General features: G+C 63.9%; 52 protein-coding genes. 14 read left to right on the plus strand and 38 right to left on the minus strand.

Annotated elements, in window-relative coordinates; all coding sequences use genetic code 11:
• The first annotated feature begins 101 nt into the window (after positions 1-101).
• Both JNB89_RS10455 and JNB89_RS10460 read left to right on the plus strand, forming a co-directional pair.
• On the plus strand, positions 102-518 hold the full coding sequence (locus JNB89_RS10455) for a MarR family winged helix-turn-helix transcriptional regulator (protein WP_013342632.1): 417 nt from the start codon (positions 102-104) through the stop codon (positions 516-518).
• A gap of 2 nt (positions 519-520) precedes the next feature.
• On the plus strand, positions 521-2320 hold the full coding sequence (locus tag JNB89_RS10460; RefSeq protein WP_220362120.1) for a chloride channel protein: 1800 nt from the start codon (positions 521-523) through the stop codon (positions 2318-2320).
• Positions 2321-2340: 20 nt separating this feature from the next.
• Here JNB89_RS10460 and JNB89_RS10465 read toward each other — a convergent pair whose 3' ends face one another.
• The 9 genes from JNB89_RS10465 to JNB89_RS10505 all read right to left on the minus strand — a co-directional run bounded on the left by JNB89_RS10465 (position 2341) and on the right by JNB89_RS10505 (position 15442).
• On the minus strand, positions 2341-2886 hold the full coding sequence (locus JNB89_RS10465) for a DUF488 family protein (protein WP_220362121.1): 546 nt from the start codon (positions 2884-2886) through the stop codon (positions 2341-2343).
• Positions 2887-3030: 144 nt separating this feature from the next.
• Positions 3031-4464 carry an efflux transporter outer membrane subunit gene (locus JNB89_RS10470; RefSeq protein ID WP_220362122.1) on the minus strand — a complete coding sequence of 478 codons (1434 nt, stop codon included), beginning with the start codon at positions 4462-4464 and terminating at the stop codon, positions 3031-3033.
• 10 nt (positions 4465-4474) lie between these two features.
• Positions 4475-6073 carry a DHA2 family efflux MFS transporter permease subunit gene (locus JNB89_RS10475; protein ID WP_220362123.1) on the minus strand — a complete coding sequence of 533 codons (1599 nt, stop codon included), beginning with the start codon at positions 6071-6073 and terminating at the stop codon, positions 4475-4477.
• 6 nt (positions 6074-6079) lie between these two features.
• On the minus strand, positions 6080-7180 hold the full coding sequence (locus tag JNB89_RS10480; RefSeq protein WP_220362124.1) for an HlyD family secretion protein: 1101 nt from the start codon (positions 7178-7180) through the stop codon (positions 6080-6082).
• Positions 7181-7355: 175 nt separating this feature from the next.
• Positions 7356-7775, minus strand: coding sequence for a MarR family winged helix-turn-helix transcriptional regulator (locus JNB89_RS10485; RefSeq protein WP_220362125.1), 420 nt, complete (start codon positions 7773-7775; stop codon positions 7356-7358).
• Between the two features lie 87 nt (positions 7776-7862).
• Entirely contained in the window at positions 7863-8285 is a 423-nt protein-coding gene (locus JNB89_RS10490; protein WP_027214619.1) for a MarR family winged helix-turn-helix transcriptional regulator, read from the minus strand.
• Positions 8286-8357: 72 nt separating this feature from the next.
• Entirely contained in the window at positions 8358-9248 is an 891-nt protein-coding gene (locus JNB89_RS10495) for a transglutaminase family protein (RefSeq protein ID WP_220362126.1), read from the minus strand.
• Complete coding sequence (locus tag JNB89_RS10500) at positions 9245-11929, minus strand: circularly permuted type 2 ATP-grasp protein (protein WP_220362127.1); 2685 nt, start codon at positions 11927-11929, stop codon at positions 9245-9247. Before JNB89_RS10500 ends, JNB89_RS10495 begins: the two co-directional genes overlap by 4 nt.
• A 30-nt stretch (positions 11930-11959) precedes the next feature.
• Positions 11960-15442, minus strand: a complete 3483-nt coding sequence (locus JNB89_RS10505) for a DUF2126 domain-containing protein (protein ID WP_220362128.1) — start codon at positions 15440-15442, stop codon at positions 11960-11962.
• 247 nt (positions 15443-15689) lie between these two features.
• On the opposite strand from JNB89_RS10505, the gene JNB89_RS10510 reads away from it, so the two are divergent.
• Positions 15690-16796, plus strand: a complete 1107-nt coding sequence (locus JNB89_RS10510) for a zinc-binding metallopeptidase family protein (RefSeq protein ID WP_220362129.1) — start codon at positions 15690-15692, stop codon at positions 16794-16796.
• A 3-nt stretch (positions 16797-16799) separates the two neighbouring features.
• Here the strand turns inward: JNB89_RS10510 and JNB89_RS10515 are convergent, their stop codons facing one another.
• The 3 genes from JNB89_RS10515 to JNB89_RS10525 all read right to left on the minus strand — a co-directional run bounded on the left by JNB89_RS10515 (position 16800) and on the right by JNB89_RS10525 (position 19501).
• A complete protein-coding gene (locus JNB89_RS10515) occupies positions 16800-18044 on the minus strand; it encodes a DUF3443 domain-containing protein (RefSeq protein WP_223216725.1) in 1245 nt (414 codons plus the stop codon).
• 37 nt (positions 18045-18081) lie between these two features.
• Positions 18082-18531, minus strand: a complete 450-nt coding sequence (locus JNB89_RS10520) for a DUF2844 domain-containing protein (RefSeq protein ID WP_220362291.1) — start codon at positions 18529-18531, stop codon at positions 18082-18084.
• A 529-nt stretch (positions 18532-19060) separates the two neighbouring features.
• Entirely contained in the window at positions 19061-19501 is a 441-nt protein-coding gene (locus tag JNB89_RS10525) for a phasin family protein (RefSeq protein WP_013342618.1), read from the minus strand.
• 760 nt (positions 19502-20261) lie between these two features.
• Between JNB89_RS10525 and JNB89_RS10530 the strand changes: the two genes are divergently transcribed.
• Complete coding sequence (locus tag JNB89_RS10530) at positions 20262-21029, plus strand: DUF4410 domain-containing protein (RefSeq protein ID WP_220362131.1); 768 nt, start codon at positions 20262-20264, stop codon at positions 21027-21029.
• A gap of 41 nt (positions 21030-21070) precedes the next feature.
• On the opposite strand, the gene JNB89_RS10535 is transcribed toward JNB89_RS10530, so the two are convergent.
• The gene (locus JNB89_RS10535) at positions 21071-21463 is read right to left on the minus strand and encodes a response regulator (RefSeq protein ID WP_135891230.1); all 393 of its coding nucleotides are present in this window, start codon (positions 21461-21463) and stop codon (positions 21071-21073) included.
• Positions 21464-21730: 267 nt separating this feature from the next.
• Positions 21731-23686 carry a cytochrome c biogenesis protein DipZ gene (locus tag JNB89_RS10540; protein WP_220362132.1) on the minus strand — a complete coding sequence of 652 codons (1956 nt, stop codon included), beginning with the start codon at positions 23684-23686 and terminating at the stop codon, positions 21731-21733.
• A 399-nt stretch (positions 23687-24085) separates the two neighbouring features.
• Here JNB89_RS10540 and JNB89_RS10545 point away from each other — a divergent pair, with 399 nt between their 5' ends.
• Together JNB89_RS10545 and JNB89_RS10550 are read left to right on the plus strand one after the other, a co-directional pair.
• Positions 24086-24637 (plus strand): thioredoxin family protein, encoded by a 552-nt coding sequence (locus JNB89_RS10545; protein ID WP_013342614.1) that lies wholly within the window; start codon positions 24086-24088, stop codon positions 24635-24637.
• Positions 24638-24722: 85 nt separating this feature from the next.
• On the plus strand, positions 24723-25637 hold the full coding sequence (locus tag JNB89_RS10550) for a LysR substrate-binding domain-containing protein (protein ID WP_220362133.1): 915 nt from the start codon (positions 24723-24725) through the stop codon (positions 25635-25637).
• Positions 25638-25713: 76 nt separating this feature from the next.
• On the opposite strand, the gene JNB89_RS10555 is transcribed toward JNB89_RS10550, so the two are convergent.
• Together JNB89_RS10555 and JNB89_RS10560 are read right to left on the minus strand one after the other, a co-directional pair.
• Positions 25714-25968, minus strand: coding sequence for a tautomerase family protein (locus tag JNB89_RS10555; protein WP_135891226.1), 255 nt, complete (start codon positions 25966-25968; stop codon positions 25714-25716).
• A 59-nt stretch (positions 25969-26027) separates the two neighbouring features.
• Positions 26028-26738 (minus strand): SDR family NAD(P)-dependent oxidoreductase, encoded by a 711-nt coding sequence (locus tag JNB89_RS10560; RefSeq protein WP_013342611.1) that lies wholly within the window; start codon positions 26736-26738, stop codon positions 26028-26030.
• Positions 26739-27078: 340 nt separating this feature from the next.
• Between JNB89_RS10560 and JNB89_RS10565 the strand changes: the two genes are divergently transcribed.
• Entirely contained in the window at positions 27079-28017 is a 939-nt protein-coding gene (locus JNB89_RS10565) for a YihY/virulence factor BrkB family protein (protein ID WP_218741199.1), read from the plus strand.
• A 44-nt stretch (positions 28018-28061) separates the two neighbouring features.
• Here the strand turns inward: JNB89_RS10565 and JNB89_RS10570 are convergent, their stop codons facing one another.
• The 10 genes from JNB89_RS10570 to JNB89_RS10610 all read right to left on the minus strand — a co-directional run bounded on the left by JNB89_RS10570 (position 28062) and on the right by JNB89_RS10610 (position 36729).
• A complete protein-coding gene (locus tag JNB89_RS10570) occupies positions 28062-28949 on the minus strand; it encodes an ABC transporter permease (RefSeq protein WP_220362134.1) in 888 nt (295 codons plus the stop codon).
• Positions 28946-29794 (minus strand): ABC transporter ATP-binding protein, encoded by an 849-nt coding sequence (locus tag JNB89_RS10575; RefSeq protein WP_013342608.1) that lies wholly within the window; start codon positions 29792-29794, stop codon positions 28946-28948. The genes JNB89_RS10570 and JNB89_RS10575 overlap by 4 nt, the downstream gene beginning before the upstream one ends.
• A gap of 85 nt (positions 29795-29879) precedes the next feature.
• Positions 29880-30998 (minus strand): ABC transporter substrate-binding protein, encoded by a 1119-nt coding sequence (locus JNB89_RS10580; RefSeq protein WP_220362135.1) that lies wholly within the window; start codon positions 30996-30998, stop codon positions 29880-29882.
• 74 nt (positions 30999-31072) lie between these two features.
• The gene (locus JNB89_RS10585; protein ID WP_220362136.1) at positions 31073-31990 is read right to left on the minus strand and encodes a TauD/TfdA dioxygenase family protein; all 918 of its coding nucleotides are present in this window, start codon (positions 31988-31990) and stop codon (positions 31073-31075) included.
• 173 nt (positions 31991-32163) lie between these two features.
• Positions 32164-32763: a c-type cytochrome gene (locus JNB89_RS10590; protein WP_220362137.1), complete on the minus strand. Its 600-nt coding sequence runs from the start codon at positions 32761-32763 to the stop codon at positions 32164-32166.
• On the minus strand, positions 32756-34033 hold the full coding sequence (gene soxC / locus JNB89_RS10595) for a sulfite dehydrogenase (protein ID WP_220362138.1): 1278 nt from the start codon (positions 34031-34033) through the stop codon (positions 32756-32758). Before soxC ends, JNB89_RS10590 begins: the two co-directional genes overlap by 8 nt.
• 105 nt (positions 34034-34138) lie before the next feature.
• A complete protein-coding gene (locus JNB89_RS10600) occupies positions 34139-35482 on the minus strand; it encodes an ATP-binding protein (RefSeq protein ID WP_220362139.1) in 1344 nt (447 codons plus the stop codon).
• A complete protein-coding gene (locus tag JNB89_RS10605; RefSeq protein WP_013342601.1) occupies positions 35479-36219 on the minus strand; it encodes a response regulator in 741 nt (246 codons plus the stop codon). The genes JNB89_RS10600 and JNB89_RS10605 overlap by 4 nt, the downstream gene beginning before the upstream one ends.
• 7 nt (positions 36220-36226) lie before the next feature.
• Positions 36227-36349 carry a hypothetical protein gene (locus JNB89_RS31225; RefSeq protein WP_013342600.1) on the minus strand — a complete coding sequence of 41 codons (123 nt, stop codon included), beginning with the start codon at positions 36347-36349 and terminating at the stop codon, positions 36227-36229.
• Positions 36346-36729, minus strand: coding sequence for a GFA family protein (locus JNB89_RS10610; RefSeq protein ID WP_220362140.1), 384 nt, complete (start codon positions 36727-36729; stop codon positions 36346-36348). The genes JNB89_RS31225 and JNB89_RS10610 overlap by 4 nt, the downstream gene beginning before the upstream one ends.
• A 363-nt stretch (positions 36730-37092) precedes the next feature.
• On the opposite strand from JNB89_RS10610, the gene JNB89_RS10615 reads away from it, so the two are divergent.
• On the plus strand, positions 37093-37503 hold the full coding sequence (locus tag JNB89_RS10615; protein ID WP_135891217.1) for an organic hydroperoxide resistance protein: 411 nt from the start codon (positions 37093-37095) through the stop codon (positions 37501-37503).
• Between the two features lie 82 nt (positions 37504-37585).
• Here JNB89_RS10615 and JNB89_RS10620 read toward each other — a convergent pair whose 3' ends face one another.
• The 3 genes from JNB89_RS10620 to JNB89_RS10630 all read right to left on the minus strand — a co-directional run bounded on the left by JNB89_RS10620 (position 37586) and on the right by JNB89_RS10630 (position 39617).
• Entirely contained in the window at positions 37586-37921 is a 336-nt protein-coding gene (locus tag JNB89_RS10620; RefSeq protein WP_220362141.1) for a DUF190 domain-containing protein, read from the minus strand.
• 60 nt (positions 37922-37981) lie between these two features.
• Entirely contained in the window at positions 37982-38992 is a 1011-nt protein-coding gene (locus tag JNB89_RS10625) for a protein-L-isoaspartate(D-aspartate) O-methyltransferase (protein WP_220362142.1), read from the minus strand.
• Positions 38993-39170: 178 nt separating this feature from the next.
• On the minus strand, positions 39171-39617 hold the full coding sequence (locus JNB89_RS10630; protein WP_220362143.1) for an SRPBCC family protein: 447 nt from the start codon (positions 39615-39617) through the stop codon (positions 39171-39173).
• Between the two features lie 215 nt (positions 39618-39832).
• On the opposite strand from JNB89_RS10630, the gene JNB89_RS10635 reads away from it, so the two are divergent.
• Entirely contained in the window at positions 39833-40705 is an 873-nt protein-coding gene (locus JNB89_RS10635; RefSeq protein ID WP_220362144.1) for an endonuclease/exonuclease/phosphatase family protein, read from the plus strand.
• 36 nt (positions 40706-40741) lie between these two features.
• On the opposite strand, the gene JNB89_RS10640 is transcribed toward JNB89_RS10635, so the two are convergent.
• Entirely contained in the window at positions 40742-41050 is a 309-nt protein-coding gene (locus tag JNB89_RS10640) for a hypothetical protein (RefSeq protein ID WP_013342593.1), read from the minus strand.
• Positions 41051-41474: 424 nt separating this feature from the next.
• On the opposite strand from JNB89_RS10640, the gene JNB89_RS10645 reads away from it, so the two are divergent.
• A complete protein-coding gene (locus JNB89_RS10645; protein ID WP_220362145.1) occupies positions 41475-42836 on the plus strand; it encodes a PQQ-dependent sugar dehydrogenase in 1362 nt (453 codons plus the stop codon).
• A 176-nt stretch (positions 42837-43012) separates the two neighbouring features.
• Here the strand turns inward: JNB89_RS10645 and JNB89_RS10650 are convergent, their stop codons facing one another.
• The 7 genes from JNB89_RS10650 to JNB89_RS10680 form a co-directional block, all read right to left on the minus strand.
• Complete coding sequence (locus tag JNB89_RS10650) at positions 43013-44029, minus strand: alcohol dehydrogenase (RefSeq protein ID WP_013342591.1); 1017 nt, start codon at positions 44027-44029, stop codon at positions 43013-43015.
• Positions 44030-44346: 317 nt separating this feature from the next.
• Positions 44347-45552 (minus strand): cytochrome c, encoded by a 1206-nt coding sequence (locus JNB89_RS10655; protein WP_431026586.1) that lies wholly within the window; start codon positions 45550-45552, stop codon positions 44347-44349.
• A gap of 130 nt (positions 45553-45682) precedes the next feature.
• A complete protein-coding gene (locus JNB89_RS10660; RefSeq protein ID WP_220362147.1) occupies positions 45683-46159 on the minus strand; it encodes a hypothetical protein in 477 nt (158 codons plus the stop codon).
• Complete coding sequence (ctaD, locus tag JNB89_RS10665) at positions 46159-48768, minus strand: cytochrome c oxidase subunit I (RefSeq protein WP_220362148.1); 2610 nt, start codon at positions 48766-48768, stop codon at positions 46159-46161. Before ctaD ends, JNB89_RS10660 begins: the two co-directional genes overlap by 1 nt.
• A 10-nt stretch (positions 48769-48778) precedes the next feature.
• Positions 48779-49852, minus strand: coding sequence for a cytochrome c oxidase subunit II (coxB, locus tag JNB89_RS10670; RefSeq protein ID WP_220362149.1), 1074 nt, complete (start codon positions 49850-49852; stop codon positions 48779-48781).
• Positions 49849-50391, minus strand: a complete 543-nt coding sequence (locus tag JNB89_RS10675) for a DUF4396 domain-containing protein (protein WP_223216726.1) — start codon at positions 50389-50391, stop codon at positions 49849-49851. The genes coxB and JNB89_RS10675 overlap by 4 nt, the downstream gene beginning before the upstream one ends.
• A 936-nt stretch (positions 50392-51327) precedes the next feature.
• Positions 51328-52092, minus strand: coding sequence for an SDR family NAD(P)-dependent oxidoreductase (locus JNB89_RS10680; protein WP_013342584.1), 765 nt, complete (start codon positions 52090-52092; stop codon positions 51328-51330).
• Positions 52093-52235: 143 nt separating this feature from the next.
• On the opposite strand from JNB89_RS10680, the gene JNB89_RS10685 reads away from it, so the two are divergent.
• From JNB89_RS10685 to JNB89_RS10700, 4 genes are all read left to right on the plus strand, one after another.
• On the plus strand, positions 52236-53153 hold the full coding sequence (locus JNB89_RS10685; protein WP_220362151.1) for a LysR family transcriptional regulator: 918 nt from the start codon (positions 52236-52238) through the stop codon (positions 53151-53153).
• A gap of 154 nt (positions 53154-53307) precedes the next feature.
• A complete protein-coding gene (locus JNB89_RS10690) occupies positions 53308-53796 on the plus strand; it encodes a DUF305 domain-containing protein (protein WP_220362152.1) in 489 nt (162 codons plus the stop codon).
• Positions 53793-55271, plus strand: coding sequence for a YncE family protein (locus tag JNB89_RS10695; RefSeq protein ID WP_220362153.1), 1479 nt, complete (start codon positions 53793-53795; stop codon positions 55269-55271). The genes JNB89_RS10690 and JNB89_RS10695 overlap by 4 nt, the downstream gene beginning before the upstream one ends.
• Positions 55272-55418: 147 nt before the next feature.
• A complete protein-coding gene (locus tag JNB89_RS10700) occupies positions 55419-56045 on the plus strand; it encodes a LysE family translocator (RefSeq protein WP_220362154.1) in 627 nt (208 codons plus the stop codon).
• 18 nt (positions 56046-56063) lie between these two features.
• Here the strand turns inward: JNB89_RS10700 and JNB89_RS10705 are convergent, their stop codons facing one another.
• The gene (locus JNB89_RS10705; protein ID WP_220362155.1) at positions 56064-57479 is read right to left on the minus strand and encodes a PLP-dependent aminotransferase family protein; all 1416 of its coding nucleotides are present in this window, start codon (positions 57477-57479) and stop codon (positions 56064-56066) included.
• Positions 57480-57671 lie beyond the last annotated feature (192 nt).

The following is a 57671-nucleotide window of genomic DNA, read 5'->3' on the forward strand; positions in this document are numbered from 1 at the left end:
GGGCGCAGGGGGCGCAGGGGCGCACAGGGAGTAAAGAGAGCAGCAGGGAATTTACATCATTTCGTGATATAATTTCGTTTCTTCAAGGCGGCGAACGAACAATGAAAGAACGGGCTCGCGGGCTGCGCAAAGCCGATTTTGAGCAACTCTCTGAGTTCCGCTATCAGATGCGGCGCTTCGAGCGGTTCTCCGAACAGGCCGCACAGAGCGAAGGCATCACGCCGCTGCAATATCTGCTGCTTTTGCATATCAAGGGATATCCGGAGCGCGACTGGGCCACCGTGGGCGAACTGGCGGAGCGGCTCCAGTCGCAACATCATGGCGTGGTCGCACTCGTGTCGCGTTGCGAGGCGCTCAATCTGGTACGCCGCCAGACCAGCGAAACCGACCGCCGTCAGGTCGAAGTACACATCGAAAAAGCCGGTGAGCGCGTGCTCGCAAGACTCGCGGAACTGCATCGCGCGGAGCTTAGATCGCTAAAAGGCGCATTCCAGGTTCCTCAGATCGACCTCGACTAACTATGCTCATGGACTCCCACAAGCGCGACTTTTCCGCGAACTCCCGCTTGCCCGGCATCTTCGCGCTCGCAGCATGCATCGGCGTGGTCAGTACGCTTGCTGCATTCGTGCTGCTGAACCTGATTCATCTGTTCACGAACCTGTTCTTCTTCGGTTCCCTATCGTTTGCGGAACGTTCGCCCGCCCATAACAACCTGGGCGTGTGGGTCATCGGCGTGCCGATAGTCGGCGGGTTGATCGTCGGACTGATGGCGCGCTTCGGCTCGGAAAAGATTCGCGGCCACGGCATTCCCGAGGCCATCGAGGCAATTCTGTTCGGCAAGAGCAAGATGTCGCCGAAGGTGGCGGTGCTGAAACCGCTGTCGTCGGGCATCGTGATCGGCAGCGGCGGTCCGTTTGGCGCAGAGGGGCCGATCATCATGACCGGCGGCGCGCTCGGCTCTCTCATTGCGCAGTGCTTCAAGGTCACGGCGGCGGAACGTAAGACGCTGCTGGTGGCAGGCGCCGCTGCGGGCATGACAGCCGTGTTCGGCACGCCGCTCGCGGCCGTGTTGCTGGCGGTCGAATTGTTGCTGTTCGAATGGCGGCCCCGCAGCTTTCTGCCTGTGGCGGTGGCCTGCGCAGTGGCCGGTTTTGCCCGCGCAGCTTTCTTCGGCACAGGTCCGCTGTTTCCGCTGCAGACAGCCGCGCCCGATGGCTGGTCGCTGTTTTCCTGCCTGATTGCAGGGCTTTTGTCCGGTGCACTTGCATCGGGACTGTCCGCATCGCTCTACAAGACCGAAGATCTGTTCGGCAAGCTGCCGATTCACTGGATGTGGTGGCCCGCTCTCGGCGGCGTCGTGGTCGGCATCGGCGGGTGGCTCGAACCGCGCGCGCTCGGCGTAGGCTACGACGTAATTGGCGATCTGCTGCATCAACACATTGCGCTGCAAATTGCGGTCGTGTTGCTGGCGGTAAAGGCGGTGATGTGGGTCGTGGCGCTCGGGTCCGGCACGTCCGGCGGCGTGCTCGCCCCCTTGCTGATGCTGGGCGCGGGCCTGGGCACCGTGCTGTCGCACTGGCTGCCCGGCAACGAGCCCGCGCTGTGGCCGCTCGTATGCATGGCCGCGACGCTCGGTGCCACGCTCGGCGCGCCGTTGACCGCAATTGTGTTCGCCTTCGGTCTTACGCACGACAGCAACGCGCTGTTGCCGCTGCTCACCGCGACCCTGGTCGCTCACGGCTTTGCCACGGTGACCATGCGCCGCTCGATCATGACCGAAAAAATCGCCCGGCGCGGCTATCACATCTACCGCGAATACGGCGTCGATCCGTTGGAACGGCATCATGTGGATGAAGTGATGACCGCGGCAGTGGACTCCATCGAAGCCGACATGACAGTCGGCGCGGCGCTCGAGCAGTTCTTCGGCGCGAAGCAGAGCCGGCGCGCGTACCCGGTAGTGCGTGACGGCGCAGTGATTGGCGTGGCCGATCGCCGATTGCTCGAGCAGTTTCGCGACGAGAACCCCGAATTACGGGCAGCGATGAGCATAGCGAAGATTTTCGCAGAGCGCTCCGTTGCATTCGCTTTGCCTTCCGAAACATGCCGTCTTGTCGCGACAAGACTGGCGGTACATGGGCTCGAGCGGCTACCCGTTGTCGCCGATGCGAAGACCATGCGCCTTGTCGGCATCGTCTCGCGCAGCGACCTCGTCAAGCCCTCGCTCAGCTACTTCGAAGAAGAGCACAAGAAGGAGCGGTTCCGCCGTCTGACGCCCGCGCGCAGCAAGCGCCGTTTCGCTCCGGTCGGAAAGGCGGGCTAGTCATACCACGCGGCTTTGCTTCAGCACGAAGCGGACTCAGCGGGATAGACCACCAGGCCGTCTGCCTGCGCCCGCGCTGCGGGCGTAACCGTAGCTGTCGTGACATGCTGCGCGTCCATGATGTGGCACACCGTTTCCCCGCGCAGCAACAGATAATCGGTGATGATGCGACGGTGACAACGCCACCACACCGCTTCCGAGCACATGATCGCGCAACGCCGGCGTTGCCCAAGTTCCAGCAGTTCGCCGAGCCCCTTCTGAAACTCATCCGTCATTGCGTAATCGGCGTAGTTACGAAACGCGGGGTGCGTCCAGTATCCGTTCGCGGAGGGGGCCTCGTCTTTGCGGCGGCCGCGCCGTCCGCCGAGTTCCGCCAGATGCTTATAGCCGATTTGTGCGGGCGCCAGCGCGTCCGGCAGCGTATCGCGGTTGAACTGCGGGTTCGTGCGCGAACGCGGAATGCTGCGTACGTCGACCAATAATTCGACATCCGAAGCTTTTAGCAGGCCGATGAAGTCGGAGAGCGTACGCGTGGAATGCCCAATCGTGAAAAACGGTCGCGCCATGCTGGCCTCGTCGACTCCAGGATATGCAGCAAATTGCACCCGCGGCGAGGTCTCTTCAGGTGCCTCGCTCGCCATGCTCTACGCACGCATTCTGCGTGCCTGCAATCCCTCTTCGTGCGGCTCGTTGCACGGCGCAGCAAAACCTCAGTTGCTGGCCGAGACCGCCGTGGTGACGGCAGGTGCGTCCCAGCCGCCGCCAAGCGCGCGATACAGCGCCACGGCAGCGAGCGCATGCTCGCGCTTTGCCTGATTCAACGATTGCGCGTCACGCAAATAGGCCTCTTGCGCGGCGAGCACGTCGAGGAAACTGGACGCACCGCCTTTGTACAATTCACTCGACAAGCGCAGCGCATGGTCCGATGCATCGAGCGCCCCGCCAAGCCGCTGCACTTGTGCCGCACCGTTCACGAGTTCGGTGCGATTGTCTTCTATCTCCTTCAACGCAACCAGCATGGTCTGCCGCAAGCCCAGTTGCGATTCGCGCATGCGGCTTTCGCTGGCGTCGATATTTGCGCTGATACGCCCTGCGTTGAAGATCGGGCTTGTCGCGCTCAATGCGGCGCTAAAGAGATTGTCGGTCAGCGTGGGCAGTCCAAGATACGACGAGGCCAGAATGCCATCTGCGAGATTCAGTCTGAACCTGGGATAGCGCTCGGCCTTGGAGACTCCCACTTCCGCCGCGCGCTGCTCGAGCGCTGCGTAGGCTGTGCGCACGTCGGGACGCCGCAACAGCGCTTCCGAAGGCAGCGTCTCAGGCACGCGCTGCGCGGGCACCGGCATGTCCCGCGGGTCTGCCAGCAGCAGACCGTCAACGCTCTCCGGTGTCTGTCCTGAGTACACAGCGATCAAACTGAGTTGATGCTGCACGAGGGTCTGCACGCGTGGAATCTGTGCCTGCAAGTCCTGCAACTGGTTTTGCGCGCGCGCCACGTCCAGTTGCGATGAAAGCCCGTAATGCAGACGCTGTTGCGTGAGCTTCAGCGCACGCGCGCGAATCTGCTCGTTGTCGCGCAGAATCTTCAACTGCGCCTGCGCCCAGCGCAGGTCGATATACGCGGCCGCGGTATTGGCGGCGAGCGCCAGACGAACTTCGTTCAGCGCAGCCTGTCTGCCCGACAATTGCGCCTGCGCAGCTAGAACGGCGAGACGTTCGCCACCAAACACGTCCGGCGTCCAGCTCGCTGTGAAGCCGGCGCCGGCCTGACGCACATAACCCAGCGGCGGCGGCGTGTTCTGCCGGGCATACGATGCGTCGGCCCCGGCATTCAGTTCCGGCAGCAATGCGGCGCGATTCTGCGTGATGAGGTCCTGCGCCTGCCTGACTCGCTCCACCGCCGCCTGCACGTTCAGATTGCCGGTCAACACCAACTCGACCAGCCGATGCATGACAGGGTCGCCGAACTGGTCCCACCATGCGTTAGCATCCACGCTGTCTTGCGGCGCATCCACGCTCCATGCATCAGGAGCCAGTGCGCTGACGGTTTGCGGCAAATCGGCATGCGTGGCGGGCTGCACCGCGCATGCGGCGAGCGTCAGCCATGCCGCGCTTGCAAGCAACCTGATAGCGATTGTTTTCATCTTGAAGTCCTCAATGGGCATCGGGCGGCGGCGCGCTGTTGCCGAACGGGCGTGAGAAGAACACGCTCAACAGGCCCACGACAAAGCACAACGACACAGCGAGGAAAGTGTCGGAGAAAGTCAGCACCAACGCTTCGCGCATCAATAGGCCATGCAATGCAGCGAGTCCTGCGTTCGCCGCATCGAGCGCGTTTCCGCCGACCGCCGCGAGGTGCGCGGCCTGCTGCTGCAAAAGCGCTTCCACTGCCGGGCGACCCGCGGTCAAATGTTCGTCGAGCCGCTCGTAATGCAGATTGAGCCGGTCGTTGAGCATCGTGCTGCTCACGGCAATGCCGATCGCGCCGCCGAGGTTGCGCATCAGGTTGAAAAGGCCGCTCGCCGAACGCAGCCGCGAAGGCGGCAACGAACCAAGCGCCATGGTGACGATGGGGGGAATACAGAACTGCTGGCCGATGCCGCGCAGCGCCTGCGGAATCAACAGCTCCCGCCAGCCCCAATCATGAGTAAGCGGCACGTAGAGGTAACAGCCCACGCCGAACAGCACGAGTCCGACGACCATCAGCAGCCGCATGTCGATAAAGCGCGCAAGCGTCGAATACGCCACGAGCGCGAGCAACTGGAAACAACCCACCGACAACAACGCGAGGCCGATTTGCAAAGAGTCGAAGCCGCGCACACGCGACAGAAAAAGCGGCGTGAGGAACACCGTGCAGAAAATGCCGATGCCCGTGATAAACGACAGCAGACTGCCAATTCCGAAGTTGCGAATGGCGAGCGCACGCAAGTCCACAATCGGCTCTTTCGCAGTGAACGCGTGCACGACGAAAAGAAAGCCGCAGATCGCGGAAATCCAGGTGCACAGAACGATGACGTCGTCACCGAACCAGTTCTTGCGTGGACCTTCTTCCAGTACGTATTCGAGGCAGCCGAGAAATCCCGACATCAAAAGGATGCCGACATAATCGCCTCTTTTCAGCAGCGAGAGATCGGCCTTGTCGATGTGCACGTACTTCGGCACCATCAGCGCGACGGCAAGGCCGGGTGCGAGGTTCAGATAGAACAGCCAGTGCCACGACCATTGCGATGTGATCCAGCCGCCTATTACCGGCCCTACCGTCGGCGCGAGCGACGCCAGCGCCCCGATCGTGGTCGACGCAATCAGGCGCTGCTTGCCCGGAAACAGCACGAACGCCGTGGTAAACACCGTGGGTATCATCGCGGCGCCAAGCGCGCCTTGCAGGCCGCGAAACAGAATCATTGAGTTGATGTCCCATGCGATGCCGCACAACATGCTCGTCGCCGTAAAGCCAAGCGCCGAGAACGCGAACAGCCAGCGCGTGGAGAACACGCGCGTGAGCCAGCCCGACATGGGTATCACGAGAATCTCGGCGATCAGATACGAGGTTTGCACCCACGAGAGTTCGTCCTGGCTCGCGGACAAACCGCCGCCAATGTCTTTCAGCGATGAGGCGACGATCTGGATATCGAGCGTGGCCATGAAAAAGCCGATGCACATCAGCGCGAACGCGAAGGCTTTGGTGCGCGTCGGCTGGTCGGCGGGGTTAGCGGAATGGACGGGATGAACGGGATGTGAGGGCGAGTCGGTCATGATGATTTATCCACGAGCCGCTTCGCCCGACGCATTGACGTGCACCTTCACCGTCGCGGAGAGGCCGGGTCGCAGCACGCGTTGCATGTCTTTCGGCACGGTGAGCCGTACGCGCACGGGCACGCGCTGCACGATCTTCGTGAAGTTGCCGGTGGCGTTCTCGGCGGGCAGCACGCTGAAGGTCGCGCCGGTGGCGGGCGCCAGACTCTCAACCACGCCGCGCAGATGCTGACTGGAGGCGTCGAGATCGACGTCCACCGTGTCGCCCACGCGCATCTTTTTCAGCTGGTCTTCCTTGAAGTTCGCGTCGATCCACAAGCCGCTCGCGGGTATCACCGTCAACAGGGAAACACCGGTATTCGCCAGCAGGCCGACGCGCGCGGTACGGTTACCGACATATCCGTCGATCGGAGAACGGATCGTGGTGTACTCGACATTGAGCGCCGCGACGCGCTCGGCCGCCTGTGCGGTGGCCACGCGTGCCTGTGCGTCGCCGATCTGCGCGTCTAGCACGGCGAGCTGGCGCTGCGCGGCGACCAGAGAAGCGCTGCTGCGGTCCACCGCGGCGTGTGCCTTGATCAGATCGGCGTTGGCGCGCTCCACGACCTGGTTGGAGACCGCGTCGTCCTTCACAAGTTCGCGATAGCGGACCTGATCCGCCGCACTGCGCGTGAGTTCCGCGCCGGACGCGCGCACTTCCGCAGCCTGTTCGTTGATGGTGGCGAGCTGCAACGATTTCTTCGCCTCCAGTTCGGTCACGGCGGCTTGCGCGCTGCGCACTTCGGCGCTGGCCTGCGCGAGGCGCGCATCATAGTCGCGTGCGTCCAGCGTGACGAGTACCTGGCCTGCGCGCACGAACTGGTTGTCCCTCACGAGCACGTCGGCCACGAAACCGTTGACCTTTGGAGCCATGACGGTGACGTCGCCGCCCACGTATGCATCGTCTGTCGATTCGACGAAGCGGCCCACGAAAAACCAGTACGAAGCGGCAAGCGCGAGTACGGCAAGCACCGTGATGATCGCGAGCATCATCCACGGGATACGCCTGGCCGGTTTGCCGGCCTGCGCGGCGCCGGCCGGCGCGACAGTCGAAGGTGTAGTGGACATGGTGACGATGTGTGCTTATGCACTGGTTGAGTTTAAAAAATTGGCGCCCTGCTTGCGCCTCTTGTTTGCCGCTCTTGTTTGTGCCTCTTGTTTGTGCCTCTTGTTTGTGCCTCTTGCTCGCGGCTCTCGGTTACGCCTCTTGCTTGCGGCTTCGGCCTCTATCGGTCTCGGCCCGCTATACCTGGCTCGTCACCGCAAACAGTTCGCCGCGCAGCGCTCGCGCGCGTTGCCCGCCAAATTGATGCTCGACCTCCGCCTGTGCCGCCCGCCAATGCACCCAGCCTGCTTCGAGCCGCGCCGCGCCTTCGCTTGTCAGGCTGATGGACAATGCGCGTGCGTCCGTCTCAGGCGCCGAACTCACTACGAGGCCATTGCGGCGCAGCGGCTGGATCGTGCGGACCAGTGTGGTGCGCTGCATGTGCATGATCTCGGCCAGTTGCTTCATGGTCAGCGGGCCAAGGCGTTCAAGCCGGCTCAGCAACGAGAACTGCGTGATCGTCAAGCCCACGCTTGCGAGATGGCGGTCGTAGATCTGCGAGACGTAGCGCGCGGCCTGGCGGATCGCAAAGCAGTCGTCGTCGAACGAATCTTCCATGGTCAGGGTTTCTCCATCAGTGCGTATGCACATATAACGGCGAAAAGACTCGCAGGGCAGAAAACACCCAGCGAGCATTTGCGCGCGTCAACCAGTAATGCTGAACAGCTCCGCACGTAGCGCTTTGGCACGCCCGTGGCCGAACTTCTTTTCGAACTCTTCCTGCGCGGCGCGCCACGCGATTGCCGCCTTGTCCACGGTCTTTTCACCCTTCTTCGTCAGGCTGAAAAGGAACGTGCGGCTGTCATGCTCCGCCGGTTCGGCTACCACTAGATCGTCGCGCTGCAACGGCTTCATAGCGCGCACTAGCGTAGTGCGCTCCATCACCATGGACTCTGCCAGCTCGAGGATGGGCAGACGAGGCGTGCGGGCGAGCTTGGCGAGAATCGTGAACTGCGCCGCAGTAAGCCCAATCGGACCGAGATGGCGCTCGTAAAGCTGCGTGATGTGCCGCGCCGCCTGGCGCAGCGCAAAGCAGTTGCATTCGTCGTAAGAGAGCGGGCGATTCATGCTACGCAGTCTATATGTGCATACGCACATAGTCAAGTGCTGCGGGTGCGCCAGCTGCTGTCACACCGGACGCTAAAGCGCCAGAACGGTCACGCCCACTTCCACGCGATGCGCGCCGCCACCGAGAATCATGCCACGCAACAGCGACACGTCGCTGTAATCGCGGCCGATTGCGAGCGTGACGTGGTCCGTGTCGGCGAGTACGTCGTTGGTCGGATCAAGGTCGATCCAGCCGCTGCCGGGGCAATGCACCGACACCCACGCGTGGGAAGCGTCCGCGCCGATCAGCCGCGGCTGCCCTGGCGGCGGATCGTTGCGCAGATAGCCGCTCACATAGCGCGCCGGCAAGCCGAGCGAACGCAGGCAGCCGATCATGACCTGCGCGAAGTCCTGGCATACGCCGCTCTTCAGTTCGAACGCGCGCCCGGCGGGCGTATCGAACATGGTCGCGGAGGGCTTGTACGCGAAGTCTGCGTGAATGCGGTGCATCAGGTCGATCGCGCCCGCGGCAATAGGCATGCCCGCGGGAAAGCTCGGCAATGCATAGGCGCGCAACGCCGGGCCCAGCGCGATATTCGGCGATGCAAAGCAGAACTCCACCTCGGCGCGAAACTGTCCGCCCACGCGAAACTCGAGCGCGTCGGCCACCTCTTCCCACGCGGGCGTTGAGTGCGGATCGAGATCGGTCCAACGCGGCGTTAGCGCCACAGTCGTTTCGCTGACCAGTTGCAGCCGCTCGTGCGGCGCGTCCAGCGCGAAATACAGAACGTCGTTGCCGAATGCATCGATGCGGCTATTCACATACGACGGCTGCGGCTCGATGCGTTCGTGGTGCGAGACGACCCGTTGCCACGCGCAAACGATAGGCCGGATAGTAGCCAGGTGCTGGGCGGTCTCGACATATGTCGAGTAATGATACGTAGTGCGATGTGAAACGGACAGCACCGTGGTTGCGCTTTTCATGACCCGACCTGCGATGCGACGCTACTCGCGTGACTGAAATAGCGCGCGCTGATTTCATGCGCGGCGGCGCCGGTAAAGCCGCCAATCTGATCGCACACGGCAATCAGACCGGCGTAGGCACGGTTCGAGTCGAGCTCGCATAGCGACGCAAGTGTGGGCAGCGAAGCGGCCGGCGGCATCAATTCCGCAAACGGACGATGCCGCGTGCTGCCCGCCGCCACCGCGATCTCGTCGAGCTTCTTGCGCAAACGCTCGTAAACGCCGTAGATGCCGCGCGGGTTGGTCGGCTCGATCACCAGCAGATCGAGCAGAGCCGGCACTTCGAAACGTCCCGGATAAAGCGCGCGATACGTGAGCGTGCTGTCGAACAATTGCAACAGCAGATCGAAACCCGCGGGCGTGGCGAGTTGGCCTTTGTCGGCGACTATGCGCACGAACGCGCACATGGCCGATACGCGTTCGATATGCCGTCCCGCGAAGAGCAGCCGCCAGGCTTCGTCGCGAGTCATGCGGTCGCCTTGCGCGCCGCTGATCGCCGACAACTGCACCGACAGCCGTTCCAGCGCGTTCATCAGCGTGACGCGGTCGTAACGGCTCGCGCCGGACGCGCTGGCATCCGCTTGCGCCTGCAATTGTCCCTGCATTTGGGCTTGCGTTTGTGCCTGCTGCGCCGCACTGTTCGAACCAGCAGCCGGCAGCAACGTCTGCAAGGCGTCGCGAAAGTCGTTGCGCGCCGCGAGAATGGTGCGCCAATGATCGTTGGACAACCGGCCGCGCACCTCGCCATTGGAGCGCGCCTGGCAACTCAGGTTCTGCCCGATGCTCGCCGCGCCCGTGCTCTCGCTGAGATTGGCAACGAGCGCGCGCTCGAAGGCCTGCGGCGTATGCGGCATAAACATGTCGCCGGGCTGCACGAGTCCGCAATACAACGCAAGTTCGACAAGCGTCGGGAAAAGGGCTTGCGCATCGTTGCCTTCGAGCGAGCCAAGAATGAAGCGCAACAGCCGCACGTTGTTCTCCGCGCGTTCGCCATAGCGTCCCGCCCAGAAGAGATTCTCTGCCGCGCGGCTCGATACCGTGCGATGCTTGCGCGCGAGGTCGGCGGGCTGCAGCGGCGAGGGCAGCAATGTGAACGTGGAGGTCGGCTGGCTCGACAGCACCCAGGTGTCAACACTGCTGCCGCCGTATTGCATGGAGACCGTCGCCTGCCGTTCGGCCGCGAGCCGCGTGAAACCGCCTGGCATGACGTGCCAGCCGCCGTTGGCATCCGCGATTGCGTACGCGCGCAACACCGAAGGACGCGTGCCGATGGTGCCATCCTCATAACGCGGCGTGCACGAAAAACGCTGCGCCTGTTGAATCGTGTAGGCGCCGGGCGCCGCTTCGATCCGTTCCCGCCATGCGTCGAGCCGCTGCCGGCCCTGCTGCGTTCCGGGTGCCCCGGGCGCCCCGGCTGCCGCGTCTCGCGCGGCGAGCGGCCACGTCGGCACGACGAAGGCTTCGTCCAGATGCGCAAACGCGTGCTCGCGCGCGGCCCGCTCACCGCACCACCAGGTCGCGACGCTCGGCAAAACCAGGTCTTCGTCGAACAGCACTTGGGCAATGCCAGGCAGGAAACCGTGCAACGCGGGCGATTCGACGAACCCGGCCCCCGGCACGTTGGACACGATCACATTGCCCGCGCGCATCACCTGCAACAGGCCCGGCACGCCGATAGTCGAATCGGCGCGCAGCTCGACGGGATCGCAAAACGCATCGTCAAGACGGCGCAGCACGACGTGCACGCGTTCGAGACCGGCGAGCGTCTTCAGATAAAGCATGTCGCCGCGCACGGTGAGGTCCTTGCCCTCGACCAGCGTCACGCCCAGATACCGGGCGAGAAACACATGCTCGAAATAGGTCTCGCTGAACGGCCCCGGCGTGAGCAACGCAATGTGCGGCGAAGCGTCGGCGCGCGGCGAGCCGTCGCGCATGGTCGCTTGCGCCGCCTGCACGAGCGTCGAAATGAGCTGCGAATAGCTCGGCGCGAGACGGCTCACATGCATGGAGCGGAATGGATCGGCAAACAGCGACGATACGATCAGCCGGTTTTCGAGCGCATAGCCGAGGCCCGAAGGCGCCTCCGTACGATGCGCCATCACCGTCCATTCGCCGTTGGGCGCGCGCGCAAGGTCGACCGCGACGACCTGCAGGAACTGACCGCCAGGCGGCGCATAGCCCGTCACGGAGCGCAGATAGCCGGGATGCCCGAACACCAGCGCGGGCGGCAGCCGTCCGCCTTGCAGCAGCGTTTGCGGCCCGTAGATGTCCGCGACAATCGCATTGAGCAACTGCGCGCGCTGCGTCACGCCGCGCTCGATGTGCGCCCACTCCGCCTCGCTGATCAGAAACGGCAGCATGTCGAGCGCCCACGCGCGCGGCTCGCCGTTATCCGCGTAGACGTTGTAGCTGATGTCGTTGTCGCGGATCTGCTGCGCGACCGAAGCGCGATGCCCCTCCAGCCGCGCGATGCCGTCTTCGCCCAGCCGCTCGAAGAATTGCCGCCACGGCTCGCGCAACGCGCCGGACGCGTCGCGCAACTCGTCCCAGTGTCCCTCGTGTGCGGGCACGAGCCGCAACAGGGACGAAGCGTCCGCATGAGCTGCGGACGTATCGAAGGGAAAAGTCGATTGAAAAGCCAAGGTCGTATCGTTGTTGTGAGGGTGAGCGTGTTACCAGTACCGCAGGTCGAGCGTAAACGGAAACTCCAGGCTGCGCTGCGGCGCTTGCACTGCAAGCGGCCCCGGCGTATGGCCCGACGCGAAGAAGCGCGCCCGCCGCCGGCTTTCCGCCTCGTAAGCGTTGACCGGGAAGGTCTGATAGTTGCGCCCGCCCGGATGTGCGACATGATACTGGCATCCGCCGATAGAGCGGCCGTTCCATGTATCGACAAGATCGAAAGTGAGCGGCGCATCCACGCCGATGGTCGGATGCAGCGCCGAAGGCTGCGACCACGCGCGAAAGCGCACCCCGGCCACATATTCGCTGACGCGGCCCGTCGGCTGCAACGGCACGGGCACGCCGTTGACCGTCAGCAGGTGACGGTTCTCGTTGAAGCCGAGCGCCCGCACTTCGAGTCGCTCGACCGACGAATCCACATAACGCACGGTGCCGCCGGCCGTGCCCTCCTCGCCCATCACGTGCCACGGTTCCAGCGCATTGCGGATACTCAGCGACACGCCGCTCACCGTGGTCTCGCCGATCAGCGGGAAGCGGAATTCGAAGTGCGGCGCAAACCAGCTACTGTCGAGAGCAAAGCCCTCGCGGTTCAGGTCGGCTAGCACGTCGTCGAAGTCCATCTTCACGAAAGTGCCGAGCAGGAAACGGTCGTGCAATTCCGTGCCCCAGCGCGTCAATCGCTGCGTGTACGGCGTGTGCCAGAAACGCGCGACCAGCGCGCGCAACAGCAACTGCTGCACGAGACTCATGCGCGCATGCGGCGGCATTTCGAACCCGCGCAGTTCGAGCAGGCCGAGCCGCCCGGTCGGGCCGTCGGGCGAATACAGCTTGTCGATGCAAAACTCGGCGCGGTGCGTATTGCCCGTCACGTCGATCAGAATGTTGCGCAGCGACCGGTCGATCATCCACGCGGGCAGGTTCGCGCTGTCGCGGCCGCCCAGCAGGTCGATCTGCCGCTGCAGTTCACGAAACGCTATTTCCAGTTCGTAGACCTGATCGTTGCGGGCTTCGTCGATGCGGGGCGCCTGGCTCGTCGGTCCGATAAACAGCCCTGAAAACAGATACGACAGCGACGGATGGTTGTGCCAGTACGCAATCAGGCTGGCGAGCAGATCGGGCCGGCGCAGGAACGGACTGTCGGCGGGCGTCGCGCCGCCGAGCACGAGGTGATTGCCGCCGCCGGTGCCGGTATGGCGGCCGTCGGTCATGAACTTCTCGCTGCTCAGATAACACTGCGCCGCCGACTCGTACAGGTACTCCGTGTGATCGACCAGATCATGCCAGTTGGCCGCCGGATGAATGTTGACCTCGATTACGCCGGGGTCCGGCGTGACCTGCAGCATCTTCAAACGGGCGTCGCGCGGCGGCGGATAGCCTTCGAGCACGATCTGCATGCGCAATTCGGCCGCGGTCGCTTCGACGGCTGCGAGCAGGTCGAGATAGTCGTCGAGCTGCGTGAGCGGCGGCATGAAAACGTGCAGCAGCGCGCGGCCGCTGCCGAACGCGTCGGCTTCCGCTTTCGGACCGGCCGCACGTTTCGGGTCGCGGGCCTCCACGCAAATGGCGGTGCGCAACGTGTCCTTCGCCGACTTGCCGCGTGCCGGAGCCGCGTCGGCTGCTGCCGCGTCGCGCTGCGGCGCATACGCGAGCACCGCGCTGCCCGGCATGCCGCTCAGCAAATCCCCCGCCGACGACGACAACGCCGCTGCCCGCCGTGCATCCGCAGCGCTCATGTCGCGCCGCTCGCCGTCGTACTGCATGCGCAACTGTGCAGCCGTGCGCAACGGCACCGGCGGCGCGAACGGATCGTGCGCGTGCTGGTACGGGTAGTCGGTCTTCGACACCCAGGGCAACGAGTCGAGCGGCAGACGGTAACCCATCGGCGAATCGCCGGGAATCAGGTACATGCGTTCGTCGCGAAAGAACCAGCGGCCCGTCACCCACTGCGGCGGCGCGTGCGGCACGTCGCGCTCGCGCGCGAGCGGCAGCACGTAGCCGGTCACGTTGGCAAGGCCCGCGTCGAACACGCGGCGCAAGCGCACGCGTTCGAGTTCGTCGTCCAGACGCGCGTCGAATGGATCGACGTTGACCGGCAGACGGCGCTCGCGCCACAGGTAGTACCACACGTCTTCGAAACCGGGCTGAATGCAGTCTTCGTCGAGCGCCAGCTTGCCGGCCAGATGCCTGAGGAAGCGTTGCGCGTCGGCAGCGGTGTAAGTGCCGGGCTCGCGCTCGTCGGCGAACAGTTCCGGGTTCTGCCAGCATGGTTCGCCGTCGGCGCGCCAGTACAACGACATCGCCCAGCGCGGCAACTGCTCGCCCGGATACCATTTGCCCTGGCCGATATGCAGGAAGCCGTTCGCACCGTAGCGCGAACGCAGCTTGTCCATCAGCGCGACGGCATAGCCGCGTTTGGTCGGGCCGAGCGCGTCGGTGTTCCATTCGGCGGCGTCGCGGTCGCGCACGGACACGAAAGTCGGCTCGCCGCCCATCGTCAGGCGCACGTCCATGTCGGCCAGTTGCCGGTCCACCTGGTCGCCCATTGCGAGCACGTCGCCCCACACTTCTTCGCTGTATGGCTTCGTGACGCGCGGCGTTTCCAGCACGCGCGTGATGGACATAGTGTGGCTGAACTCGACTTCGGACTCGTCCACCGCGCCCGAGATAGGCGCGGCGCTGCCCGGTTCGGGCGTGCAGGCAACCGGAATGTGGCCCTCGCCGGCAAGCAGCCCCGAGGTCGGGTCGAGCCCGATCCAGCCCGCGCCCGGCAGATAGACTTCGCACCACGCGTGCAGGTCGGTGAAGTCGACCTCGGTGCCGCTCGGGCCGTCGATCGCTTTGACGTCGGGCGCAAGCTGCAGCAGATAACCGGACACGAAACGTGCGGCAAGGCCAAGCTGACGCAAGGTTTCAACCAGCAGCCAGCCTGAATCGCGGCACGATCCGGCACCGCTCATGAGCGTTTGCTCGGGCGTCTGCACGCCGGGCTCCATCCGGATCAGATAGCGGATCTCGCGTTGCAGCCGCTGATTCAGCGCGACCAGAAAGTCGGCGGTGCCGGTGGGCGTGCGCGCGATGCTGTGAACGAACTCGGCAAAGCGCGGCGTCATGGGACGCTTCACGCGATAGGGCGCGAGTTCCAGCGCCAGGTCCGGCGCATAGTCGAACGGAAACTGTTCGACGGAGGGCTCGAGAAAGAAGTCGAACGGGTTGTACACCGCCATCTCGGCGACCAGATCGACGGTCACCTTGAACTCGCGCGTCCTGTCTGGAAACACGAGACGCGCCTGATAGTTGGCAAACGCGTCCTGCTGCCAGTTGATGAAGTGGTGCGCAGGCTCCACCTGCATCGAGTAGGAAAGAATCGGAGTCCGGCAATGCGGCGCGGGCTTGAGCCGCACTACCTGGGGCGACAGCGCCACCAGCCTGTCATAACGGTAATGTGTGACGTGATTCAACGCGACGCGAATGGACACACCGGACTCCTGGTCTAGGTTGGCAGCCCGCCGAAAAAGCAAGCTTTATGCCGTTGATCTGAAAACCTCATGCCGCTACAGCCTTGCCCCCGTGAGCGCTGCCGGCAGGCCATGCACCAAAGCGAGGCAATGCCGATGCACGATCATGCCCATACTGTGCGTTAAACCGGTGACGTTTGCCCGCGCGGCACGAACATTGCGCCGCATCCACGCTCCCAACTGCCACTTGCCGCCTCGGGCCTCGTCCATGAAAACCTTCCACTGCAACCGCTGCTCGCACCTCGTATTCTTTGAAAACGTTCGCTGCGAGCGCTGTGAGGCATTGCTCGGCTACCTGCCGGAACTGCGCGAAATCAGCGCTTTCGAAGACGCGGGCGAAGAGCGCTGGCGCAGCCTGCATCCGCAGGCGGACGGCGCGCTCTACAAGCAATGCCATAACTACGCAGTCGAAAACGTCTGCAACTGGATGATTCCCGCCGATTCGCCCGACACATTGTGCCGTGCCTGCCAGTTGACCCACACCATTCCGAATCTGGGCGCACCGGATAACCGGCTGTACTGGTATCGCCTCGAGGTCGCAAAGCGGCGCCTGCTTTATACGCTCGCGGAACTCGGGCTCGACGTCAAATCGCGCATTGAAGACCCCGAACAGGGTCTCGCCTTCGAGTTCCTCGAAGACGGCGGCGACGGCTCGCGCGTGATGACGGGTCACGACAATGGGCTCATCACGCTGAACATCGCGGAGGCCGACGACGCGCATCGCGAGAAAGTGCGCACGGCGATGGGCGAACCGTATCGCACGTTGCTCGGCCACTTCCGCCACGAAACCGGCCACTACTACTTCAGCCAACTGGTCGAGAAAAGCCCGCGTTGGCTGGAGCCGTTCCGCAAGCTGTTCGGCGACGAGCGCGCCGACTACGGCGAGGCGCTCGCGGCCTACTACCGCGACGGCGCGCCCGCCGACTGGCAGGCGTCCTGCATCAGCGCGTATGCAACCATGCACCCTTGGGAAGATTGGGCGGAGACGTGGGCGCACTACATGCTGATCGTCGACGTGCTCGATACCTCGACCGCGTACGGCCTCGCGCTGCTGCCCGACGATCCGGACGCGCCCACGCTGACTGACCGCACGCCCGTTGAAGACGCCAGCTTCGATAATCTGATGAAACGCTGGTTTCCGCTCACGTATGCGTTGAACAGCCTCAATCGCAGCCTGGGCATGCCCGACGGCTATCCGTTCACATTGGCCGCGCCGGTGGTGGACAAATTGCGCTTCGTGCATCGCGTGATCGCGGAGGCTGGAAAAAAGGCGCCGGTCCCGCAGGGCGCGCAGCGCGCCGCGAAGCCGGCCTGAACGTCAATATGCGACGTACGGGCCGACGCCGCCCGGAGTAGCCTGCTGCTCGATGGCCGCGTACACGGTGCGTCCATAGAAGAACGGCAGGCCCCAATCGAAAATCGACGAGGTGACGAAAGCGGGCCCGGCCAGCAGCGGCAACGCGGAGTCGTTGGGATAAGTCTGCGCGACGACACTTGCATTGGCGACGCTAAAGCTCACCGCGCTCGTCGTGCCGTTCACGCCTTCTATCATCGCGCTCAACTGTGTGGTCGAGGCCGGGCAGTAGTACGCATTGTTCGGACTCGCGCAAACCGGCAGAGCGTTGCTCCTGAAGAAGAGCCCCGTCGAGCCGCTGTCCAGAATACTGCGCGAATAGGTGGTGCCGTCGTGCACGGTCGTGAAGGTGCCGCTCGACGGACTCACGCCGATCACCTGCGCGCTGCCGAGCGCGTTGTTGCTCTGCGTGCCGATGCCGAACACCAGTTGCCCGCTCACCGACTGCGCGCCGCCCGTCACCGCGGGCAGGCTCAGCAACGAGCCGTTGTTGTCGGTCGCGAAGTATGGGATCGGGTTGGCGACCTGCAGCGCTTCGGCCAACGCGATCGACGTGCAGGCCGCGCCGTTGCAGCCGTAGTAAGTGCCGGGCAACGCCTGCGACACACAGTTCGCGCCGCAGTCGTGCCTGAACACGCCGATGCCGAGAATGCCGTTGGCCTGCAGCATGGCGGGCGTATTTCGCGCAACGCCAACGCTCGCGCAATCCGCGGGCACCGAAGCGTAGTTCGGATCGATCACCTGGATCGGCAACGAAGCGGCCTTTTCGCCGGCAATCTGCAGGTCGGCCAGCTTCACCGCGCCCCACGTGAAGCCGTTGAAAAACTGCATGCATTCGGCGACCAGATGGCCCGACGCGTCCTTCTGCTGGGGAAGCACGAGCGACGCCGGCATTTGCGCTGCGAACACGCGCACGCCCCATGAGCCGGTGTCGACGAGCACGTGGTCGATGGTTTGGCATTGCGTGGTGCCCGGCGCGCAGATCGTGAGGCTGACGAACGGCATGTTCGGCACGTTGCTCACGCCCGAGTCGACGCTCACGCGCACTGCATTGGCGGCGAGCGCTTGCGGCGTGGGCGTCGCGTTGGTCACGCCGGGGCCGGCGGACGAACTGGTCGACGCATTCGGGGTTGCGCTGGCGGAGCCGCCGCCACCGCAGGCGCTGACAAGCACGGCGAAAAGCAGGGCGAAAAGCACGGCGCACGACATAGAAACAAGCCTGCAGGCATGACGCATGGCGGCTCCCTTATTGAATCACACTAGGGCCGACGCCCGCAGGCAGCGCTCGCGGCAGATATGCATAGCCGGAAAACTCCCGCAGATGTCCGCCGGAGTACACCACGAGATCGGCGCTCGAAACAGCGAGCGGCGTGTTTCTCTGCGCCGCGCTTGCCGCGACATAGGTATCGAACGACGCGCCCAGTACGGCCTTCAGATCGGGCAAGGTCGGCCCTTCCCACGCGACGCCGAACACCATGCCGTTGGCCGTCACGTATTCGCGCACGAGCGTGCCGGAAGGCAGCGTGATTGCATGCACGGAATACGCGTTCTGCGTCGATGCGGTTCGTGCAACCGCATGCATGCGTGCGCCGTCGCTGTCGACACTGGTTGCGTTCTCGCCCAGCGTCGCATGAGCGGCCAGCGGCAACGCGCAGCCCGCCCCGAGCATTGCGCAGGCAATGCCGATTGAAAGCATCGGTTTCAAGAGAATTCCTTCGAGGTGAGATGCTCGCGACATGCCGTGGCCGTGGCCGTCGCGAACGCGAAACTAAAGGCGCAGCTCGGGCAGGCGGTGCGGATTGCTTTCACGCCGCGTGCTCAGGTGCGTGAATGCGTCTACGGAGTGGCGGCGCGAAACTTTAGCGGCGACGGTGTCGCCGGCCGATCGTTTGCGTGGGAATTTGAACGCGTCGGCAAAAATACGCCGGTTTGCGGCGTTTGACGCTCATGCAACGGCACGCCGCCGGCAGCGGTTGGCGGCGAGTTCAAAGGCGCGGGCGCGTTTGAAACGGACGGCCGCACGGAAAAGGACAGCACGCAAAGGGAGATACGCACGCCAGACGCATAAAAGCAGCCGATGTAAGCGCGCGTTGAACTGAGAGGCGGCCAGAAACGTAGCGGCGCACGAAAAAGCCGCGAACGGCTCGCCGGATTCCGACGAGCCTTCGCGGCTTCGGCTTGCGTACGTCAGGAGCCGCACGCAAGCGGTTCACGACCGGACGTGCTTACGCCTTCGGTTGCTGTTGCTGTTGTTGCTGCAACAGCGAGCGCAATTCCTGCACGTTTTCTTCGACGCGTTTTGCGATTACCGCATACGACTCCGCCTGCGTCTGATATGCCGCCTGCGCGAGTTGCTGCATGTCCGCGAGCGACTTGTGCAGACTTTGCTGGATCAATTCGGCGGTCTTTGCCGAAGGCGCGGCGCCGCTCGTCGATAGCTGACTGGTCAGCGACTGCAATTCGGCAAGCGTGGTGCGCAACATCTCGGCCTGCTTTTGCGCGAGCGATTGCATGCCCTGGAACGCGGTCTGATTCGCCTGAACCAGTGCTTCAACGTCCTTGCGCCGCGCTTCCATGATCGCGGGCACGTCGAAGCCGGGCAGCTTGAACTGCTCCAGCATTTTGGTGAAATCGCCAAACGGATTGGCGGTATCAGGTCGGTCCATGCGAAATCCTCCTTTTCGGTTGAACGACGCGAGCGGCGCTGTACGCATGATTCACGCAATGCAGGCACCGGCTCTTCCGGTGCACCTCGCCCCAGGAGCCGCTTTGCGCGGCACTGGGGTCGGACGGCACATTGCGCCCATCATGCGCCATCCGCCGTCAATGCGCCAGCGCACATACCGTTCCCGCCCGCGGCGCAACGCCCGGCAAAGCGGCGACCTTGAAACCGGACATGCGCCAAACATGCGTATGCCTGGGTTCGCTGCATAGCGTTGGTTCTCCCACATTGCCGCTCATTGGCCGCTTTTTCGTCTTCGCTCGGGTGGTTACGATAAAGACTGTTGAAACGCCAGTGCGGGTGAAGCATGCGTTATCCAGTCGATGTGGCCGTAGCGGCCGCTTTGCTCATCCTCGTGCTCTGCTGCATCATCGCCCTCGCCTTGCGCTGATCCAGCGAGACCCGCCTCGCCCGCCGCGTGCAAGCGCGCGCATCGCCCCTCTTCTTCATTCTTCAGCGCATCTTCCCGCCGTTCTGAAACGCCCGTTCGGCGCGTGACATGGTTCGAAATAATTGTTCGATGGAGTCGGCAAGGCCCCTGCCCCATACTTCGTTTCGCTGCCGGTGCGTGCGAAACAGCACGCATGAGATCACGAACGCTTCATGTGCGACTCCTGTCGCCGATGATCACGATCCTCCGGTTGCCGGTCATCGCAAGGCAGGCTCGAACATTACGGCACCGCGTGCCGACTACAGGACGCATCATGTTCACTTCGATCAAGCTCATCAAGAAACACTCGGCCCGTTTTGCCTGCATCGCGATGGTCAGCGCCAGCGCGTTGCTGAGCGGTTGCGCCAGCGGCAACATCACCGGCGCGAGCGCGGCCGTCGCACAGCCGGTGGTGCGTCCGGACAACATCTACGTCTACACGTTTGCTGCGCAGGCTGATGAGGTGAAGCTCGACGGCGGCATGCTGCAGAAACTGAAGACGCAAATGGGCGGTTCGTCGGCGGCACAAAAGCAGGCCGACGACGCCGCGCAGGTACGCGAACAGGTTGCCAACCAGATCGTCCGTGACTTGCAGTCGATGGGGCTGCGCGCGATCCGCTCGGACATCCCCGCGCCTGCCGACCAGAACGTGCTGCTGGTGCAAGGCAGCTTCGACACAATCGACGCGGGCAACCGGCGCCGTCGCGTGTTGATCGGTTTGGGTGCGGGCAAGAGCGAGGTCAGCAGCTCCGTGCAGATCTTCTACAAGCCCGCAGGCGGCGCGCCGCAACTCGTGCAGAGCTTCACCGCGAGCGCCGACAGCGGCAAGGCGCCTGGCATGGTGGAAACTGCCGGTGTGGGTGCGGCGGCGGGGCATATCGCAACAGCGGCGGCAGTGGGCGGCGGCTTGCACGCGGTTTCGGAAACGAAACACGCCGGTGTTTCCGCCGACGCAACCCGCCTCGCCGACGCCGTGGCGAAGCAGATTGCCCAGATCGGCGTGAGCGGCGGCTGGCTTTCGAGCGAACGAATCAAGGGATGACGGCCCGCGTGCGGCTGCCGCCCGAGGCGGCCCGCAGCAGTTCAGTTCCTGTCGCGCCAGAGGTTGCGTATCAACGCGAGCAGAACGTTAGGCGCGGTACCCTTCTGGCAGTAACCGTCGAAATTGTGGCGGCCGCGGCCGGTTTCGCGCACGTGCTGCTCGTCGAGCGAGGTGAACGCAACAATGCCGAGGCTAGGCGTAGGCAGATAGCTGCGCAACGCACTCGCCGTATCGTAGCCGTCGCGCTCCGGCATCATGATGTCGAGCACGACCACGTCGGGTACCCAATCTTTCACACAGTTGAGCGCTTCGTTACAACCGTTCGCCGCGCGCGCTTCGACGCCTTCGTACGACAGATAGGTGGCGAGCGCCTCTGCCGCGCCCTTGTTGTCGTCGACCACCAGCACACGCGGCACCTCGTGCAAGACCCTCACCTGGCGAGCGCTCCACCTTTGACACGTTGTTCGGGACATGTATGACGATATGCATGAGAAAACCATCGCAGCGCAGCAAATCGCATACCGGTCGGCCGCCGTGACGGTACGTACTCCCGCGCTGCAACGCGCTGCAAACGATCCGCGAACGCGGGTAGCCCTCCACCACCAGGCCGGGTTCGCGCCCTGCCTGTCGGCCGCCGTAACCGGTGCACAGGCCGTCGGCGCCGCGACTGTGCGCGGGCCGCCGACGGCGCGCGACTTCAGTTAGCCAAACGTGAACGCATAGGCACTGACGCCCGCATCCAGGAACTGGATTTCGAACGTTCGGTCCTGCACCAGGCCGCTTTGGCGCACCAGTTGATAAAGCCGGTCTTTGGCGATCACGCCTACGCCGTTTGCATCCGTGTCCGCGCCATGCGACGCGCCCGGCGCTTTGCCGTCGATCGTCACTTTGAAGCGCACCGGCTTGCCGTCCGCCATCGGCCCTAACACCAGATGCAGGTCGCGCGCGTGAAAGCGGTAGGCGATCTTCGCGCCGCTGCGTCCCGATTGCGCGCGCTCGCCCATTACGTCCCACTCGCCTTCAAGGCTCCAGCTTCCGGTGGCCAGTCGCGCGGGGCTGCTGTAGGTGCGAAGCACGTCGGGCGCCAGCGTTTCCGGCGAAGCGAAACCCTCGGCCTGACGATAACCGACGTACGTCTCGCCGGAGCGCAGGTCGCGCGGATCGGCGGCTGCTTCGATGCCCGACGCCTTCGCGGCGCCCGCGGCCGCGGGCAGTGCCGGGTGGCCGGCGTCGGCCAGCAATTGACGGATCACCTCTTCCGACTTCTCGTATCCGCCTTCGCCAAAATGGTGATAGCGGATCTGGCCGTGCGCATCCACGATATAGAAGGCCGGCCAGTACTGATTGTCGAAGGCCTGCCACACCGCGAGGTTGTTATCGATGGCAACCGGATAGTCGATGTGCAGATCGGCCGCCGCGCGCTTCACGTTCGCGATGTTCTGCTCGAACGCGAATTCCGGCGAGTGCACGCCTATCACGACGAGCCCCTGATCGCGATACCGGTTCGCCCACGCTTTCAGATACGGCAACGTGCGCAGGCAGTTGATGCACGAATACGTCCAGAAATTGACGATCACCACTTTGCCGCGCAGGTCGCTGCTTTTCAGGGGCGGCGAGTTCAGCCAGTCGACGGCGCCCGACAGCGAAGGCAACGCGCCTTCCGCCGGCAGTGAAAGCGGCGCGGCAAGGGCAATCGGTCGTGCGAGGGCGGCGGAGTCAGCGTTGGTGCTCGCGTTGGTGCTCGCAGTGGTGCTGACTTTCAGGAACGGGGTGGCGTACGCCGCGCGAGGTTCGAGGCTCGGGAGATCGCCAGGCCGCCAATCGGCGGGCACGAGGCCGGAGGGCTGTGAATCCGTGGGCTGCAAATCTGCGCGCAATGAATCCGTGCGCTCCGCTTTCGGCCCCGCCGCTTCGCCCCGCTGCGCCGCTCCACGCGGCGACCAACGCTGCACCAGTTTGTCCTCGATGCCGGTCGTATTGAACGACGGCAACAAGGCCAGAGCCCGCGTATCCAGACCCAGCGCAATTGCGCCAGCCGACAGCAGCACCGCTGCGCCCACCACCTGACGCACGCGCTCACTCACGCCATACGAGCGGCGCAGCACCGCGACGAGCCGCCCGCCAATCGCCAGAACGATGGCAAGCGAAACCGCCGCGCCTGCCGCGAACGCAAGCAACGGCAACACGCTCGCGCCGCCCGGCCGATGCAGGATCACGCCGGTCATCACCAGCCCGAGAATCGGGCCCGCGCACGGCGCCCACAGCAAGCCGGTCGCGACGCCCAGGCCGACGGACGACAGCACGCTCGGCTCCCCGCCGTCGCGTCGCACCGCGTCGTCAAGACGATTACCCGCGCTCACGAGCGGATGCGTGAGCCGCTCGGCTATCGACGGAAACAGCAGCGCCGCGCCGAACAGTGCGAAGAACACGAGCGCGATCCAGCGGCCGTATTCATTGACATGCGCGACCCAGGCGCCGCCGGCCAGGGCAAGACTCGCGACGGCGGCGAACGTCAGCGCCATGCCGGCGAGAAGCGGCAAACCGTGGCGCACGAACGACTGATCGACGCGCGCGAACACGAGCGGCACAACCGGAAGAATGCACGGACTGACGATGGTGAGCATGCCGCCGGCGAAGGCGAGAAGTATGAGCAGCATAACAATGTCCTTTCGTTCAATGACCTGGTCGGCCCGCACCGGCTGCATGGACGGCATGGACGGCATGGGCAGCGAGGGCCGGGTGGCGGATACCGGATGACTGCATTGAACTGCCGGCACGTATCGGGCTTGTGTCGGCGAAGGCGAGGTTGTGCAAGCTCATGTATCGAGGGACGCATAGATACAGTGCGACACAAAAACAGCCGTCCGCCCGCGCGCGCCCGCAGCCGCGCGCGGATGGCTTTGTATCGCAACGTATCGACGCGCGGCGCGGACACACAACGTTGCGCAGGCACGCGTGAGACGACACACGGCAGATACGTGGGCGGCGTCCAATGACGTCACGCTTGCCGATTACCTACGCGCACACCGCGCGTCTCATGCAAAGGACGATTCATCATGCCTACCCGACTCAAAACCCTCGCCACCATCGGCTCCTTCGTCGCGCTCGCGCTGGTCGCGAGCCTCGTTGGCACGCGCGGCGGCGCCATCAGCGCCGCCGAACGCAACATGCCGGCCACGCCGCAAATAACCGGCATCGACAAATGGATCAACAGCACGCCGCTCACGCTGCCGGAGTTGCGCGGCAAAGTCGTGCTGGTCGATTTCTGGACCTACTCGTGCATCAACTGCGTGAACACACTGCCCTACGTGAAGAACTGGTATAACCAGTACGCCAGCCAGGGGCTGCAGGTCATCGGCGTCCACACGCCCGAATACCCGTTCGAACGCAACGCGGGCAATGTCAGCGCCGCCGTCAAGAAGTTCGACATTCGCTATCCGGTCGCACTCGACAACGAATACGCAACGTGGAACGCGTTCAACAACCAGTACTGGCCAGCGGTGTATCTGCTCGACAAGCAGGGACACGTCGTCTACAGCCACTTCGGCGAAGGCGACTATGCACAGACGGAAGCGAAGATTCGCGAGCTGCTGGCGCAACCCGGTTGATGCAAAGCCGCGTGAGGTGTTGACGCCGCCATGCCCGCCTGCGAGCATGCGGCAATCGAAATCAGACAAGGCGCCAGACGAGCCCATGCGAGCACCCAATCATCTGAACGCGCTGCGCGCTTTCGAGGCCGTCGGCCGGCACCTGAGCTACGTTGCCGCCGCGGAGGAACTGCACGTGACGCCGGCCGCGATCGGCCAGATGATTCGCGGGCTGGAGGAGACGCTCGACATCGAGCTGTTTCATCGCTCGACGTCGGGCCCGTCGCGGCTCGTGCTGACCGACGCCGCGCGCGCGGCCATGCCGGAATTGCAGGCCGGCTTCGAGTTGCTCGCGCAGGCGGTCGAGCGGGTTAAGGCAAGCAAGGCACGCATTACCGTGACGGTGACGGTGCCTCCGGCACTAGCGGACAAATGGTTTCTGCATCGCGTGGAGCGGTTTCAGCGCCAGTATCCGCGCTATGACCTGCGTATCGACCTGTCGCTAAGACTTGTCGACTTCACCGCCGATAGGGTCGATGCCGGCATCCGTTATGGGACCGGCCACTGGCCGGATCTGACCGCAACCTTTCTGATGCGCGACGAGTTCTTCCCCGTTTGCAGCCCCGCGCTGCTCGAAGGCGCGCATCCGCTCAGGACACCGGCGGACCTGAACCACCATCCGCTGATCCACGACATTTCGATGCGAGCGGCACCGGCGTTTCCGACATGGCGCTCATGGGTGCAGAAGACGGGCAACGCGGGCGTGGTTGATTGCGACCGGGGCTTGCAGATCAACGACTCCGCCGCGGCGATTCATACGGCCATCTCGGGCAACGGAGTGGCGCTCGGCAGAACCTGCCTTGTCGAGCGCGACATTGCGGAAGGCCGGCTGGTGCGGCCGTTTCCGGAAGCGCAGAGCTGCGACCTCGCCTATTACGTGGTGCATAGAAAAGACAACGGCAGCGAGCCCGCGGTGGTGGCCTTCAAGGAGTGGCTTCTTGCCGAAGCCAATGGCAGATGATGGCCCCCGCGTGTGCTGCGCCTGCAGCGCGAGGCGCATGACAGGCGTCGGCGCTCGTCACACGGGTATTCGCTGGCTATGCGCTATTCGTGCCGCCACTCTTCTTTAGCGCCAGTTGCTTGCGGTACGCCTCCACCGGCAGGCCGCCCCAGCCCCAGTTCTCCATGTCCACTTCCTCGATCACGACGAAGGTGGCTTCCAGCGGCTTGTTCAGCACGTCCAGCAACAGGTGGCTGACACCGCTGATCAAGCGCGCTTTTTCTTCGGCAGTGACCGCGTTGGCGCCGGGCGTGGTTCCCTCGCGCGTGACCTGAATCGTGACGATAGGCATGTCGTTCTCCGTGGCAAAGGCGGGCGCCGCGAACCGGCGCCCTGTTCGTTGTCGATGCTTCAGTGGCCGGCGCTCTGGCCGCCGTCGACGTGCAGGATCTCGCCTGTCACGAACGGCGCGGCGTCCAGATACAGCACCGCCTGCACGATGTCGTCCATCTCGCCCATATGACCCACGGGATGCAGCGCGCCCAGCGCCGCGTGCGTTTCCACCGCGTGCATCGGCGACTTGATGATGCCAGGCGATACCGCGTTCGCGCGAATGCCCGCCTTGGCATACTCGATCGCGATGGACTTGGTGGCCGCATTCAATCCGCCCTTCGTCAGCGAGGCGAGCACCGAAGGCACGCCGCTGATCGCATGGTCCGTGAGACTGGTTGTGATGGTGACGACATGCCCGCTCGAGCGTTTTTCCATTTCGGCAATCGCCAGCTGCGTGATGTGGAAGAAGCCGTCGAGGTTTACGCCCTTCACCAGCGCGTAGTCGTCGGACGTATAGCTCGTGAACGGCTTTGCGACAAACACGCCTGCATTGTTGACGAGCGTATCAATACGGCCGAAGCGCGCCACGCCCTCCGCGATCACGCGGCGCGCGGTGGCCGGATCGGCAATATCGCCCGCCACGGTGACGATGTTTTCATCGTCGACCGGAGTAATGCTGCGCGCTGTTGCGACCACGCGATAACCGCGCTGACGGAACGCCTTGACCAATTCTGCGCCAATGCCTTGCGAGGCGCCCGTCACCACTGCGACTTTTTCCGACGTATTCATGTTGTGCTCCAAAGTTGTCATCCGATCCAGAAATGAGGGCTGGCTGCCAGACCGGCTGCCGCCTGACGCGGAAGTCTTGCAGTGCGCCCTCGGTGACTGAACTATCGGCTTTGCACGGCCATTGAACAAACGAGAAGATCTGCGTCGGCGGAAAAGAAAAACTACGGCGGTGGCAGCGGGGGGAAATCCGCGGGTTGCGGTTACGGCGAGCAGGAACTCCGGCGCCCGGGCACGGAGCATGCGCAGAACAATCCAGCGCCGCGGCACTGCCGGCCGCTCTGGCCGGACCGGCTGCCCGAACTGGCCGCGGCGCATCTTCACGTTCAATGGCGAGGCGGTTATGAACAAGGTCTCATCGCCCGGACGGGCACCGAGAAAACACGCACGGTTAAGCAACGTGTTCACCGTGGTCGTCAACGCGGGCAAGCGCTTCATGTCGGACCGCTGCCCGATGATGGCGGCCAGCGTCGGCTTCTATTCGGCGTTCTCGCTTGCGCCGACGCTGCTAATGGTGCTCGCGGTCGCAGGCTGGTTTTTCGGCGAAGACGCGGCGCGCGGGCGCCTGTTCGATCAGATGCGGGGCATTCTCGGTAAGGACGCCGCCGAGGCGATGCAGACCATCGTCGAACACGCGCATCGCGCGAACGGCAGCGGCATTGCCGCCGTGGTGTCGGTCGTGCTGTTGATCGTCGGCGCGTCGGCGACTTTCACGTCGCTGAACACCGCGCTCGACGTGGTGCTCGAGGCGGAGAAAGACGTCAAGAACAAAAGCAGCATTACGTGGCTCGTGCGTACCCGGCTCGTGTCGGTGAGCATGGTGCTCGGCCTGGGCTTTCTGCTCGTCGTGTCGCTGGTGCTGGATACCGCAATCACCTACGCGGGCCACGCGATATTCGGCAATTCACCGCTCGTCATCGTGACTGCGGTGCTGCAAACGGTACTTGGATTGATTGTGCTGGGCGCCGCCTTCACGGCGCTGCTACGGTGGATGTCCGACGCGAAAGTCAGTCTCACGCACGCGGCGATTGGCGGGATGACAGCGGCGGTACTTTTCTCGGCGGGCCGGCACCTGTTCGGGCTGTACCTCACGCACGCAGGAACGGCCAGCTCGTTCGGCGCCGCAGGCTCGCTCGCCGTGCTGATGATGTGGCTGTACTTTTCGGCGGCGGTCTTCCTGTTCGGCGCCGAAACGACCGCCGAACTCGCGGGCCGCAACGAGGTGAAAGACGAGCAGAAAGACCGGCCGCTATCGGTCGGCGCGGCACGCTCGCGCGGCTGAACGCCAACGCGGTTGAACGCCAACGCGGTTGAACGTCAGCGCGGTTAGTGCTGCACGCCCCAGCGCCGCACTGTGACGCGTTCCAGCGTATCGAACACCAGATGCTCGATCAGCAGTCCGATGACGATAACCGCCGCGAGCCCCGCGAAAACGCGGTCCGTGTACAGCTCGTTGCGATTCTGGAAAATGTACCAGCCCAGCCCGCCGTTGCCGGAGCTCGCGCCGAATACCAGTTCCGCCGCGATCAGCGTGCGCCATGCAAACGCCCAGCCCACGCGCAGGCCGGCGAGAATAGAAGGCAATGCGGCCGGCACGAGGATCAGCAGCACGTGGCGCACTCCCGTCAGGCCGTAGTTGCGCCCCGTCATGCGCAGCGTGGCCGGCACCGACTGGAAACCGGAGTAGGTGTTGAGCGCGAGCGGCCACAGCACGGAATGCACGAGCACGAATAGCAGGCTGCCGGTGCCGAGCCCGAACCAGAGCAATGCAATCGGCAGTAGCGCTATGGAAGGCAACGGGTTGAACATCGCGGTCAGCATGGACAGCAGATCGCGGCCCACGCGCGTGGACACCGCGAGCGACGTCAGCACGAACGCAAACGCCGCGCCGAGCAGATAGCCGCGCAGCAGTACCGACATGGAGACCGCGGTCTTTTGCAGCAATTCGCCGGACCACACGCCTTGAGCGAAGGCGGTGACGGTTGCGCCGAAGGTAGGCAACAGCAGGTCGTTGTTGACCACACGCGCGGCCACTTCCCATGCGGCGATCAGAACCAGCGCGATCAGCGCCTTGCGCAGCCAGCTTTGCGCAAAAATGCGCTTGCCGAGCGGCAACGGCGCTTCCAGCACGAGTTCGCCGAGCGGTTCGAGCGGACGCTCGTACTCGTCGCGAACCGGCGGCAGCAAGGTCGTGGAGGTGATGGGCGAACTCATTGCACGGCCTCCGTTTCCTCGAACAACAGGTGATGAATACGCGCGACGCTGCGCTGAAAATCGTTGCGTCCGAAACTGTCGTGCGAGTACTGGTGACTGTTGAGCTCCGCGCGCACGCGGCCCGGATGCGGCGACAGCAGCAAGATGCGGTTGCCGACCACCAGCGCTTCTTCAATCGAATGCGTGACAAAGAGCAGCGTGAAATTCACCTCTTCCCACAAGCGCAGCAGTTCCTCCTGCATTTTGCGACGTGTCAAAGCGTCCAGTGCCGCGAACGGTTCGTCCATCAGCAGCACGCGTGGCTGCATCGCGAGTGCTCGCGCAATCGCCACACGCTGTTTCATACCGCCCGACAACGTATGCGGATACGCATTTGCAAACGCGGAGAGACCGACCTTGTCGAGGTAATGCAGCGCACGTTCATTCGCTTGCGCACGCCCGAGCTTCTTCGCGGCTCTCAACGGAAAGGCCACGTTTTGCAGCACGGTCTTCCACGGCGGCAACTGATCGAACTCCTGGAAGACGACAATGCGGTCGGGGCCCGGACCGCGTACCGGTTGAGCGTCGAGCGAAATCGTGCCGGACGTGGGCTCAATGAACCCGCCCACCGCCTTGAGCAGCGTCGACTTGCCGCAACCCGACGGTCCAAGCAGCACGAAGCGGTCGCCGCCATAGACGTCGAAGCTCACATCGTGCGTCGCGCGCACAATGCGCTCGCGCGTGCGGTATTCGAGGCTGACGTTCTCGACCGAGAGCAGCTTCTGGCTTGCGGCCGGAGCGTCGTGCAAAGCGTGGCCAGCGCGCTTTGCATGTTCGGGAAAGAGTAGCGTGGGATTAGCCACCATTGGATCGCTCCCAGGTTGCGGACTGCGCGGACGGCTCAGCGTTGCGCCGCACTGCACTGAAGTAGGAAAATGCAGAGCGTCATACTCAACTGCCCTCTGCCGTTGCGGGGTCGTCGAAGAAATACGCCTTCCATGACTTCGGCTCGTTGCGGATCGCGCCGACTCGGTACATGAACTGCGCGAGACCCAGCGTGTTCTGCGGCGCGATCTTGAACTGCACCTGCGGATTCGTGATGATCTTCAACAGCAGCGCGCGGTCGATCTTCGACTTGTTCACGCGCAGATAAATGTCCGCGGCGGCTTCAGGATTCGCGGCGATAAAGCGCGACGCATCGGCGAGCGCATCCACAAATGCGCGGTACGTCTTCGGGTTGCTGTCGCGGAATTTTTCGGTCGCATAGAGCACCGTTGCGGAACTCGGGCCGCCGAGCACATCGTACGAGTTGAGCACGATATGCGCCTTCGGATTGGCCGCGAGTTCCTGATCCTGAAACGGCGGATTGCCGAAGTGGCCGGTAATTTCCGTGCCGCCGGCAATGATCGCCGCTGCCGCATCGGGATGCGGCAGCGCCTGCGTGTACTTGTCGAGGCGGTTGTACTCCTTGTCGCCCCAACGTTTTGCGGCCGCGTATTGCAGCACGCGCGACTGCACGGACACGTTCACCGCCGGCACCGCGATGCGGTCTTTCGCGGTGAAATCCGCAATGCTTTTGACGTCCGGATTGTTGCTCACGAGGTAGTACGGCAGATTGCCGAGTGAAGCCACGCCCTTCACGTTCTGCTTGCCATGCGTGCGGTCCCAGATTGTCAAAAGCGGACCCACGCCCGCGCCCGCAATATCCACGGCGCCCGACAGCAAGGCGTCGTTGACCGCTGCGCCGCCCGAGAGCTGCACCCAGTCCACCTTGATATCGACGCCCTGCTTGCGGCCTTCCTTTTCGATGAACTGCTGGTCGCGCGCCACGTTCAGGAGCAGATAGACAATGCCGAACTGCTCGGCAATCCGGATCTGCCCTTCGGCATGAGCCTGCGCCGCTGCACCCATACCCGCAGCGCCGACCGAAACGGTCAGCAACGCGGCGGCAATGCGGCGACTAAGGCGACTAAGGCGACTAAGGCGACTGACGCGACTGACGCGACTGACGCGACTGACGCGACTGACAAGCGTCGAGCGTGCAGCGGACGGGTAAATCCTGGCGAACATCGAAACTCCGGTCGGCGAGTGGTATTGAGTGGCTGTTTTATGTCGGACGGTAAGGCGCTCTTCGGGCGCGACGATCAGAACGGCACGTCGCCTTCAATCGTCGTGCGATAGAGTTTGCGGCGCAGATGGTCGGGCGTGCCCGCCGCGAGGTGCATCAGCGAGCGGTTGTCCCAGAACACCATGTCGTGTTCGGCCCAGCGGTGCCGGTACACATGCTCGGCCCGCACGCTGTGCGCGAAGATTTCGTCGAGCAGTTGCTTGCTTTCGTCTTCGGGCAGGCCGATCACGCGGGTCGTGAAATGCTCGCTCACGAACAGCGCCTTGCGCCCAGTCTCCGGATGCGTGCGTACGATCGGGTGCTGCACCGGCTTCACTTGCGCGATCTGTTCGGGCGACAGATTCGGCCGCCACGGGCTGCGCTTTTGCAGTTCGGCATATTTGGCAAGATAGGTGTGCTCGGCCGTGCGTCCCTCCACCGCGCTGCGCAAATGCGCGGGCAACGTGTCCCATGCGAGGTGCATGTTGGCGAACAACGTATCGCCGCCTTCAGCCGGCAATTCCTGCGCGTGCAGCAGCGAACCGAGGCTCGGTTTTTCCTTGTACGAGAGATCCGAGTGCCAGTAGTGACCTGCGTCGCCGAGGCCGATCGGCTTGCCGTTTTCAACGATGTTCGACACCACCAGCACTTCGGGATAGCCGGGCAACTGGAACTGATGCAGCACGTGGATCTGCAGCGGACCAAAGCGGCGGCTAAACGCGATCTGCTCGTCCGGTGTAATGCGTTGATCGCGGAACACCAGCACATGATGATCGAGGTGCGCACGGTGAATGCGCGCGAAATCCTGCTGATTGAGCGGCTTGCTCAGATCGAGCCCGAGCACTTCGGCGCCGACGGGGCCGTCGAACGGGCGAATTTCAATCGGCTGACTGGCGATCGCGCCGCCGGCATGGCGGCTGTCGTGGGCGGCGGTGGAGGCAAAAGCTGTCGTCACGGGACACTCTTCGTCGTATCTGTTCGCGGGGCGCCGTCTCGGCGCAGTCAGACGAATGTACCGGCGCGCAGGCGCGAGGACAACGAAGCAAATGCGATACGGTTATCTGCTGGAGTGATAAACCCGATGTTGCGGCGTGCAACGGTCCGCGCAACCGGCGTTGCGCTCGCGGCTCAAAGGCGGCCTGGACGCGGATCGGGCACGAAGCCGTCGCGATTGGGCATCGCCACGCGCGGCAGCGAAGCCGCGTCGAGTCGCGCATCGGCAGGCACGATGCCGTTCTGATTCAGCAGGAACGCGCTCAGCGCATACACTTCGTCGGCGGAAAGCGATTCGGGCGCGTTGTACGGCATCGCGCGGCGTATGTAGTCGAAGAGCGTCGTTGCATACGGCCAATAGCTGCCCACCGTGCGCTTTGGCTTTGCGCTCGACAACGTGCCCTGGCCGCCTACGAGTGCATCGCCGAGGCCGCCTTCGCCGTGTGCGCCGTGGCACGCCGCACATTTCGCGGCGAACACCCGTGCGCCTGTGGCGACGTCGCCGCTGCCTGGCGGCAGGCCGTGGCCGTCCGGCGCCACGTCGATATTCCAGGCCGCGATGTCGGCTTCCGTGAGCGGGGTACCAACGCCGTGCACCGCGCCGGCATTGCGCGCATCGGTCCTGTTATCGCGCTGACCAAGCGAGCAGCCCGCGAGCGCGATCAGAGCAACGACAGCAACCCTGGCAGCCGGCATGAACCGCAACGGATTGTGCAGCGAACGACGCTCACGCATTGCGTACCTCGCCATCCGCCTGCACGCGCCACTGCTGGATTGCGTTGTAGTGGTACTGCGAATTGAGCCCGCGCGCGGCAACCAGTTGTTCCCGCGTGGGTTGCACGTAGCCGGTGGAATCGGTGGCGCGAGACAGCAGCGCGGCGGGCGCGCCATCCCAGCGCCAGTCCGCTTCGAAGCGCGTCAGCGCGCGGTCGCCGGGCACCCCGTCGAGCCGCGCGAGCCGCCATGACGCGCCGCCGTCCGTGGAAACCTCGACCTTGCGGATGGTGCCGCGCCCGGACCATGCAATGCCGCTAATCGGGTAATAACCGTGCGTGGTGAGGCGATGCCCCGGCGAGGGCCGCGTGATGACTGACTTCGCATCCATCTCGAACACGAACTGGCGTGCCGTGCCGTTCGCGAGCAGGCTCGTGTACTTCGACGTCTCCTCGCGCGTTTGCAGCGGCGCGTCGACCACCTTCAGCCTGCGCAGCCATTTGACGTTGGTATTGCCCTCGAAGCCGGGCACGATGAGGCGCAGCGGATAACCGTTCTCGGGCCGCAGGCGCTCGCCGTTCTGCGCGTACACCACGAGCGCGCGCTCCAGAATGCGGTCGAGCGGCAGGCTGCGTGTCATCGCCGCCGCGTCCGCGCCTTCTGCCAGCAGCCAGGCGCCGCCCTGGGCACGGGTAAGCGCGGATACCCCGCCCACCTCTTCGAGCAATGTCGAAAGGCGCACGCCCGTCCATTCGCAACACGACAGCAAACCGTGGGTCAGTTGCACCGGCAGGCCGCTCGGGCCGTTCCATTCGCTACCGGTATTGCCGGAACATTCGAGGAAATGAATGCTCGACTGCGCCGGCAGACGCAGCAGGTCGTCCATCGTGAAGAGCTTCGGCGTTCGCACGAGGCCGTGAATCGCCAGACGGTGCTGGTCCGGATCGATGTCGGGCACGCCGCCGTGATGGCGTTCGTAGACGAGGCCATTCGGAGTGATGGTGCCGTAGAGGTCCGCGAGCGGCGTCATTGACGAAGCGGCGCCGGGCAGCGGCCATGAGCGGGCGCTTCGGCGCACTACCGTCGCCTCGCGCGGCGACGGCACGCCATACGGATGCTCGAGCACCGGCGCGCCGGGCACGCGGCTCGAAGGCGCGATCTCGAGCGGCTTCATCAACTCGCTTGCCGCCGCAGCTTGTGACGCGACGAGGCCGCCTGCCGCAAGCCGTCCAAGCAGACGGCGGCGGCGAGGCGAGACAAGCGGACGGGACGGCGTTTGGCCAGGGCTCATTGTGGCAGCGGCGCTTCATTGAGAAGTCGACGATGCTAGCAACGCGCGCGCTCACGGCCAAACGATCAATCGTGATATGCAATGCAGCGAACCCAGGTTCGCGCTCTACTCGACCGTCGCCGCCGGCGCCTGCATCAGATTGCGCAGCGTCAGTCTTGCCTCCAGCCCGCCGCCGGCGCGGTTGTGCAGCTCCAGCGTTGCATCCATTGCCAGCGCGAGTTGGCGCGCGATCGCAAGGCCAAGACCAGTACCGCCCGTTTGACGGTTGCGCGAACCTTCGAGCCTGTAGAACGGCTGAAATACATTTTCCAGCGACTCGGCGGGAATGCCGGGGCCGCGGTCGAGCACCGAGATGGTGGCCTGCTGGTCCGCCGACATGGCAATCTGGATCTGCGCCGCGCCGCCGAACTTCAACGCGTTATCCACCAGATTGCCGACAATGCGCCGCAGCGCCTGCGGGCGCGTCATCACCGGCGTGCCGAAGCGGCCTTCCAGCGAGACGGCCTGGTCGGCGTCCACGTAATCGCACACGAGACTGTCGAACAGCGCATCCGGATCGATTCGGCGCGGCATTTCCGTCGCCCCGTGCAAGGTGCGCGCGTAGGTGACGCCTTCTTTCACGAGCGCTTCCATTTCCTGCAAGTCCTGACGCAGTTTCGCGCTTTCCGGTTCGCCGTCCATCATGTCGACACGCAAACGCATGCGCGTGATCGGCGTTTGCAGATCGTGCGAGATGGCCGCGAGAATCTGCATGCGCTCGGTCACGTACATCGCAATGCGTTCCTGCATCGCATTGAATGCGCGGGCCGCGCGTGCGACCTCGGAAGGCCCGCTTTCGCTGAGCCGCCCGGCCTTCAGGTCGGGGCCGAGCGCATCCGCAGCAACCGCCAGTTGATGCAGCGGGCGCGTGGCCGTCCGCACCGCGAACCAGCAGCAGCCGAGCAGCACCGCGAGTTGCAGCAGCAGCACGAGCGGCAGCCATTGCGAGAGCGGCGCGCCGGACATTGGACGCATATCGATGGTAAGCGGCGTGCCGTCGCGCAGTTTCAGGTGGACCTGCAGGCGTTCGCGGTCGCCAGGCACCGCATTGACCGTGAGCGGATAGTTGGTGCCGATGCCATCCGCAATGGAACGCGCGACGCGCGCCGACAGGTTCGCATCCACGGGGCCGCCGCTCACGCCCGGCCCCAGCACGAACTCGTAGCTGCGCCGCGCGAGCCGCGGCAGCCACTGAGCGCGTTCGTTCGCGGGCAGGTGATCGAGCAGCGCCACCGAGCTCGCGACCTCGCGCTCGATGTAGCCCATCATCACGTTCGTCATGGTCTGGTCGCGCTCGGTCATGGTGAGCCAGAACGACAACACCTGCGCCGACGCGAGTCCGACAAACAGAATCACGGTCAAACGCGCGAACAGCGTGCGCGGCCAGTGCAACGACGCAAGCAGCTTCATTGCTGATCCTCGATTACCTGCACGGCGGCCGAAAACACATAGCCTTCGCTGCGCAGCGTCTTGATGTAACGCGGTTCGCGCGCGACGTCGCGCAAACGCTGACGCAGGCGGCTCACCATGAGGTCGATCGAGCGGTCGAACGGATCGGACTGACGGCCTTGCGTCAGGTTAAGCAGTTGATCGCGCGTCAACACGCGCTGCGGATGGTCGAGAAATACGCGCAGCAAGCGGTATTCGGCGCCGCTGAGCGCGACCATCGTCCCTTCAGGATCGAGCAGATGGCGCGCCGTGGTGTCGAGCCGCCAGTCGCCGAAGCCGAGCATCTGCGCGCTTTCCGTCACCTGCATGCCGGGCGGCAGCATGCGCGCGCGGCGCAGCACCGCGCGAATGCGCGCGAGCAGTTCGCGCACCGCAAAGGGTTTCGGCAGATAGTCGTCGGCGCCCATTTCCAGGCCGAGAATGCGGTCGGCCTCTTCGTTGCGGGCGGTCAGCATCAGCACGGGCACCGTGCGGAACTTGCCGGCGCGCAGTTCGCGGCACAGCACAAGCCCGTCTTCGCCGGGCATCATCAGATCGAGCACGATCAGGTCCGGCGTGCCTTGCTCCAGCGCGGCGCGCATTTGCCGCCCGTTGGCCGCGAGCGAAACGCGCATGCCGTTCTTTTCCAGGTAGCCGGCGATCAGTTCGCGAATGCCGCGATCGTCGTCGACAATCAGTACGTGGTCGATCGTGTCCATCAATGGATCATCTCTTTTGACGTTTCACCTGCACCCGGCTCGCGTACAGCATCGAACACTGCACCGGATGCGCCCATTCCGCCGCGACGCCTCCCGCGATGAACGCGACGATTGCCAGCAGCCGTTTCATGCGTCCTCCACGACGGAAAGACTGGCGCCGTCGGAAAGACCGGCATCCAGCGTATACGGATCGATCCCTTCCAGGCAACCGATATTGACGCGCCACAGCGCGGCGTCCTTGCGGGTCTGGTGAAACGGATAAATACCGCAGTGCTTGCAGAAAAAATGCCGCGCGACGCGTGTGTTGAACTGATAGAGCGTGAGCGCATCCTCGCCTTGCGTGATGGTCAACCGGTCGCGGGCAAACGGCGGGCTCATCAGCGCGCCCTTGCGGCGGCACAGGCTGCAATTGCAGCGCGCCGCGGGCACCACCGGCGTCTTCACTTCAAATCTGACGGCTTTGCAGTGGCAACTGCCCTTGAGAGTCTCAGTGTGCGCTTCGGCCTGCATGTTGGTCTCCTGTGACTGGCAATGCCTGCTTTATAGCGCGCGGCCGGGCGGGATTTATGTCGCAATGTATCCGAACCTGCATCTGACACAAAACATTGCATCGGGCGCGTCGCGGCACCGGTTTGCTGCGTGGCGGCATGCGTTTGTCCTGCAGCGCGACGCGTTCGCCGATTCGTCGCCGCCTGCGCCGATTTGTATCGCTCTGTATATGAAGCCTCGCGCGATACACAGCATTGCAATACCGGCCTTCGCTGACACAAGCCAGATACCCGCCGCGATTCTAATCTCGTCAACGACGGATTCGGGGCATCGCCTCGGGCTGATCCGGACGGATTGCTTCTGCTTCCACTTATGGAGAACGACATGTCAGACAAAGTGCTGTACACCGGCAAGACCCACACCACCGGCGGACGCGACGGCGCCGCGCGCAGCTCCGACGCGAGGCTCGACGTCAAGCTCGGCTCGCCCGGCGCGTCCGCGACCGGCACGAACCCGGAGCAGATGCTCGCCGCGGGATGGTCTGCGTGCTTCATCGGCGCAATGGGTATCGCTGCGAAGAACCTGGAAGTTTCGCTGCCGGCCGACACGGCTGTGGACGCAGAGATCGATCTGGCCATGAACGATAGCGGCTATTTCCTGCGTGCGCGGCTCAACGTCAGCCTGCCCGGCATCCCGCGCGACACCGCGCAGAAACTGACGGAGATGGCGCACCAGACCTGCCCGTATTCGAAGGCGACGCGCGGCAATATCGACGTGACGATCACGGTGGTCTGAAGCCGGCCGCTGCCAAGCCGCTGTCGCTGTATCCGGCGGCTTGACAGCGCGGCGTGGCTCACCGCCTGCCGGTGAGTCGGCGCTAGTGCGCCGTGCTCGCGTCGTCGTCGCCGATTACGCCGAATTCCACGGCCGTCTTCACGTAAAACAGATGCACGCCCTCGGCGCGCAGGCGCTCGAACAGCGTGCGGGCTTCTTCACTCGTCATCGCCATGACGACCGACAACGGCTGATCCGCCAATTCGAAAAAATGCGCGGAATGCACCCGGTGGTGGTGACCGATGCCTTCGCTCGCCGGTATTACAGTCGCGCCGCGCAAGCCAAGTTCGCCGGCCAAATTGACCAGCCAGTCGGCGAGCGGCTTGCCGCGATGGCGGCGATCGTGCTGGGTGAAGAAGGTGATCTGGTAGCCGTTCATGTCCGTGCCTCCTTGGCGCCGAGCCCTGTTGTGGCCGGGTAGCGCGCCTCGCCACCCGGCTCAGGCAACTGCCAGCAGGCAATGACGGCCGGCCGCTTCGGCCGCGCTCATCGGGCACGGACCTCCGCGTTCGGCGCCGCCCATGCCTGCGCTTCCGCCGCCGCTGCCTCTATTGCTTGCGCCTCCTGCACTGCCTGCGCTGCTTGCATTGCTTGCATTGCTTGCATTGCTTGCACTGCTTGCACTGCTTGCACTGCTTGCACTGCTTGCATTGCTTGCACTGCTTGCACTGCTTGCACTGCTTGCACTGCTTGCATTGCTTGCACTGCTTGCGCTGCTTGCGCTGCTTGCGCTGCTTGCGCTGCCTGCACTGCCACCCGCACCACCGCCGCCATTCCCACCGCTGCGGCGGGCTGCACCCGGCGCGGGCCACGCGTCCGCACCGACGAGCGGCACGAAGCTCACTTCGCCGAGCGAGCAGGTTTGATAATCGTCTTCGCCGCAGCGAACGAGTTTGACAAGCCTCTGATAATGCCGGTCCCGGCCCACCGGCATCACGATCCGGCCGCCGACTGCGAGCTGTTTGCGCCAGATCTCGGGAATATGCGGGCCGCCCGCCGCCGCGATGATCGCGTCATAAGGAGCGTGCTCCGCGAGACCCGCGGTGCCGTCACCGAGATAGACGGTGACGTTGCGAATCTCCAGCCGCGCGAGAATCTCGCGTGCCGTGGCGACGAGTTCCGCGTGCCGTTCGATCGAATGGACGTGCGCGGCAAGCGCGGCAGCCACCGCGGCGGCATAGCCGGAGCCGGTGCCGACGTCGAGCACCACGTCGGCGGGCGAAAGGTCCGCGGCCTCGATCATGGTCGCGACAATGGCGGGCTGCGAGATAGTCTGCTCGTTGCCGATGGGCAGCGGCCTGTCTTCGTAGGCGAGATCGCGCAGATAGTCGGGCACGAATGCCTCGCGGGGCACCCGGCGCATCGCGGCCAGCACTCTCGAATCGCAAATGCCGCGGCGCACGATCTGCCGCTCCACCATGCGCTCGCGGGCCTCGTTGAAATCGGTCATCGCCACCTCCGTCTTGCAGCCGGCACCCGCGTGCCGCGTCGCAGCAGAGCGCCGGACAGCTGACATCGCGTGATGGCCGGCGAACGCGGGAGCTTCGTTCAGTCTACGCCCAGAACGGGCAGCGCAAAACGGGGCGCCGCAGGCGCGGCTGGACAGCCGGAGCTGGTGGCGCGGCGGCTTAGCCGGGAATCTCGGGTTCGACCAGCCTGGCAAGCTGCATCAGCGATTCCTGCCAGCCGAGGTAGCACATCTCCACGGGAATCACTTCGGGCACGCCTTCCTGAAGAATCGACACCTCCGTGCCGCACGACACCTTGCGAAACGTGATCGTCGCGGACATTTCGCCGGGCAGATTCGGATCGTCGAAGCGGTCGGTGTAGCGGATTTTCTCGGACGGCACGAGTTCGACGTACTCGCCGCCGAACGAGTGGCTGCTGCCGCTGCTGAAGTTGCGAAACGACATCTTGTACGTGCCGCCGACGCGGCCCTCGAAGTGGTGCACCTGGCAAGTAAAACCATACGGAGGCAGCCATTTCGCGAGCGCGTCCGGTTCGAGGAACGCGCGATACACACGCTCGGCAGGGGCGCGCAGCACGCGGTGGAGTTTGATGGTTCCGGTAGTCATGGTAAGCCGCCTTTCGGTTGAGAAGTGGGACACACTGCTACGACGATGCGACGGGAGCGAAATCGACACGCTGCACAAAAGAATTTGTCGGACGCCGCCGCGCCCGGCGCTCGTGCGACACGGGCGTTACCGCCGTTCGCGGCCGGCGCGGACTGCTTTGGCGCGAGCCGCGTCCCGGCGATAGACTACCAGGACAGCTCTTGCAGGAGGGTCTCATGCGGCTCGTCGACTGGAACATTCAGTGGGGACGCGGCGTGGACGGCCGCGTCGATCTCGCCCGCATCGTGCGCGAGGCGCGGGCGCTGTGCGACTTCGACATCATGTGCATGCAGGAAGTCACGCGCGGTTTTCATGAGTCGCCGTCGGCCGGAGGGCTCGCAGGCGGTCCGGGCGCCGACCAGTTCGCCGAGCTTGCCGCCCTGCTGCCTGGCATGACCGTGATCGACGCGACCGGCTCGGACCTTCCGCCCATCGGCACCGGTAGCCGGCGGCGTCAGTTCGGCAACGCTATCGTCACGCGTCTGCCGGTCAGACAGGTTCTGCGCCACTCGCTGCCCTGGCCCGCCGATCCGGCCAAGCCGTCGATGCTGCGCGTCGCGCTCGAAGCCGTGATCAACACCGACGTTGGACCGTTGCGCGTCATCAGCACGCATCTGGAGTTCTATTCGGAAACGCAGCGGCTCGCGCAGGTTGAGCGGCTGCGCGAACTGCACCGCGAGGCGTGCGATCATGCGCGACGCCCGGCACGGGCGGAAAAGCAGGACAGCCCGTTTGCCGACACGGGGCGTCCAATGAGCGCAATTGTCTGCGGCGACTTCAACAGCGCGTTCGAAGGCGCCGCCTATCGCAAGATGCTCGAACCGATTGCCGACGCACCCGCGTTCGCCGACGCCTGGACGCGCGCGCATGGCGACAGCGCGCGCGAGCCGACCGTCGGCTTATACGACAAGGAGCAGTGGCCCGACGGCCCGTTTGCATGCGACTTCATTTTCGTGACCGAAGACCTTACGCCGCGCGTGGCGAGCTGCGAGGTGGACCCGCACAGCAGGTCGTCCGACCATCAGCCAATGTGGCTCGAGCTGCGGTAACGGGCGGCCACGTACGACGAAAGCCGGCCCGGCGCGCTAGATGCGCGGCAGGTCGTCAATGCACTTTTCGATGTGGCCGTCGGGGACGTCGGTGTCGATTCCGTCGTGCCCGTTGGTGTGGGAGACGGCCACGATCTTCGGCCCGAGAAAGCGCGTGCCGCCGAGCGTGAAAAGGGACCAGACGGCGTCGCCGCGGCGAATCGCGGCCACCACCTGGGCGACTTCGACAATGGAAGTCGGCGACAACCAGCTGCGCGTGGCCGGGTCGACAGCCGCCCAGCGCACATGCGTGATCCGGTCGTTCGAAGGGTTGATGCGCACAGCGTCGATACCGAACGTAGCCATGATATTTCCCCCCAGCACCCTGGCACTGACTGACCATCCTAGCATGATCGTCCAAGGCGTCGAGCGCGGCAAGCGCTGCCCTGCCGGGGCTTTCGCGGGCGCAATAAAAAAGCCGACACCGGACAAACCGGTGTCGGCCAAGTACTGATTCAAACACACATGGTAGGGATCAGCTACCAGGTAGCCGGGATTACGGCAGCGCCGCCGCAAACTTTAATTTTCGCGGCGGGCAGGAGGGCTCGCGCATGACGGCGTGCTTGCCTTGCTGCCGGAACCCGACCTTGCGGTGTGGCGTGCGCGGCCAGGGTTTTGTCCTCAGGCTCTGACGCTCACGCTGGCAGCGCCTCGTTCGCAATGCCAATATCAGATCATCACGCCGGTGCGTGACCTTTCTCGTACTTCACTCAGTGAGCGGGAGGATAAAGTGCCGCGCTCTATCCCCAGCGGGTCGATCCCCAGTCATCTGATCGCCGCGCTCGCGGCGTTGCTGATGTTGTCCTTCCTGAGCCTGACGGCGGGTGTGCGCGTGACGCGTGCCGCCGCGCCCGTGCAGGCCGTCACTTGCCAGGCCGCCTCCACGACGCGACCGCAGCCCGTGCTGCCAAAAGGATTCACCGAGCAGATCCTGTACAAAGGCTGCCTGAACCAGCCGACCGCGATCGGTTTCAATTCGGATAAAACGCGGGTTTTCGTCGCCGAGAAAGGCGGGCGCGTGTGGAATTGCGAGCTTGCCTCGCCAGTCTGCACGCTGTTTGCCGACCTCAGCAGCGAAGTCTGCAACCAGGACGACCGCGGGCTTCTCGGGCTTGCCGTCGACCCATTGAACGACGCGAAAGTCTACGTTCTCTACACGACGCCTCGCGCCGCCGGAGCATGCAGCGGATACTTTCCGACCGCCGGGCAGCTCTCGCTGCTCACGCCTGCGGGCGAAACGAAAATCCTGCCCGCAGCCGGCGCAACCAGCCAGACGTGGTGCTTTTACTCGCAGTCTCATAGTATCGGCGCGCTCGTGTTCGGCAGCGACAACAGGACGCTTTTCGTCAGCGCGGGCGACGGCGCCAACTTCCAGCAAGTGGACTACGGTCAGCTCGACAACGCTTGCGGCGACGGCACGAATCTGCCTCAAGGTGCGTTCCGCAGCCAGGGCGTCTCGCCGTACAGCGACGGCGTCATTCTGCGCATCACGAACCCCGGCACGGGCACGCAAAGCGTCGCGACCATCGCAAACGGCTTGCGCAACCCGTTCCGCTTTGCCCGCGCGCCGGGCTCGACCGACGAGCTGTATATCGGCAACGTCGGCTGGAACACGTGGGAAGCCATCGACCACGCGAGCATTGACGGCCAGAACTTCGGCTGGCCATGCTACGAAGGCCCGAACACGCAGCCCGACTATCAGGCCACCAACTATTGCGGCAGCGTCGGCGGCGTCACCGCGCCCTTTTTCGCTTACGGGCACCAGAGCTACGTTTCGGAAGAGGACAGAAAGGGCAAGACCTGCGGAGGCCGGCCCTCTGGCGGCGGGCCGGATCAGAACGGCAGCGTGATATCGGCAATCGGCTTTACCGACGGCACGAGCCAGACTTACCCCGCGCCCTATGACAAGGCTTTGTATTTCGGCGACATTCTGCGCAAATGCATCTGGACGATGCAGCCGCCGGATAACACGCCGCGGACCTTTGCCAAGGCTCTGGAGGGAGGTCCGGTGGACTTGAAGACGGGTCCGGGCGGCGATCTTTTTTACGTTGACCTGATTACCAGCACGGTCAGGCGCATCAGTCACAAGTAGGAGCGGCTGATGGCGCCCTTACGGCGTGGCGTGACGTGGCGTGAAGATGCAATCACCAGAACCGCTCACGCCAACCCGTCACATCGACGCGGCCAGCCAGGCGCTGACGCGATGCGGCCCGCTTCGTGCGACCGCATCGCGCTTGCACAGCCGTGCGCCTGACCCTGACGACTTCGTCAACCCATTGTCAGCACCACGCGGAACCGGGCGTCGCCGCTCATCATCCGTTCATAGGCTTCGGCCGCGCGCTCGAGCGGAAATTCTTCGATCATCGGCTTGACGCCGGACAGCGCGCTGAACGCAAGCGTATCCTGCGAATCCGCCGACGTCCCCGACGGCCAGCCCTGGATCGAACTGCGCCCCATGATGAATTGCGCGATCGGAACCTCGACGGGCTCTTCCGAAATGCCGACCATGATCAGCTTGCCGTTCAGCCCCAAGCCGCCCACCGCCGCGCTCATGGCCTTGCCGCTCGTCACCGTCGCGAGAATGACGCGCGCGCCGCCGAGCTTCTGCAGTTCCTCGGCAACGTTTTGTGCGCGGCTGTCGATGTAGTGATGAGCGCCCAGCTCCTTCGCGAGCGACGCTTTGTCCTGCCCGCGCGCGATCGCAACGGTCCGAAAGCCCATTTTCCGCGCGAACTGCACGCCGAGATGCCCAAGCCCGCCGACCCCGAGGATGGCGACGACATCGCCCGCGCGCGCGCCGCTATTGCGCAGCGCGTTATACGTGGTGATGCCCGCGCACAGCAGCGGCGCCGCGTCGGTGTCCGATAGATCGTCGGGAATGCTGGCCAACGCCTCGACCGGCGCGACGACGAACTCCGCATAGCCGCCGTCGTAACTGATGCCCGGTATTTGTGCTTTCTCGCAAAGCACGAAGTCGCCGTGCCTGCACCGCGCGCAGCGTCCGCAATGACCGCCATGCCAGCCGACGCCCACGCGCTGCCCGACTGTCCATCCCTCGATGCCGGCGCCGAGCGCGTCGATCACGCCGGCAATCTCGTGTCCCGGAACTCGCGGAAATTGCAGACCGGGCCACTGGCCTTCCTTTGTCAGCGAATCGCTGTGACAGATTCCGCACGCCTGCACCTTGATGCGGACCTGACCGTCGCCCGGCTGCGGGATGTCCCGCTCGACCACCGTCAACGGCCCTCCTGCTGCGTCAACCTGTACCGCTTTCATGCTGGACATGGGTTTCACCTCGCTTCTCGTGGATAGGATCGGCGCTCGGGGCTTGCCTCGCGCGACACGCGGACGATCCGCGCCAGCGCGACAGCGCGAACTCATTGACCATAGTGAAAAACGAGGTGAAATCCAACCTGCGCGTCGAGTGGCAAGACGCCTTTTTGTCTGCGTTGTTGTCGGCGGCGCCCCTGCATGGGTGCGGTTCTTGCGTCGGTTGTCCGCGTCGGTTGCCCGCGTCGGGAAACGCGCGGCACGTGAGCAGCATGCGAGTTCGTCAAGCGCATGGGAAGGATGCATTGCGGCGCGACGGCCCATTCCGGCGCTTACTGATGGATCTTCGAGCGAAGGCGCTCCACCTCGCGGTCCGATACGGGGTCGGCGTGATTTCCCCACGCGTTTCGCACGAAACTCACCACTTCTGCGATCTGTGCGGACGTCAACTGGCCATGAAAACCTGGCATCTTCTGCGGTGCGGGACCCGTCTCGGTTACCGGGCTCGCGCTCCCTTCGATGACGATGCGCAACACCGAAGTCGGATCTTTCGCCAGCACAAGCGGACTTCCCGCCAGCGCTGCAATCTTGCCCGGTTCACCACGACCGTCAACCTGATGGCAACGCGCACAGAACGACAGATAGATTCCCGCGCCGTGACGTTCGACCTCGCCCGTGCCCAGCGTCCGCTCAGTCTGAACACGCACGCGCTTGTCGTCGCGGTAGCTGCCATAGGTTTGCTGCGGCGCAAGCGACTTGAGGTAGACGGCAATGGCGTTCCGATCCGCGTCGGTCAGGTACTGCGTGCTTTCCCCCACGACGGGAGCCATTGCGCCGAAGGCAACTGCGCCCGCACCGTGCCCGGTGCGCAGAAAATCAGCGATATTGCGCGCAGACCACCGCCCTAGCCCGCTTCCTGGGTCGCCGGTGAGGTTCGGCGCAAGCCAATGATCGTTGACTCCGCCAGTGAGGTACCACGGCGATTTCTCGCTATAGCCGAGCTCATTGTAGGCAGGCCCGCGCGGCGTATGACACGCACCGCAGTGCCCCAAGCCCTGCACAAGGTACGCGCCGCGATTCCACTGCGCCGTTTGCCCGGGATCGGGGGCAAACTCCTCGCGGTTGCCGAACAGCAAACTCCAGAAGGCCATGCCCCACCGTTGATTGAACGGAAACGGCAGTTTGGTCTCAGGGGCTTGCTTTGCCGCGGGCATCACTCCATGCATCAGATAGGCGTACAGCGCCGCGACATCGTCGTCGGTCATGTTCGCAAACGAGGGATAAGGCATGGCCGGGTAAAGCCGCTTGCCGTCGCGACGCTTGCCATAGCGCAATGCATCGGAGAACTCTTTCAACGTGTACTGACCGATCCCAAACTTGGGGTCCGGCGTGATGTTGCTTGCGTAAATCGGACCGAACGGGGAATTCACCGGCATGCCGCCACCCAACGGCGTATGGTCCGCGGCATCGTGGCACGCGCTGCAATCGCCTGCTTTTGCCAGATATTCGCCGCGCGCGACGAGCCGCGGGTCGGTCATCGTCGGCGATTGCGCGGATACGTGGGCGGGCAGATCATCGTCGCCGCCGCCGCTGCAGCCGGCTAGACCGCACGCGAGGACGAGAGTCAGTGCAACAGCCACGCGTTTTGCATTGGTCGGCGCGTTCATATCAATGCCATTGGCTGCAGGAGACGAGAAACACTTCCGCGAGGATCGTGAACAAGAGGCCCACAACGAATCCACAGCCGATCAAAGCGCTACAGAGGGCAATGAAACGCTTGCGGCCAATCTCGTCTTCCGCTTGGGAAGACTGTTCTCGCGACACGTCGTTCTTGCGCCGTTCCTTGATACGCTCTTGCCGTCGTTGCAACAGCAGAAAGCCGTAAGTCGCCAGCGCCGCACAAACGATAGAGATCATGAGCGCCGCGATCGACGCGCCATACAGCCACACATGCAGGTATGAAACGCCGGGCGCGCTGAGCGGTGTCGTGACAGCGTCGCAGGTCTGGGCGGATATTGTCTCGGAGACGATCACCTGTAACAGCCACGCCCCCGGAGAAAGGAAGAATCCCGCGCCCGCACACCAGGCGAGGCGTCGCTTCTCCGCCTCGGTCAACCGCTCAGCACCCGCAACCGATGTTTCCATTACTGGCTCCTTAGCCAGAACGGCGTCACATACAGCGCGGTAAAGATGAATAGCCAGATAACATCCACGAAGTGCCAGTAGAGCCCGCCGATTCGCATGGGCGCGCTGCGCTCCTTGTCGAAGTAGCCGAGCGTAATCCAGATTGCGAGCAGCACCAGGATCACCAGCCCGACCAGAACGTGTGCGAGGTGGAAGCCGGTGATCGTGAAATACAGCGATCCATACAGGTGAGCGGTGACCCGATACGGATGGTCGTGCCATTCCTTCAGCTGAATGCCGACGAAAAGACAGCCGAGCACAATGGCGACGATCATCCAGCTGAGCGCCTGCCATCGCCTGCTCTTTCTGACTGCTCGCTCGGACAGCCAGGCAAAGACGCTGCTCAGTATCAGGACGCTCGTGCTCAATCCACCAACACCGATTTTCGGCATGCCTTCCGGTGGCCACGCCAGTTGCGTTTGCGACTGCGAGTAGAAGTAACTGAAGATGAGATAACCAAAGAGGCTTGCCTCCGTCACGACAAGAGCGAGCACGCCCCACCAGCCACCGGAGTGTTCACCGGCACTGCCCACGGGAAGCGCGTCCTGCTCGCGCGCCTCTCGCGCAGACACCGTCTGCTTCGGCGAGGGCGGCTCCCGCTGCGCCAGAGAACGGCGCGGCCACATCCAGGCAATCAATGCCGCGCCGCAAGCGGCGAAGGCAACGATGGTGAGCACCGGCGAGTGAAGCAGCATCCCAACGAACACAAGCGCTGCAAACAGCCCGACAAAGAACGGAGACCATGCGTCTTCCGGCATCTTCAGGATGACGTCTGGCTTGCCGCTAAAAGGGTGCACGCCGAGCGCCTCCCGGCCCCTATGCAGCAGATACCCTTCCTCCAGGCTGGATCGCCGTCCAGAAGGACGCAAACGGTCTTCCCACAGGGGATGGCGCGATCCGACAACGGGCAGAACTGCGAAGTTGTACGGTGGCGGCGGCGAAGCCACGGACCACTCCAGGCCCGACGCATCCCACGGATTGGGCGGCGCTTTCCTTCCGCGCCGTGCGGATACCACTGCGTTGATGGCGAACAGCAGCACACCGATGCCTAACGCGAAGGACCCGACCGTCGTAATCAGGTTGGAGGTGTCCCAGCCCATTCCCTCGGGGTACGTGTAAATGCGGCGCGGCATACCGAGAAGGCCCGAAATGTGCATCGGAAAAAAGCCGACGTTGAAACCCGTCAGGACGGTCCAGAATGCGATCTTTCCAAGCCGCTCGTTCATTAGACGCCCGGTGAACTTTGGGAACCAGTAGGTGATGCCGCCGAGCACCGGGAAAACGTTGATGCCCAGCAACACGTAGTGCAGGTGAGCAACGATGAAGTACGTCTCGTTGAGTTGCCAGTCGAGCGGCACGGCGGCTGTCATGACGCCGGACACTCCGCCGACCACGAACATCAACACGAAGCTCGCAAAGTAAAGGAACGGCACGGAAAACACGGGCCGTCCCGTCCAGATCGTCGCGATCCACGCGAACACCGCGACGGCGCTCGGGATCGAAATCAGTACGCTTGCGGCGCCGAAAAACGCCAGCGCGAGCGGCGCGATGCCTGTTGCGAACATGTGATGGATCCACACTTCGAAGCCGATGATCATGGTGGCCACCGTCGCCATCGCGACGGCCGCATAAGCCACGAGCGGTCGCCTGCAGAAGGTCGGCAATGCGTCAGAAACAATGCCCATTGCGGGCAGAACCACCACATACACCCACGGATGCGCGAACATCCAGAACAGGTGCTGCCACAACAGTGGCCGGCCGTCGGCGGCCACGTCGAAAAAGTGCGTGCCGATATTGCGATCCATCCACAGCAGGAAGGACGCGAGGCTCACGGCCGGCACTGCAAACAGATTGGCGAAGGAAGCGGTGAGCGTTCCCCATACGATGACAGGCAGCCGATCCACGGACATGCCGACCGCTCGCATACGAAACAGCGTTACGACGAAGTTGACCGCTCCGACCGTGGTAGATATGCCGAGCAGCACCATTCCCAGCGAGTACACATCGATGTTGGGACCTCGGTTGTATTCGATTGACGAGAACGGTACATAGTTGAACCAGCCCGCATTGGGCGCCTCACCCAATGGGAAACTGCAATAGAGAAATACGCCGGCAAACACGAAGATCCAGTATGACAGCGCATTGAGGCGCGGGAACGCCATGTCGCGAGAGCCGAGCATGAGCGGCCAGAGAAAGTTGGCAAAGCCGCTTAGCACGGGCAACGCGTATAGAAAGATCATCGTCACGCCGTGCATCGTGAAAAGCTGCGCGTATTGCTCGGGAGTCAGCAGCGTCTCGTTCGGCCGCGCCAGTTGCAGGCGCATGAGTAGCGCCTCGGCGCCGCCAACCAGCAGAAAAACAAACGCCGTGACGATGTAACGCAAGCCGATCTTCTTGTGGTCCACGGTCGTAATGAAACCGCGCCAGCCCCGTTCGCCTTCCCATGTCTCGCGCAAGCGTTGCTCGGCTTCGGAACCTTGCGGCGCGCTACCGAACTCAGGCTTGCGCCGGAAAGCAGCTTGCCCTCGCTGCCCGCCGCTGTAATCGCTGTAATCACTCGTTGCCGACATCGTGATTTCCTTACCTGAGAGTTGCGAGGTACGCGGACAGGTCGCTCGCCTCCGCAGGCGAAAGCTTCATGTCGGGCATGAGGGCGCCGGGTTTGATGTCCTGCACGTGCTGCACCCAGTCGATCATATTTTTCGGAGTATTGACGATGGTGCCGGCCGCGATCAGCCGCCGCGACATCACATGAGTGAGGTCCGGCGCCTGCACACCCGCAGCATTGCTGCCGCGAATCGCGTGACAGCCCGCACAGCGATCCTCGAACAGCTTCGCCCCCCGTTTTGCGGAGTCATTGGTTGCCGCAAGGGGTGGTGACTGTTGCGCGCCAAGCCATCGGTCGAACTCGGCTTGCGGCTGTGCGTAGACTTCAAAGGCCATATGCGCATGTTGAACCCCGCAATACTGCGTGCATTGACCGCGAAAGACACCGGGTCGATCCGCCTCGAGCCATTGGCGATTAGTGACTCCAGGTATGGCCTGCGTTTTGCCCGACAGCTCCGGGACCCAGAACGCATGAATGACGTCGGCACTCTTGAGTAATACAAGCACCGGTACGCCAACCGGAATATGGAGTTCGTTTGCCGTCGCGAAACGCCTGGTGCCCTTGGTGTCCTCTTCATAGTCGACTTTCCACCACCAGTCGTAAGCGGTGACCGTCACGGTAAGTGCAGGCTCGCGTGGGGGATCGGCAACCTGCGCGAGTACAACCAGCATGTACACCGTGATTGCGAGCAGTGCGAGCGTCGAGATAGTCGTACCGACATAAACGAAGCTCGGGCCGCCTTTCGTGTTCAGCGCGTTCGCATCCTCCTGCCTGCGGCGCTTGAAGATCGCGACGAGAAGCATGATGGCGATCAGCACGCACACGAAGCTGCAGATGCCTGCAAGCATCCACCCTAGATGCAGCACGGGCTGCGCCGCCGGCCCCTCGCCGCGCAAGAAGTACGCGAGCGGCGTGTGCCCGCTCGTCAACGATCCGGGCTCGCCCTGAGTAGCGGTATCGGCGTATGCATCGAGTTCGCGAAAGGCGATTGCGAGTGGCGCGCCGCATCGGACCAGCCACTTCGCGCACCGGCAGGTGAAGCTCACATTTTCTCCTTGATGCCACGCCTGATGAGCCAGTAGTTCACCGGACAAGTCGTAGCAAACCCCACCACCATCGCGGCCTGCATGCGCACCCAATACGCGGCATCCGTAGGTTTGAGCGGGCTAGCAAGCTTCGCGAAAGCTATCATGCAGGCGAACATGCCGACTTCGTAAGCAAGCAGCGAAAGCGTGTCCGCTTTCACCGCGGCAGCAATGCCATCGCGCAGACCGAGACCGCGCATCGGCGCAATGGAGAAGTACTGAAACGCTATACCGATCAGATAGGCCAAAGCAAACGCTAGCGCCAGTCGTCCTGCAAGCTCGGACCCCCCTATTGCCAGCGACAACGCAAAAGCCAGCCATTCGCCTATGAAGTCGCCCAACGCACATCCGGCGCCGCAGTGCGTCGCGCCAAGGAAGGTGGACTGCCACACCGGCGCTTCCTGCTTGCCGGCACCTGGGTTCGAACGGCCGAACCAGAAATAGAAAACCAGCCCCGCGGGTCCCCAGTACAGCACGGTGAGCGGCCAGACGACTGACATGATGGGCATTGGTTGCTTATGGCCGGCCACCCATATGTCGAACATCACAAAACATGCTGCAAGCGCAGACAACATGAGCCACGCTGCCGGCATGACAGCCGACCACTCTGCTTGCATCCTGGATTCTCCGGCAATGCTTGTATGGATTACGGTGACGAGTACGCCGTACCGGCGTCGTACTCGCAACTGCTCGCTTCGATTGGGAGGAGACAGCAATTCTTATTCCGTTCCCCGCTTGCGCGGCATCTCGCCAATAGCACGTTTGCCGGAGTCGATCAGGTCTCCAGGAAATTCAATTCGAGGTGAACATATGGCACGTGGTGACTTCCAGCATGAAAGGATTTTGAATGTCTGAGGACCACACAAGTGCTGAAAGGCCGAAAGGCGCTTGACCGTGCAAGCTGACTTGCACGTGCGTTGGAACGCGGCGGCGAGCGCGGGCGTTGAAGGCTGGAGTGAAAGGCCAGCTATATCCACCACTGCAACGATGTCAGTGAAAGCGGCATTGCCGGATGAGGTCTGGCATGCGTTCTCGACGAACGTGTGCTGCCGTGTATCAGGAGCGGGGAGTTGACGGGCGTGTTGGTGGACTGCTGCGCATCGCTGTGCGCCAGGGCGTCGCGCAGTGCAACGCCCGGCGTCGTAAAAGCCGCATTCAGGACGGCTCGTGGAATGAAGCTTCAGGCATTAATCAACCGGACGGTTGGACCACGAGCACGTTTGTATGATCACGCACCGCGTGCACGGTGCAGAGGATCAGCCCCCTCACCCGCACGACGATGCGTGCGCGGCCTGACGCGAGCACAGCACGTCCGCGGCAAGCGACCCAAGCGGGGCGAGCGAAGCGGACGACACCCCGGTCATGATGACTCGCTCCGCTCCATATCGAGGAGTAAATCGCCGGATGCGGGCACCACGCCCGCATCCGCCCCGCGCTTAAATCTGTTGCTGGCCGCCATCGACGAACAGTTCGGCGCCGTTCACGAAGCTCGCGTCGTCGGACGCGAGGAACAGCGCGGCGCTCGCGATTTCAGCGGCTTCGCCGAGACGGCCCATTGGAATCTGAGCGGCCAGGTAATCGGCGAGGCCTTGCTGCTGGGCCGCGTCCGGCCCGGCGAGATCCAGCAAGCCGGGAGTACGCGTGGCGCCCGGGCTGATCGTGTTCACGCGGATGCGGCGCTCCTTCAGATCGAGAATCCAGCTGCGTGCAAAGGCCCGCACTGCCGCCTTCGAGGCCGAGTACACACTGAATGCCGCCGTACCCGCGCTGCCTGCCGTCGAACCGGTCAGGATCACCGATGCACCTTCCGCAAGCAGCGGCAGCGCCTTTTGCACCGTGAACAGCACGCCCTTGACGTTACGGTCGAATGTGTCGTCGAAGTGCTCCTCGGTAATGCTGCCGAGCGGCAGCATCGAGCCGCCGCCGGCATTCGCGAACAGCACGTCGAGGCGTCCGTGTTCTTCCTTGATCTGCGCATAGAGCGCGTCGAGTTCGCTGAGCTTCGTTGAATCGACCCGTACGCCCGTCGCCTTGCCGCCGGCTTCGCGAATCGCCTTCACGGCCGAATCGAGCTCTGCCTGACGACGGCCGGTAAGGTAGACGTGCGCGCCTTCAGCGGCGAAGCGCTGGGCGCTGGCGAGGCCAATGCCGCTAGTTGCGCCGGTAACGAGTGCGATCTTGTTTTCCAGTTTGCGTGCCATGGTGCTGCTCCTTCGAATGAGTGGGTGGGTTGAACTGCGCCCGGTGTTGTGTGCTGCCATGTGAGAAGAATATCGACGCATCAGCACATCCGAAATAGAATTGATTGCAATCCAACGTTGCAAAAATGAAAAGATGAGGAACGATGGCAAAACTGCCTGATTTCGAAGGACTCGCGATGTTCGCCAAGGTCGCGGAGGAAGGGTCGTTTGCGGCCGCGGCGCGGGCGATGGGCGTGTCGGTGGCCACTGTCTCGCGCGGCGTGGCCCGTCTGGAGGACCGGTTGGGCGCGCGGCTTTTCAACCGCACGTCGCGCCAGCTCTCGGTCACCGAGTTTGGCCGCACGATCTGCGAGAAGGCCGGCGATATTTACCGCCAGGCCGAGGAGGCGGAAAGCGCCGCGCGTGAACTGTCGGTGCAGCCGCGCGGCCTGGTGCGCCTCGCTGTGCCTATGTCGTTCGGGCTGCGCTGGGTCGCGCCGTTACTGCCCGCCTTCTTTCGGACCTACCCGGAAGTGTCGATCGACCTGCATCTGTCCGACGCGTCGGTCGATCTGGTTGCCGAGGGCTTTGACGCCGCGTTGCGCATTGCGGCCTTGCCGGATTCGTCGCTGGTCGCGCGACGATTGTGCGCGGTCACGCAGTACCTGGTCGCGTCGCCGCAATACCTGGAGCGCGAGGGGTGGCCCACGCATCCGCGTGAGCTCGTGGACCGGCCGTGCCTTTCGTACGCCTATCGCGCGGGCAGCGAGGTATGGCGCTTCAGGAACGACGCGGGCGAAGAAGAACCCGTCGTGCCGACAGGGCCGCTGCGCGTGACGAATTCCGAGGCGCTGTTGCCCACGCTGCTCGACGGTCTCGCAATCGGCGAGTTGCCCGAGTTCATGGCCGGCGAATATCTGGCCGATGGCCGCCTGCAAGCCATTCTTACCGACTGGTCGCTCACGAAGGGCGGCCTTTACTTCGTCACGCCGTCGGCGCGCGCACGGCCCGCAAAGGTGCGCGTACTGTCGGACTACTTCGCCGAACATCTGTCCGATCCGACGTGGCGATGGCCGAAGTAGCCGCCGCGGCTGCACGTCGCCGGGCCGCGCGGAACTGGTCGCGGGACTGATCGCGGGACTGATCGTTGTAGCCCGGCTATCGCTTCCTTAGGTGGGGTGGAATAAAGCACCGACTGCCGTGTTCACCCATACAGAACATCACCAGGGAAGAGCGATGACTCTAGTTAATACTCCGAAGCATCTTGCCAAGTTCGCGCTTGCGGTCTGCGTGTCTTGTGCGACGGCGCCTGCTGCATTCGCGGCGAGCGCCGGCACGCACGCCGAGGCTGGCCCAGAAGCGGCGTTCCTCGAAGAGAACGAAATAGCAATGACGAAGATGATGGACGGCATGGACGCCAAACCGTCAGGCGACGTCGACAAAGACTTCGTCGCGATGATGATTCCGCATCATCAAGGCGCGATCGATATGGCGCAAGCGGAACTCAGACACGGAAAGAACGAGCAGTTGCGCCGGATCGCGCAGGAAATCATCGTCGAGCAACAGCAGGAGATAGTCGCCATGCGCATTGCGTTGGGGCAGCCGTTGCCGCCGTCGGCCGCTGCACCGGATCAGATGGGTCCGGGCCACGCATCAGGTTCTGCCGCGCAGCCGACCCACCACAGCATGTCCGGATCGATGTCCAATCAAGAGGATCAGCAATGAAGAAGAACCTTTCCCGATTTTGCGTCGCCGCGAGCCTTGCCGGCTTTGCACTTGCCGGCTCTGCGTGGGCCGGTCAGGCACCCGGCGCGGCCAGCGCGCCTGATATCGCTGTCAGCCATCACGACCGTGTTTATGCGGCCGAGCAGTTCTCCAACACCGTCTCTGTGACGGACCCGGCGGACAACCGGCTGCTCGGCGTGATCCGGCTGGGCGACCCTTCGCCGACGAACTTCAGCCCGCTGTATCGCGGACAGGTTCTGGTTCACGGCATGGGGTTCTCGCCGGACCACAAGACGATCGCTGTCGTGTCCATCGGGTCGAACTCGGTCTCGTTCATCGACACCGCGACGAATGCCGTAAAACACGTGACCTATGTCGGACGCTCACCGCACGAAGCCTTCTTCACGCCCGACGGCAAGGAAGTATGGGTGACCGTGCGCGGCGAGAACTACGTGTCCGTACTCGACGCAGCGACGTTCGAAGAAAAGACCCGCATTACGGTGCCCGCCGGCCCCGGCATGCAGATCTTCTCGCCGGATGGAAAATACGGGTATGTGTGCTCGTCGTTCAATCCAGAAACGGACGTGATCTCGGTGGCGGACCACCAGATCGTGGCCAAGGTCAAACAGGACAGTCCTTTCTGTCCGAACATCGCGGCGAGCCCGGACGGCAAAGAGGTGTGGTTCACTCTCAAGGACGTGGGCAGGACCCAGGTGTTCGAGGCTCAGCCGCCCTTCAGGCTTCTGAAGACGCTCGACACCGGTCCCATCACCAACCACGTGAACCTGGTCAAGAACAGCAACGGCACGTTCGCGTACGTGACCGTTGGCGGGCTGAACGAGGTCAAGGTCTATCGCACCGGCACCTTTGAGCAGGTCGCGACCATTCCCGTCGGCAATCTGCCGCATGGCATCTGGCCGTCCGGAGACGGCACGCGGGTCTATGTCGGGCTTGAAAACGGCGACGCACTGGCCGCGATCGACACGTTGACCAACAAGGTCATCGCGCAGATTCCGATTGGCCAGGCGCCGCAGGCGGTGACCTACGTTCCGGGCGGGGTGCCCGAAGGCGACGGCACGCAGAATCTGCAGCCGCTCGGCGTGGCGGGCAACACGGTGCATCTGCATCTGACGGCGGCGGATGCAGGCACTTCGGCGCCGGCGAATCCGCCGACCAGCGTCGCGCTTTTCGATCAGGGCCTGCTGCAAGTGCTGCAGGCCTCGGTGACCGGGCTCAAACCGAAGCAGCCTTACGTGCTCGGACTGTCCGACAACCCAGCCGGCCACGGCGCGATCGAGGGACTCGCCACCTTCATGACGAATCCGGCTGGCTCGGCCATCGTGAACGCGATCGGGCAGATTCGTCAGGTGGTATCGGTCAATGGGCCGCAGCCGGCCAGCGGCCGTCGCTATCTGGTGATCGCGCCGCAGGTGGATGGAAAGCCGGGTGCGCCGGTTCAGGTGCAGGCGCTGTGATTGAGGCGAGGGGCCGCAAGGCCCCTCTTTTTGCATGGCAGGCTGAAACGGCTTCTGTACCGGGCATCATCCCGCAAACCGTACAGGTACTGTACCGGCAACGCTGGCTAGAATGCATCAATCCCAGCCCGAACAGCGGAGCCCGCCATGTTCTCAATCACGCTCAGCGCGCTGCCTGCCGGCATTTTGTTCGCGCTCGTCACCACCATCACGCCAGGCCCGAACAACACCATGTTGCTCGCCTCGGGCGTGAACTTCGGCTTTCGCCGCACCTTGCCGCACATTTCGGGCATCAGCGCGGGGGTCGTGCTGTTGATGCTGTCGGTGGGCATCGGGCTCGGCGAGGCCTTCGTCCACTTCCCTGTGCTGTACACGGTGCTCGAGGTGGCGAGCGTCGCTTACCTGCTCTATCTCGCATGGAAGATCGGCACGTCCGGCGAACTTAAGGTCAAGCAGGGCGAACGCCGGCCAATGAGGTTTTACGAAGCCATCGCGTTCCAGTGGGTGAACCCCAAGGCCTGGATGATGGTGCTGACGGCCGCCACGACCATTCACCTGAGCGAGAGCTACAGCATGAACGCCGTTGCCATGGCCGTGCTGTTCTACGTGATCGGCTTTCCGTGCATCTGCCTGTGGGCCGGCTTCGGCACCGCGATGCGGCGCGTGCTGTCCGACGCGCGGCGTCTGCGGGCCTTCAACATGACGATGGCGTTGCTGCTCGTGGCATCGCTCTACCCGATCGCGCTCAAGCTGTTCGACACGGCCACCGCCTGAGCCACACGTTTAGCGCGGCTAGACCGCCCCGCGCTGCACGCGTTCGATGAAGCGCCACAACGCGTCGTCGGTCGAATAGGGGGCGTTGAAGCGAAACCACGCGCTCGGCGCGTCGTCGGGGCGAAAGTACGAGCCGGGCGCGAGCCAGATGCCGTGCGTAAGCGCCGCCGTCGCGATGTCGCCGGCGCGCCCGGCGTCTATCGCAAGGCGCGCCCACAGAAAGAGACCGGCGCGCGGCCGATGAAACACCTCGAGACCGAGCGAGTCGAGCCGCTCCTCGACCGTGGCATGCGCGAGCTTGAGCCGCTCGTTCACCGCTTCCACGTGACGCGCGTAGCGCCCCTCGAGCAGCACCTTGTCGACGATCCGCTCGATGGCCTCCGACGACGTCAAACCCACCGCCATCTTGGTGCGCGCCAGTTCGCGCAGCACCGCGCGCTCGGCCACGACATAGCCGCAGCGCAGTCCCGGCGTGACGGTTTTGGAAAAACCGCCTACGTACAGCACACGCTGCAAGCCCTCCATCGCGGCGAACAGCGGCGCGCCGGACGGCGCGAGCTCGCGGCTCACGTCGTCCTCGATCACCCACATGCGCTGACGCTCGGCGATCTGCAACAGACGGAAGGCCGCCGACATGCCGAAAGTCGCACCGGTCGGATTCTGCAGCGTCGTGTTGACGAAGATGGCCTTGGGCTTGTGCTCGGCGACGAGCGCTTCGAGCACGTCGGTATCCACACCGGCGGGCGTGCGCGGCACGCCATGCACCACGAGCCCAGCCAGCTTGAGAATCTGCAGCAGATTGCAATAGCCCGGATCTTCGACGATCACTGCGTCGCCCGCGCGCAGCAACGTGCGCACGATCAGATCCAGGCCCTGCGTCGCTCCCTGAGTGAGCAGCACGTTGGACACGTCGACAGGCAAGCCATAGCGGTCGAGCTGCTCGGCAATGCGCTCGCGCAGCGGCGCAAAACCGTACGGGTGGCCGTAATCGCCGAGCCGCGCGGCGGGCACGCGGCTCATTGCGCGCAGCGCGTGCTGCAGGCCGGTTTCGTTGATCCATTCGTTCGGCAGCCAGCCGCCGCCAGCCTTGATCGGCACGGAATGATCGGCGAATACGTCGGACAGCAGCCAGGTCGCGGTGAGGCTGGGCGGCTGCCAGTCGGTGACGGCGGCGCGCGGCGCGGGCGAGCGCGCCGCGACGCGATAACCAGAGCCGCGGCGCGCGACTACCAGCCCCATCGACACCAGACGGTTGTACGCCTCGGTCACCGTGAAGGTGCTCAGTTCGTGGGTCTGCGCCAGTTGCCGCACCGACGGCAACAGCGCGCCCGCGCGCAGCGACTGCGCCTCGATGGCCTGCGCGAAACCCTGCACGACCTGCTCGACCAGCGTCGGGGCGGCGCGCCGGTCGCGCTCGAGGTTCAATTCGATCATGATGAGCAATCGGGACAAAGAAGTCGGCCGCGGCCGACGGCTGGAAGCGATGACCTCGGCACAGTTGCCGCGAATTCACCAACACAGTTAGCGCGACACCGCGTCAACTGTTTATGCCGCCATTAAACCGCGAACGCTACAGTTTTGGCTATGCCCCGGTGGAATCCCCCGGGCAACGCCCAAAGCAAGTCC

The sequence above is a fragment of the Paraburkholderia phenoliruptrix genome, assembly GCF_019511605.1.
Taxonomy (GTDB): Bacteria; Pseudomonadota; Gammaproteobacteria; order Burkholderiales; family Burkholderiaceae; genus Paraburkholderia; species Paraburkholderia phenoliruptrix_A.

Coding starts and splice junctions, on each gene's coding strand:
- JNB89_RS10590 (WP_220362137.1), bottom strand. CDS start 32,763: ATGCGTGAGCGTCGTTCGCTGCACAATCCGTTGCGGTTCATGCCGGCT.
- JNB89_RS10610 (WP_220362140.1), bottom strand. CDS start 36,729: ATGCAGGCCGAAGCGCACACTGAGACTCTCAAGGGCAGTTGCCACTGC.
- JNB89_RS10605 (WP_013342601.1), bottom strand. CDS start 36,219: ATGGACACGATCGACCACGTACTGATTGTCGACGACGATCGCGGCATT.
- JNB89_RS10660 (WP_220362147.1), bottom strand. CDS start 46,159: ATGGAAACATCGGTTGCGGGTGCTGAGCGGTTGACCGAGGCGGAGAAG.
- JNB89_RS10565 (WP_218741199.1), top strand. CDS start 27,079: ATGAACAAGGTCTCATCGCCCGGACGGGCACCGAGAAAACACGCACGG.
- JNB89_RS10490 (WP_027214619.1), bottom strand. CDS start 8,285: ATGAATCGCCCGCTCTCTTACGACGAATGCAACTGCTTTGCGCTGCGC.
- JNB89_RS10600 (WP_220362139.1), bottom strand. CDS start 35,482: ATGAAGCTGCTTGCGTCGTTGCACTGGCCGCGCACGCTGTTCGCGCGT.
- JNB89_RS10485 (WP_220362125.1), bottom strand. CDS start 7,775: ATGGAAGATTCGTTCGACGACGACTGCTTTGCGATCCGCCAGGCCGCG.
- JNB89_RS10615 (WP_135891217.1), top strand. CDS start 37,093: ATGTCAGACAAAGTGCTGTACACCGGCAAGACCCACACCACCGGCGGA.
- JNB89_RS10570 (WP_220362134.1), bottom strand. CDS start 28,949: ATGAGTTCGCCCATCACCTCCACGACCTTGCTGCCGCCGGTTCGCGAC.
- JNB89_RS10550 (WP_220362133.1), top strand. CDS start 24,723: ATGCGAGCACCCAATCATCTGAACGCGCTGCGCGCTTTCGAGGCCGTC.
- JNB89_RS10620 (WP_220362141.1), bottom strand. CDS start 37,921: ATGAACGGCTACCAGATCACCTTCTTCACCCAGCACGATCGCCGCCAT.
- JNB89_RS10475 (WP_220362123.1), bottom strand. CDS start 6,073: ATGACCGACTCGCCCTCACATCCCGTTCATCCCGTCCATTCCGCTAAC.
- JNB89_RS10655 (WP_431026586.1), bottom strand. CDS start 45,552: ATGACCGACCCGCGGCTCGTCGCGCGCGGCGAATATCTGGCAAAAGCA.
- JNB89_RS10675 (WP_223216726.1), bottom strand. CDS start 50,391: ATGTCAGTCGTCTGGCCGCTCACCGTGCTGTACTGGGGACCCGCGGGG.
- JNB89_RS10540 (WP_220362132.1), bottom strand. CDS start 23,686: ATGCTGCTCATACTTCTCGCCTTCGCCGGCGGCATGCTCACCATCGTC.
- JNB89_RS10575 (WP_013342608.1), bottom strand. CDS start 29,794: ATGGTGGCTAATCCCACGCTACTCTTTCCCGAACATGCAAAGCGCGCT.
- JNB89_RS10630 (WP_220362143.1), bottom strand. CDS start 39,617: ATGACTACCGGAACCATCAAACTCCACCGCGTGCTGCGCGCCCCTGCC.
- JNB89_RS10495 (WP_220362126.1), bottom strand. CDS start 9,248: ATGAAAAGCGCAACCACGGTGCTGTCCGTTTCACATCGCACTACGTAT.
- JNB89_RS10530 (WP_220362131.1), top strand. CDS start 20,262: ATGTTCACTTCGATCAAGCTCATCAAGAAACACTCGGCCCGTTTTGCC.
- JNB89_RS10635 (WP_220362144.1), top strand. CDS start 39,833: ATGCGGCTCGTCGACTGGAACATTCAGTGGGGACGCGGCGTGGACGGC.
- JNB89_RS10695 (WP_220362153.1), top strand. CDS start 53,793: ATGAAGAAGAACCTTTCCCGATTTTGCGTCGCCGCGAGCCTTGCCGGC.
- ctaD (WP_220362148.1), bottom strand. CDS start 48,768: ATGTCGGCAACGAGTGATTACAGCGATTACAGCGGCGGGCAGCGAGGG.
- JNB89_RS10625 (WP_220362142.1), bottom strand. CDS start 38,992: ATGACCGATTTCAACGAGGCCCGCGAGCGCATGGTGGAGCGGCAGATC.
- JNB89_RS10580 (WP_220362135.1), bottom strand. CDS start 30,998: ATGTTCGCCAGGATTTACCCGTCCGCTGCACGCTCGACGCTTGTCAGT.
- JNB89_RS10650 (WP_013342591.1), bottom strand. CDS start 44,029: ATGTCCAGCATGAAAGCGGTACAGGTTGACGCAGCAGGAGGGCCGTTG.
- JNB89_RS10685 (WP_220362151.1), top strand. CDS start 52,236: ATGGCAAAACTGCCTGATTTCGAAGGACTCGCGATGTTCGCCAAGGTC.
- JNB89_RS10465 (WP_220362121.1), bottom strand. CDS start 2,886: ATGGCGCGACCGTTTTTCACGATTGGGCATTCCACGCGTACGCTCTCC.
- JNB89_RS10690 (WP_220362152.1), top strand. CDS start 53,308: ATGACTCTAGTTAATACTCCGAAGCATCTTGCCAAGTTCGCGCTTGCG.
- JNB89_RS10555 (WP_135891226.1), bottom strand. CDS start 25,968: ATGCCTATCGTCACGATTCAGGTCACGCGCGAGGGAACCACGCCCGGC.
- JNB89_RS10470 (WP_220362122.1), bottom strand. CDS start 4,464: ATGAAAACAATCGCTATCAGGTTGCTTGCAAGCGCGGCATGGCTGACG.
- JNB89_RS31225 (WP_013342600.1), bottom strand. CDS start 36,349: ATGAAACGGCTGCTGGCAATCGTCGCGTTCATCGCGGGAGGCGTCGCG.
- JNB89_RS10700 (WP_220362154.1), top strand. CDS start 55,419: ATGTTCTCAATCACGCTCAGCGCGCTGCCTGCCGGCATTTTGTTCGCG.
- JNB89_RS10510 (WP_220362129.1), top strand. CDS start 15,690: ATGAAAACCTTCCACTGCAACCGCTGCTCGCACCTCGTATTCTTTGAA.
- JNB89_RS10460 (WP_220362120.1), top strand. CDS start 521: ATGCTCATGGACTCCCACAAGCGCGACTTTTCCGCGAACTCCCGCTTG.
- JNB89_RS10640 (WP_013342593.1), bottom strand. CDS start 41,050: ATGGCTACGTTCGGTATCGACGCTGTGCGCATCAACCCTTCGAACGAC.
- JNB89_RS10520 (WP_220362291.1), bottom strand. CDS start 18,531: ATGCTTTCAATCGGCATTGCCTGCGCAATGCTCGGGGCGGGCTGCGCG.
- JNB89_RS10680 (WP_013342584.1), bottom strand. CDS start 52,092: ATGGCACGCAAACTGGAAAACAAGATCGCACTCGTTACCGGCGCAACT.
- JNB89_RS10480 (WP_220362124.1), bottom strand. CDS start 7,180: ATGTCCACTACACCTTCGACTGTCGCGCCGGCCGGCGCCGCGCAGGCC.
- JNB89_RS10560 (WP_013342611.1), bottom strand. CDS start 26,738: ATGAATACGTCGGAAAAAGTCGCAGTGGTGACGGGCGCCTCGCAAGGC.
- soxC (WP_220362138.1), bottom strand. CDS start 34,033: ATGAGCCCTGGCCAAACGCCGTCCCGTCCGCTTGTCTCGCCTCGCCGC.
- JNB89_RS10525 (WP_013342618.1), bottom strand. CDS start 19,501: ATGGACCGACCTGATACCGCCAATCCGTTTGGCGATTTCACCAAAATG.
- JNB89_RS10545 (WP_013342614.1), top strand. CDS start 24,086: ATGCCTACCCGACTCAAAACCCTCGCCACCATCGGCTCCTTCGTCGCG.
- JNB89_RS10455 (WP_013342632.1), top strand. CDS start 102: ATGAAAGAACGGGCTCGCGGGCTGCGCAAAGCCGATTTTGAGCAACTC.
- JNB89_RS10515 (WP_223216725.1), bottom strand. CDS start 18,044: ATGTCGTGCGCCGTGCTTTTCGCCCTGCTTTTCGCCGTGCTTGTCAGC.
- JNB89_RS10705 (WP_220362155.1), bottom strand. CDS start 57,479: ATGATCGAATTGAACCTCGAGCGCGACCGGCGCGCCGCCCCGACGCTG.